We start from the raw sequence: 57,671 nt of genomic DNA on the forward strand, positions 1-57,671 counted from the left end.
CAATGGCTTCTTGAACGTCTTGAATGGTACCAAGTGGGACGGTTGAGATCGGTTGCTCATCTGCAGGGTTGATCACCGTTTCAACTTCACCCGAACTGGCTTCTCGAAATTCACCATTGATATACATTTGATAATGTTTTAATGCTGTTGCATCCATTGATTGACCTCCTGTACAAGTTATTGAAACAATAAGCGTTATTTAAAACTCATCTGGTACAATTACAAAAAGGAGATAATATAGAAAACGTTTTCTAAATTATATTATAGCCTTGTGAATTCAAAAGTCAATGATAATGCTTCTCGTTTGAGCACTGCACAAAGTAACAAATTCACAATATAATCAACTTTAGCCCCATATTTCCTAAAAAAAGCCCTTGTGCACTATTAAAATAATGCACAAAGGCTCGAATTTTTAGCTATTAAAATTTGTTATTTTATTTGGTGTAATTGTTGGTCTTTAAACTGCCAAACTTCATCGCAAATGGCTAAGGAACTTTGCCGATGGGTGACCATAATGACCATCCCTGGATAATGTTGTTGCACCGCCCTTAACACTAAGGCCTCATTTAAAACATCTAAGTTACTGGTGGGTTCGTCTAAAACCAAGATCTGACTGGGATGAAGCAAGGCTCGCGCTAATTCTAAACGCTGAGTTTCCCCGGCGGAGAAGTGCCGGGCGCTATCCGTGATTAGTGTGTCTAAGCCTTTAGGGAAATTCAAGACTGTATCTGCCAGTTCTACCCACCGCAGGACTTCTAAGAGCTGCTGGTCGCTAAATGAGGTTTGCCGCAAAGTTAGGTTGGCCCGGATAGAGCCAGTAAATATTTTAGGGCTTTGGGGCATGTAGTTGATGGCTTGGCGCAGGCTGGCCAGTAAAACAGCCGAACTAGGCGTATCATTGACGGTGATTTGGCCGGCACTGGGTTGATACCAGGTCATCAGTAACTTCACAATGGTGCTTTTGCCCACGCCACTGGGGCCAACGAGGCCAATACGCTGAGGGGCTTTTCCTTGAAAGCTTAAATCAGCCAAAATCTGATTATTGGGTTTGGTGGGGTAGGCAAAATCGATATGGGCCATATCAAAACGATTTAAGGGCTCAGCCAAGGGTTGTGCTGTCGCGGTATCTTGGACCACTGGGGTTTCATCCAATAATGCAAAAAGATGTTTGGCCGCTAAAATACCACCGGATAAAGATCCTGGTAAGGCTGCCAAAGCCAAAACCCGACCAAAAGTGAAGGGGAATAATAAGATTGGCACCAATGATAAGTGACTAATCAAGCCAGCAACTGCGAAGTTTAGGAAACATAGCATTAAGAGCACTTGCATGGCGATATTTTGCTTATCCTGTAAAGCTGTTTTGATTTGGCTGATGTGCCAGTAGTGTCGATTGGCCTGAGTTAATTTTGTCAATTGCCCAGGGACGGCTTGAAATTGTTGTAATTCGAATTTACCCTGGACACTTTCAGTCTCTAAGCGCTGCTGCTGGCTATCTGCCTGGGTCAACGCTTGGGTCTGGGGGGCGACTTCTTTTTGATTCAGGAAGGGTAATAACACACCCACCAAGGCATAACTCACCAGCGCACTGATGCCCCAGACCGGGGCCAGGGACCAAAACCAGATGACTTGGATAATTGATACGATCCCGGCAATAGCCACTGGTGCTAAGGTATGGGCATAGAAAATTTCGATTTGTTCAATATCTTGAGCCACGAGTTTTAATAGATCACTGCCATGTTTTTCATCCAATTTAGCCGGGGCTAGTTTGGTGATTTTGCGGTAGACGGTATCCCGAAAGCCCGCCAATATTTTAAAGGCCACCAAGTGCCCTAAGTACTGTTCGCCAAAGCGCGTGATCCCAATGGCCAATGCTAAACCAAAAATGGCGAGGCCAAGATGCTGCAAGGCACCAAAGTCCACTAAGGAGGCAAAGCTCAGCCATAATAGCGCCAGTTGGCATAAGGTGGTGAGGGTGCCAGCTAAGATGCTGGCCAGTAAAATCCAATTTAGATTTTTAGCATAGCTTAATAAACGTAAGAGTAATCTCATGAATTGGCCACCGCCTTAAGTAATTGGGCTTGTTTTGCGATCAGATCTGCAAACGCGGGGACTTGTTGCTGTAATTGGGTTGGCGAACCTTGGGTCAAGTGCCCGTCATGGATAAAATAGAGTTCTGTTAGTCTTTCAATATCCGGCAGGCGGTGGGTGATCAATAAGACCGCCCGTTCCTTTGCTAAAATTTCAATCGCCTGTAAAATGATACTGGCATTGTCGGCATCGATATTTGAGGTGACTTCATCGAAGATGTAGACGGCCTTATCCGCCAGAATAGCGCGGGCAATGGCGATTTGTTGGCGTTGTCCCCCAGATAGCTGGTTACCATTGTCCCCCACTTGGGTTTCATAGCCGGCGGGGAGGGTTTTAACGAACTGACAAAGGTTGAGGGCGTCTAATTGTTGTTGCCAATTTGATGTTTCGGGCGTTTTAACACCCAGTAATAAATTGTCGGCGATGGTCCCGTTAAAAAGCACCATTTCTGGGCCCAAATAAGTAATTGTCTGCCACCATTGCATTGGGCTTAAAGTCGCTAAATCTTGGCCATCGGCTTGCAATTGGCCGGCAATGGGCGGTAATTGTTTCAGGAGGGTTTTGGCCAAGGTGCTTTTACCACTGCCACTGGCACCAACTAAGCCCATCAAGTGACCGGCTTGGAATTTAAAAGCCAGGTCGGTCAAAATTGGCTGTTTGGGATCAAAACCAACGGCCCCGGTGTAGCTTATTTGGTTAGGCTGCAGTGGGGGCGTAGTAGGTGTTTTGGGAGCTGCATCAGCAGCGTCCGCGGCGGGGAGGTTTTTAAAAATAGCTTGGGCCCGTTTAGATAGGGCCATGAAGACGTGGATAAAGTAGCCAAACTTGCGAAAGCCAATCAGCCAAGTACTGACCAAGGCCAGGGCTAATGTAGCTTGGGGTAGGTCAAAACGCCCGGTCAGCACGCCTTTACCGCTGACCAGGGCAAACCAACCTAAAGCACCATATAAACAAAAATCCATGATGTTTAAGTTTTGTAGTTGGAAGACTAAAAAACGCATGGTTTTTTGGCGGAAATTTTCAGAATCCTTGGCAAAGTCTTGGGCATATTGGTCTTGGCGTTGGTACATGATCAAGGTATTCATGCCAGAGAAATCATCCAAGAAGCGATTGCCCATCTGATTAAAAGCCCCCACATAACGGGCGTTAGTTTTATCGCCGAATTTCCCCAAGAGCATCATCCCCAGACCTACCCCGAAAACACCGAGTAAAGGGATCAAAACACTCAGCGGATTTAAACTTAGGGTGACCAGGATCATGGCGATACCCGTTAACACCAAGGAACACACTGTGGGAACCACGGTGGTGTAAAAGACCGCCAGCTTATCGATGGTGCCCAAATCCTGTTGGACCACTTGGACCACGTTGCCCGGGGCGGTTTGGGTTTGGTGTAAGTATTGGCTGAGGTAGCGCGCCTGGAGTTCTTCGCCTGCTGCTTGCGCCCACTTGCCAGCCAAGCGCTGAGCCCCAAACAGCCAGTAACCACAGACAATCAGGGTTTCAAGGGCCAATAAACTGAGGCCAACGAGAGACCATTGGCCGCTTTGATAGCGGGCCACCACCGTGACTAAGCCGGTGACCAGCAGCATTTCACTGAGCCATTGGCAAAATATTTGCAGGTAAACCGTGGGTCGTTTTGGCCGGCCCAGTTGCCATAATTGTTTGATCATGAATCAACCTACTTTCTTGAAAAACTATAGTTCAAATATATATTTTTTTAGAATATGATACAAATCTTTCTGTCCTTGACGGCAGTAGCCTTTCACGAAAACAGTTAGGGCTCAGTAAACGTTGAAAAGGGCGTGGAAATCAGTATTCATGCGGGTTTAAACGTGTCAACTGGTTCGGTTACCCAGCAGGATTGGGCCGGTTTGTCAAGTCTTGAAATCAATTTGAATAATTGGTAAGCTTATTTTTGTGAAGCATTTCGAACGTAGGTTTGTTTATTTAGGAGCGTGTATGAGATGGAAAATTCAATTTATTTAGACAAGGGCATTTCGATTCATCCCCGCCATGATGGCATCATCGAAATTCGCCAAGAATCAGAACACCAAGGCAAACATGTCTTGGACAGTATTAATTACTTAACGGCCCGAGATACCTTTGGCATGACCGTGATGCAGATTGTGCCCACGTTGACCTTCCAAGAGGTCCATAGTGTCCAACAAAAATTAAACATCATTTATCATTTTTAAATTCAAACTTAGCCTACTGGCTAGCTATCATTTTTTGTGGTATGTTTTAATTACATTTGAAATTGTTACTGGGGTGCTATCCGGCTGAGAATATACCCAAGGAACCTGATGCAGATAATGCTGCCGTAGGGAGACGCGTTTTGAATCGACATAACTTAACAAACGCTGCCCGCCTATTTAGCGGGCTATTTTTTTAAAGTTTTTGCCATATTTCAACCAGCCGAATACCCCCAGGACAACTAAAATGAAGCTTATTATGGGAGGTTGTTGAAATGTTACAAGCACAACACGATCGGATTCAACGGCTTATTTTGCTCTCATTCATGATTGCCCTAGACGTGGTATTATCGCCGTTGTTACGGATCGAAGGCATGGCACCCATGTCCAGTGTGATGAACGTGATTGCCGCGGTCTTGATGGGACCGGTTTATGCCACCTTAATGGCCTTGGTGTGCGCCATTATCCGTATGACCATGCTGGGAATTCCGCCATTGGCTTTAACCGGGGCCTTTTTCGGGGCCTTGTTAGCGGGGCTCTTGTATAAATTGGGTGGCAAAGTCGGTTATGCCATGTTGGGAGAATTCATTGGGACCGGGATCATTGGGTCCTTGATTTCTTTTCCGGTAATGGTTTGGTTTACCGGCTCTAATATCGGCCTTTGGTGGTTTGTTTATACCCCTAAGTTTATGGGGGCTTCTATTGGTGGGGGTATCGTAGCTTATTTGATCTTAGTAAGATTGCAACAAACCAGTATCTTCAAACGGCTAAAAATTGTAATGTGGGGTGGTCTGCTTGGCAACAAGAAACGTGCTTGATGATTTTACCGAGGTCTTAAAAACGGCTTTGCCGTTAAAACAAGCGCCCCTGGTCCATTGTCTCACCAATGCGGTGACCATTGAGACCATGGCTAACGCCCTCTTATATATTGGCGCCCAGCCCATCATGGCGGATTATCCCCCGGAGTTTGAAGATGTGTGCCGCATCACGGATAGTTTATTGCTTAATTTAGGCCATTTAGGCCCTGGTGCCGGCAATGTTCTGGCGCCCGCCAGTCATTATGCCCATCAAGTTCAAAAGCCCACCCTGGTGGATATAGTGGGGATTTCAGCGACTCAAACCCGCTATGATTTAGCGCAGAAATTGTTTCTGGACCAGCCAGCGGTCTTAAAGGGCAATATTTCTGAATTGCGGGCCTTTACCGATCTTCCAAGCCACGGTCGAGGGGTGGATGGTAGTGCCTTAGATCAAGGGGACGCCAATTTGATTGAATTAGCTAAAGCCTTGTGTTTAAAGGCTAAAGCTGACTCCACCACTACCTTCATGGCCACGGGGCCGGTGGATTTGATCGTCAATGGCAACCAGGCCCTGGTTTTGGAAAATGGCGTGGCCCAATTAGACCGCTTCACTGGTACCGGGGATGTGGTGGGCGCTTTGACCGCCGCTTTATTAGGGGTCGGCTTAAATGGTTGGCAGGCCAGCGTCTGTGCCATTACTTACTTTAACTTATGTGGGGAACAAGCTTTGCATCAATTAACCCCGCCCTTTGGGGAAGCGACTTTTCGCCTAGCGACCTTAGACCAATTGTCCTTATTGATGACCCAGCCAACCTGGTACCAACAACTCAAAGGCCATTTTATTGAGATAGCCTAATCAAAAAAGCTATGCACCCTTATTGCGGGCCCATAGCTTTTTTTGTCGCCGTTTGACGGCGTTGTTGCCACAAGCGCCATGCCATGATGCCAAAGGCTACCAGGGAGATGGCCATGGCTAGTAAAAAGACGCGGCGGTAGGCGGTTAAAAATGAGCGGCCTACTTGGGGCGTGATGCGCACGACCCCGGGCAATTGAATGAACAACAACGAGGTGGCTAAACTAATTCCCGCGGTCATCCCTAAGGTTCGGGCTAAGGAACTCAGCGAACCTGCCACCCCAGCCAGGGGATTGGGGACACTGCTCATGGTCAAGGCGTTGTTGGGGGATAAAAATAGCGACATGCCAATGCCATTGGCAATGATGGTGGGGATGATTAAAGCTAGGTTCATGGTGGCGGGATAAAAGGCGTAGCCTAGTTGACTGGCGCTTAAGATGACCAAACCAATGGTGGTGAGTTTAGCCGCATCCCAGCGGTCAGCGATATAGCCGGCCAGAGGCGTGACGAAAAACATCACACTGGCTTGCAACATCATGATCAACCCACTGATTAACGCTGACAGCCCCCCGTAGCTCTGTAGATAAAAGGGCAATAAAATGTCGGAAATAGCATTGACCAGCATGACTAAAAATAAAATACTCACGGACACTAAATATAATTTATTGCGGAAAATAGCTGGGTCGATCCAGGCTAACAAGCTATGGTCGTCTTGATAAAACGAATAAACGGTTAACCCTAAGCCCCCCACCAGGAGTAATAAAGTTAATGGCCAATTGGGGTGTTGGCCTTGGGCAAAGTAACTACTCAGGAAAAAGGCAATGATCCCCACGGAAAACAGGATCTGGCCCAACCAATTTAAGTGGCGAGTGACCTGGGTGGTTTGCTGCCAAAGGTTTTTAGGGATCGTAAAACGGTGGCGGCCGATCCATAGGGCAATCAAACCCACCGGTAGGTTGAACAGAAATAGCCAACGCCAGGATAATTGAGAAATGACCACGCCCCCAAAAGCGGGGCCAGATAAGGAACCCACAGACATGAACATGGCAATAATAGCAATCAACTCAGTCCGGTTTTGATCAGTGGCATATTGGTTGACGATACCCAAGGAGTTGGCCAGGGTCATGGCCGAACCGATGGCTTGGATAAAGCGGCCCAGGAGGATCAGCCAATAATTAGGTGCCAGTCCGGTCAACACGGAGCCGGCAATAAATATATAGCCGCCAATGGTGAAAATGGCCGTCTTGGAGAGGAGATCCCCTAAATGGCCGAACATCACTAAGACGATGACGGTGGTGATCATCCCCACCTGAATGATCCAAGTGGCGGCACTATTGGAGATGGCCAAGTCGATGGATATTTGGGGCAGGGCTAAGTTGATACTGGAGCCAGAAAGCCCAGTGAGCAGGGAAAACAAGCCTAACACTAAGATGATGCGATAATTTTGGCGCAAAGTTGTGAACATGTTTGGCCCCCTTCGTGGTGATGATGGTTAAAATATAGGGAGCTAGGGGTTAAAAAGCAAGCAAAAAAGCTCAGGCCAAGGGCTTGAGCTTTGAAAAAACTATTGGAAGGTGCGATACAGTTGGTCTAGAATATTAGTGCTGCTGCGGGTGATCAAATCCACAATAGATGTGCCTAAGATGGAGAAAATCACGATAAAGCCAATGGCTAACAGGACGCTCCCTAAGGCATAGGCATAAATCCGATCGAAGTTATTGGTGGATTGGGCGGTAAAAATCGTGGCAATGAAGCCTGCCCCAAAGAATAAGGCAGCCACCATAATCAAGAGATAGGTCAGATAAGCATTTGTGGCGGAGACCCCAATTAAGCTAAATAGGAAAACTAGCCCGCTGATAAAAACGTTGATATTGGTATGTACTGCAAATAAGTTCATAAATTGCCAGAAGTTATAACGGCGATCCCCTAAGAAGACGTGGGTCACTAAAAAGGCAACGGCAATTTGGAGGGCATATAAGGCTAAGATAAATAAGAAGAACTGGACATATAAGCTAAAACCAGTATTAACGTATGTTAAAACCGCTTGGAGGGGTTTTAAATGGCCGATGGTGGCGGCTAACGCCAGGGTATACAGCAAAGTGGCCAGGCCAAATGAAATCAAGCCGAAATATTGATTGTAGACTTTATCCATGGTGAAGGGATGCTTCAAACTGGCGACTAGAAAGCTCCAGTAGTTACTGGCATAGCGTTTGGTCGCTTCCATATTAGGATTAGGTTGGGGATTGGTATAAGTTTGCTGATATTGATTGTAGTTTTGTTGGTTCTGATTAAAGTTTTGCTGGGTCTGTTGCGTATTATTGGTAAAGCCGCCATTTTGGTTTTGGGCTTGGTCTTGGTAATGGGGCACATTGGCTGACCTGCTTGGCGGTGTTTGGTTGACCGCGTCTGGATTTGTCGCTTGCTGAGGCTGTTCTGGGACAGCTTCAGGGGGGGCGACGGCTTTTTGGGCAGCTTGCGGTTTTGAATCAGGGCCAGCTTGTCCTTGAGGGGCAGTTTGTTCTGGGGCTTGGGGAGCAGTTTCTGAAATTGGGGTAACTTCAGAAAGGTTAAAACCGCAGTGGGTGCAGAATTTTACTGTGGCTGGCATTTTAGAACCACAATTGGGACAAATTTTAATCATTTTCTTTCCTCCAAAATAACGTTGGTTCCTCCCGAATCAACGTTTGATATTGTAATAATACCATAATAAGGAATCTTACAAAACGTGTATCTGTAAAAACGATAAATTACTTATTTAAGGATGGGTTTCAGGTTTCGGCCATGCTATAATAAAACCACATGTTCAGGTAACTGGTCGTTGGAGGAGGGATAGTTATCAGAAAAATTAAAAAATGGGGTCAATTACTAGGTGTGTTACTGGTGGGGCTGCTTTTGTTCACCCTGGTGGGCTGTCAAAATAATGGGTCAGGCCAAACCCATTCTAAAACCAGCACCAGTAAAGCGGTGGTCTCTAAGCCAAGCCGACAAGTCAAGCGCCAGTCCAGTAGCCAACCTGCTAAGTCCATCGCCGCAAAGCTGGCAGCCAAGCAGCAAGCCAGTTTAACTTATGTGGCTTTGGGAGATTCGCTATCCGTGGGCTTGTTCGCTGACAGTAGTCAGACTGACTTTGTCCATACGTTTACCAACTTGATCGAACAGCAGACCCATAAGCCGGTGCATTTGGTGACTACGGCGTCGGTGGGGAAAACAGTGGCTAATTTTGGTCTACCCCAGGTTAACCAGGTTTTGGCGCAAAAGCCGGATCTGGTCACCATCGAATTTGGCACCAATGATGCGGTGGGAGGCAGTGACGCCCAAGTGATCGCCAAGTTTAAAGCGGATTTAAGCCAAGTGGTGCAAACACTGCAGCAAAACAGCTCAGCGCAATTGATTTTAATGACCACTTGGTCGCCTAAAGATGGGGAATATGTGGCTTCTGATTTAGTCTTTGATCAGGCAATTCAAGCCGTTGGTCAGACCTATCACGTGCCTGTGGCCAATATGGCCCAGATTTGGCAAAATCAAGCTGACGTCACCGGCCCAGCTGGCCGCGCATTACCGGACTTTGCGGCTTGGGGGACTAGTGATACTTTTCATCCAAACCAAAAGGGCCATGATCTAATTGCCAAATTATTAGGCCAAGTTTTACAACAGCAATAACGATTGAAAATTGGGAGCGCTGAAATGATTACCATTTATGTGATCAAATGTAGTCATTCATACTTAAATGTCAGCATCAAAGTATCATAGCTAATCGACCTGATTTAGTGTTAAATTTCTTTTGAATTTTTGAGCATGAAAGAAGACAAACGCACATTCGATACGATATCCTTAGAGCATAAGGAGGTGGATCGAATGCCTGTCAAAACTCACAAAATCAGATGTTACCCAAATGCTGAAATGCGTACTGTTATCGCCGAACTGATGGACTACAATCGTTTCTGTTGGAACCAGGGCTTAGCAACATGGAATGACATGTATGAAGCGTCTCTCATCATGAATGATAAGAAAATACGACCTAGTGAGCGCAGTGTACGCAACGAGTTAGTGCAGAACAAAGCTGACTGGCAGTATCAGCGGTCCGCCCGCGTGCTCCAAACTGCCATCCATCGTCTTCGTCAAGCCTGGCAGAATTTCTTCAATCCCAACATGCCGGATGCCCGCAAGCCCAAATTTCACAGTAAGCGAGACCCGAAACAGAGTTTCACAACGGACCGGGCAACGGTTAATGGCAAATTCCTGACACTGGATCGGCCTCATGGGAGTAAGCACCGCTTCACCGCTATCAAGTTGGCTGAAACTTTGCGTTTTTCTGGCGCCATCAAAACCGTGACGATAACCAAGCGCGGGGACAAGTTCTACGCCAGCATCGCCGTTTCAGTCGCAGATATGCCACGGCCGGCTTTTTACGAAAGTTGGGATATAGCTGGCATTGATCTCAACGTAGGACATATAAACTGGAATGATGGCGAAGTAAATACCTTTACCCCACGTATGGCAGTGCTGCATCAGCGGATCAAGGTTTATCAAAAACGTTTGGCGCGGAAACGGCGGGATAATCCTAGGCATTTCCGGTCCAAGAACTACCAACGGATTCAAGCTAAGCTGAACCGGACTTATCAAAAGATTAATGCTTTACAGGATGATCTGATTCACAAGTTTAGCCAGCAAATCACCCAAAGTTATGCCGTCCTCTGCATAGAGGACCTCAACGTTCGTAGCATGAAAATGGCCAAGAATAAGGTCAAAAACCTGCAGCGCAGTCTCTTTCGCCGCCTGCGCACGGCGATCGAGTATAAGGCTGCTTGGCAGCATCGGCATGTGGTGATCGCGGACCGTTTCTTTCCGTCCACCCAGCGTTGTTCAAACTGTGGTTTTATCAAGACTGCCGACAGTCATGGCGGCAAGATGACCCTTCGAGGCGACAGTATCTACCACGATCATGACACTTACCGTTGTTACGAGTGTGGTATGGTCATGAATCGTGATGAGAACGCGGTTCAAAATTTAATTGCGTATGCGGCGGGGCTTTCGCCGGAACGAGTAACCGTTCATTGATGATTTTCTAGTCGGTCACTGTCCCAACTGACTTGTTCAGGCGGGGGGATATCGGCGTTTACGAAATCGACGAAAAACGTAACTTAACGGTCTAAATCTGAAGTAGTGTTATAGACCGGATGTGACCACACTTGATCACATTTGTATACGTTTTAGAAAGCAGTGGGGATACATATGAATGAATTGAAATTTTGCCCAAATTGCGGGGCTAAGATAAAACCTGAAGATATATTTTGTCCAGAGTGTGGCTTTGATTTACGGCCGGCGCGCCTGGCCAAGTCGACGGCACCAACATCTGGTGAACCAACCGGGCAACCAACCAGTCACCAACAACCTGAACCCGCACCAACGACTGCCCAGGCCGCGCCAGCTAAGCCCCAAGCGCCCCGGGCGACCCCGCCCAAGCAACCGGGCAAAAAACGTTTCTGGCTGTTGGTCAGCGGCGGGATTGTCGTGGCGCTATTACTTTTGGCCTTCATTGGGGGTTCTTGGTATTACTCCAAGGGCCATCAGACTGCCCGTCTTGCTGACCAAGTGACCAGCAGTGTGCCCGATGAAGTAGCCAAAGCCACGGTGGACGCCCAACAACAGCCGATTTTAAGCCAGCGCTTGGCGCCTTTAGTGAATCTCTACAAGGCCAAAGCAGGTACCCAACAAGCCATGCGGGCCTTAGTAGAAGGCACGTCTAAAAGTGATCTGGTCAAAGTGGTCCAAACTGGGCATTACTTTGTGGTATTTCCCAAATACCAAGTGATGTTAAAAACGGCCACGATTCAGGTGAAAACGAATTTGACCAACCCGGCCTTCAAGCTCAATGGTCAAGATGTGGCCAGCAAAGGTAGTAATCCTTATAGTCTTGAAGCCCAATTGCCTGGCAGCTACACCTTGCGGGTGGATGGTAAAAATAGGGATAGTGCCACCAATAAATCTATGACGGTGAATTTATTGGCCAGTAGTTCTACTAATGCTGATTTATCGGTTAAAACCAAGACCACGAAGTCTAAAAAAGATGCGTTAGACGATTTATTAGCGAAAACGGATAAAGAAAGTGATGCTGAAAAAGCCGCCGCCCAGTCTAAAGCTGATGCGGCTGCTGCCGAAAGTCAAGCTGCCGCTAGTAGTTCCCAAGCCCAGTCGCGACGCAATGCGGATAACAATAGTACCAATCACACGGGCTTTGACTATCCCAGTGATCCGTCGTTACGCAATAGCAATGATAGTACGGACGGTTTAGTGGGGGCTTGGCATTCTGGGGCCCAAAGTTTCCAATTTAATGGGGATGGGACTTACAGCAGTATTTCCAATGGTCAAACCAGCAACGGGACTTATCGGGTGGTGTATCGGGATGGGGATATCTTGAACGTGCAATTTTCAAGTGATGGCCAAACCAGTGTCACTGAGCCCTTTGCCTTTGACGATGGAGATCTAATTGAGACCCACTTGAAGATTCGCTGGACGCCAGCAGACTAGGGGGAATTTTAGATGAGCGATCAAATTTTTTGCCCTAATTGTGGGAAACCTGTCTCCAGTAACGATAAGTTTTGTCCTTATTGTGGTTATGATTTAGCCAGTTTTCAAGCCACCTCAAAACCCGCTAATCCTCAACCAGCGCCGGCCCCCCGGCCAAATCCGGCGGCAGTGTCCCCCAAAAAGCCCTGGTCTAAACGCCAAAAAGTTATCTTAGGGGCCATCATTGCCGGCATTGTGATGTTGATCGGCGGTTATGTCTGGGGCAGTAATTATTACAGTCCCACTAATCAAGCGGCGCGCTTGATCAAAGCTGTTCGAGCTGGGGATAATGACACGGTGAGCCAATATGTGGGGACCACTGATCCCAACTTAAAAGTGACCGCCACCACGGTCAAACCATTAATAACCTATTATCAAGACCATTTAGCTGAGCTGGATCATTTACAAACAGTGGCGCTGACCGATAGTGCTGGCCTTGATAATAGTACCACCTTGAATTTTACCAAGATTGGGCGCCATTTCTTGATTTTCCCTAAATATGGGCTCCAAGTCACTGGGGTGCATCCAAAAATCACTACCAATACCGCCAATACAACGGTGACGGCCAATGGCTTGCCCATTGCCGGCTTTAAGGCCGGCACCCAAGATCAAACCGTGGGGCCATTGATACCCGGGGAGTATACCATTAAAGCCAGTGCGCAAATTAGTGGCCAACATGTCCAGGCTTCCGGCAACTATACCCTGACCACTGAGGATACCCAGCCGATTGATTTGTCCTTTAAGACAGTTTCTTTTACCGCGCTAGGTTATCCCGGGGCGGAGGTCTATGTGGGCGGTCATAAGGCCGGGAGTATTGCTGATGACGGCCAGTTGGCTATTTCAAAATATCCGGTGACCAATAGTGCTGAATATTACCAAGTTTTCACCGCCAATGGTCAAAAGGTACAATCCCGGTCCCAAAAAGTCAGTGATTTGTCTGATGGGGCCGAACTGGCTGTGGCTTATCCTGGGGTGATCAGCCACGGGGCAGCGGACAGCTTGATCACGAGTATTTTTGGAAATTTGAATACTTTAAGTGATTTTGATTCCAGTTACAGTCGTGAGAGTATCATTAAGAATTTTATCGGTGGCAGTGATAATAAGGATTGTGCGGCGTTATTAGCCATGGGTAAGAGTTATCGCGATGATAAAAATATTAATTCGGTGATGATCACCACGGATTTTAAACATGTTTATCCCATTGAACGCAACAATGCACTGATTATTTTTAACGTGAAGTTTAGATTTGATAATGCCCACATTGATGGTTCCCATGTCCAGGAATATCAATATACCGGGAATGTCAAAAAATCAGATGGGGATTTTAAAGTCGACAGCTTTAAGATTTCTAAGAAGATTGACGACCATCACGAAGATTGAGCCATAACGCAAAGAACCGACACCGGTCGATTATTGACTGATGTCGGTTCTTTGCGTTTGTTTAAGCCAAAGCGATGGCGGTGGGTTTTGGTAACTTAACGAAGTTTTGAATCAATTGGCGGCCCACACTGGCGGTGGTTAAGATAGATTCCGGATGGAATTGGACCCCGTAGACTTGGCGTTTGGCATCAGCCACGGCCATGATCTCGCCACTTTGGGTGGTGGCCGTCACTGTTAGTTCAGCGGGTAAATTGGCCAGGGTCAAGGAATGATAGCGGGCCCCGGCAAAGGTTGCTGGGCAGGCGTCAAACAGTGGGCTTGGGGCCACTTGATAAATGGTACTGGCTTTGCCGTGCATCAATTTAGGACTGTGGACCACTTGGCCACCATAGACTTCGCCGATGGCTTGATGGCCTAAACAAACCCCTAAGATTGGAATCTGGCCGATAAAGGCATCCAAGTAGGCTAACATATTGCCGGCCTCATCAGGATTGCCGGGGCCCGGGGAAAACAACAGGCGATCGGGATTTAAGTCTTTTAAACCCTGAACACTGAGTTCATCATTTTTGATGACTTGAATTTCCTCAGTCGTTAATTGACCCACCAATTGGTAAAGATTATAAGTGAAGCTATCATAGTTATCCACGATTGTTAACATAGGTTTTTCCTCCTGTTGTTTGCGGGTCCAAAGCCAACATGATGGCCCGGGCTTTATTGTTAAATTCCAAATATTCTTTGTCTGGTTCACTATCGGCCACAATACCGGCCCCGGAGTGCACGAATAAGTCGTCACCCTTGCGGTAGGCTAAGCGTATGCCGATACAAAGATCTAAATCGCCGGTGGTACTGAGATAGCCTAAGCAGCCGCCATATAGACCCCGTTTTTGGTCTTCCAGTTCGTTGATCAAGCTCATGGCTTTCATCTTAGGGGCTCCCGATAAAGTGCCAGCGGGCATCAGGGCAGCCACGATAGCCATGCTGGATTTGCTGGGGTCCACTTGGCTTTCAATGGTGGAGCCAATGTGCATGACTTGGGCAAATTTCAATAATTCCCGCAGCCGGGTGACCTTGACGGTACCGAAGGCGCTGACCCGGCCTAAATCATTGCGGCCCAAGTCTACCAACATATTGTGTTCGGAAATCTCTTTGGGGTCGGTGCGCAGTTCCTGCATAAACTTGGCTTCTTCAGCTTCAGTATGACCCCGGCGCCGGGTACCGGCCAGGGGATAGGTGAAGAGGGTGTCCCCTAACTTGGTAACGAGGGTTTCTGGGGAGGCCCCGATGGCTTCATAGTCCCCATGCTTGTAATAGAATTGATAGGGGGTGGGGTTTTTCTTGAAGAAATCTTTGCCAATCCCCAGTAGACTACCAGCCATTTTGGCATGTTGCTGGTTTGCTAGGATCAATTGGAAAATATCCCCATCGTAAACATGTTGTTTGGCCAAATTCACCCGTTTTTCGAAACTGTCATGATCGAAATACATCTGAAAAGGCTGGGTGAGTTTAAAGGTCGGCGGCAGGATTTGCGGCATGGTCAACAATTGGGTCTTTAATTGTTCCAATTGCTGGATAATACCGACTTTTTGCGTTTCATAATCTTCAATTGATACCAACTGGATTAAATAAGCGGTTTGTTGATGATGATCAAAGGTTAAAATTTGATCCACAAAACTCAGGTCGGCATCGTTTAGGTCGTAGGGATCCTTGGGATGCTGGGGTAAGACGGGGTTAGCATAACGGGCGTAATCATAACCAAAATAACCTAAGAATCCGCCGATAAAAGGGGGTAATTCTGACACGACGGGGCTGGTATTGGCAGCCAGGGTTTGATCAATGACTTCTTTTAAAGTGGCCTGCAGGATCTCTGTGTGGGCACCGCTGGTCTTGGTCAGCTGATGGTCTTTTAAGGTTAAGTTGAAGCGCTCGTGGAGGCTAATATAATAAAAATCGGTTGCCCGTTCTTTGGCATTGAATTTGATCATATTGGCATCAAAGCCATTGTGGCGTAATTGATTGACCACCGTGGCCCCATTAAAGTTGGGATACTTAAATTTGATGAAGACGGGCATTGCTGTAAATTTTTGAGTTGTGGATTTCATGACGATCACCTTTCAATTATGAGTTTTAACACTTATAAAATTAAAAATGGGTGCCATCGTTCTAATGTTATTGACATGGTTAACCTTCTTTATGTGACATTTGCGTACAAAAAAACCGCCCTTAAACAATTAAGTTAAGGACGGTATTAACCGCGGTGCCACCTTAGTTCGATGTCCAGATATGGCGACTAGTGCCAGGTATCCTGAGACATCACCCTTACAAGGAGCTAACACTCCTCAGACAACTGACGTATGCCATCACGTTTTTCCGGACTCGAGCAAGCTCTTTTTGGAAAACCCTCAGTGGTCCATTTAGTTAACTGCGTACGATCGCACTCTCAGCATCGGCGACTCTCTTGGCGGGCAGGTTGACCTTGATCTCCACTTCATCGGTTTAAGGACGAATTATGATACCTGATATGATAGATTAATTAGAATTAAATGTCAAATACTTTTTACCACAAATATTCAACTGGGTTTTTGATATAGTCGTTATACACCCGATTGACCACGGCCATTTGAGCTTTGGTAAAGGCGGGCAAGTCCGCTGCCGTGGTGTTCCGCTGGATCTGTTCAGGATTGCTGGCCCCAGGAATGACACTGGTCACGGCATCATACATTAAAATATATCTGAGGGCAGCGGCCGCCAAGTTGTCTGTCCCAAGTTCAGTTTTTAGTTCATCGGCGGCTTTAATACCCGTGGCATAATCGACCCCAGAGAACGTTTCGCCCTTATCAAATTCTTCCCCATGACGGTTGGTGGTCCGGTGATCTTGGGCACCAAATTTGGTGCCCAAGGTATATTTACCGGTCAATAACCCAGAGGCCAGTGGGACTCGGGCCAAAATACCCACATTATGGGCTTGGGCTAGTTTGAAGAATAAGCGGCTGGGCCGCAGGCGAAACATGTTGAAAATAATTTCTACGGAACCGATGTTGTAATCTAGGGCTTTGATCCCTTGCTCCACTTTTTCAACGCTGACGCCATAGTTTTTGATTTTACCAGCTTTCTGCAGGGCATCTAGTTTGAAAAAGATGCTGGGAGTGTAATAAGATTCAAAATCTGGGCTGTGCAACAAGACATTATCTAAGCTATTCACCCCTTGATTTTGCAGACAAGCATCGATCCATTTTTCGATATTAGCATCCGTATAACCAGCCGCTGTTTGGGTAGGTAGCTTACGACCGATTTTCGTGGAAACAAAGACTTTATCCGCTTTATCTTTGATGAATTCTCCAATGGCGTGTTCACTTTGACCATCTTGATAAATATCGGCAGTATCAAAGAAATTGACGCCAGCAGCAAAGGCTGCTTCTAAAGTTTTCCGGGCATCTTTGGGATCAAAGGGATCGCCCCACTTAGCGCCCAATTGCCAAGTCCCCAAGGAAACCTCACTGATATTGAAACCAGTTTTACCTAATGTGCGATATTTCATATTTTTTAAGACCTCACTTTCTAGGATTAGATTTATTATAACGTATTTTAAATCATGAAATCTTAGGGCTGGCTATATCGCGTTGTTTGATGGGGGATGATTAGGCGCTGGTTAACCCATCAAAAAGGTATCAACGTAATGTTTATATTATTATATAAGCTATTAATTTAAAGAATAAGCAAAGATTGTAGTAGTAAATGTTATAATGCTAAATTTAATTCGAAATATATCGGAAACGTTGTTTACTTTTGGTTCTGAAAACGCTATATTAACATTATAAATATTAATTAGTTGCATTATGATGCTTTGTTAATAATGTTTATAGTATCATATGTTTGTGTTGACCAAGAAGGGTAGGATTTTATGTCGATCGAACTATTGCTTCAAAAAAAAGGCCCAAAAATCAGCAAATATATTTACGGGCAATTTTCAGAACACCTAGGCCATGGTATTTATGGCGGTTTATATGTCGGTGAGGATTCCGATATTCCAAACGTTAACGGTATGCGTCGTGATGTGGTGGCTGCCTTAAAGGCCATTCATGTCCCTGTTTTAAGATGGCCTGGCGGCTTATTTGCAGATACCTATCATTGGCAAGATGGCATCGGCTCTAAAGCCACTCGGAAGAAAATTGTCAATACCAATTGGGGTGATGTCACTGAAGATAATTCCTTTGGCACCCATGAATATTTTGAATTATTACGCCAACTCGGCGCAGATGCTTATATTAACGCCAATATTGGTAGCGGTACCGTTCAAGAAATGGCTGAGTGGGTGGAATATATGACCATGGCCGGCGAATCACCAATGTCTAAGTTGCGTCAAGAGAATGGTCGTCAAGAACCTTGGCCACTGAAGTTTTTTGGAATTGGCAACGAATCCTGGGGTGGCGGTGGCAATATGCGGCCGACATATTATGCTGACGTTTATCGCCAGTACCAAACTTTTTTACCTCAGTATGACAAGGATCAGCCAATTTATAAAGTTGCTTGTGGGCCCAATGAGGATGATTACAATTGGACGGATAATGTAATGAAAATTGCCGGCAAATACTTAGATGCCCTGAGCCTGCACTACTATACTATCCCCACGAATGACTGGCAACACAAAGGCAGTGCCACTGATTTCCCAGAAGCTCAGTGGGATGCCACGATGAGCCAGACTCAACAAATGGATGAATTGATCACGCGGCACACAACAATTATGGACAAATACGATCCTGATCATAAAGTGGATTTAATCGTAGACGAGTGGGGCACTTGGTATGATGTCACTGAGAATACGAATCCCGGTTTCTTACAACAACAAAATACGATTCGCGATGCCATGGTTGCAGCCATTAACTTGAATATTTTCCAGAAGCATGCTGATCGGGTACACATGACCAATATTGCCCAAATGGTGAATGTCTTACAGGCCATGATTTTAACGGATGGGGCCAAGATGCTTAAGACACCGACGTATTATGTGTTTGACATGTATCAAAAACATATGGATGCCGAGTTGATCAGCGGTATTGGGGCTGTACCAGAAAACGTCTCTTACACAGCTTCACAAAAAGACGGTGAATTAACGATTTCAGTCGTGAATTATGATGCCTATGAAGCTAACCAACTTGATTTCACTGGGATTCAAGCTTATCAAACTATTCAAACGGCAACTATTCTGACGGCCCAAGCCATGGACGCCCATAATACGTTTGAGGAACCTGATGTGGTTCAAGAAGTTGCGTATACCGGAGCGACTTTGAGCCAGGCTGGTCTGCAACTTAAGTTACCAGCGAAGAGTGTTGTGACGATCACCTTAAAATAAGGATTTAACCTGCTAAGCAGCAGTTTGACAGATCGATATTTTTTGTATTTTATAACATCAAGAGCTTGCACAGCGTTACACATGACGATTTTGAAATTATGGTCATCGTCATGGTAGCAACGCTGGGACAGCTCTTTTTTGAATACACTCGATCAAATTTTGCAAAAGTCATATTTCATGACATAAAAGCATTGCACTTTTTTGAAAATCAGTTATTATAGTTATATTAATCTGATTTTCTAATTATATTTTAACCGTTATTTCAGAAACTAATTTAAAATTAATCAGAGCTAAGGAGGATACTACCATGAAGAAAGTCATACCAATTCTTGTGATTGTTTTGTTATTGCCTTTTGTACTGGCACCTGGAACCGTGGGCGCCGCTGCGAAGCAAAAAGTGTTTGAGGCTTCCACGAATATGAACCTAGATACTTTGGATCCTGCCGCCTACACTTCCGTTTCCAGTGCTGAGACTATTGATCAAATTAATGAAGGGCTTTATCGCTATGATGCCAATAATAAAGTTGTTCCGGGGATGGTTTCTGGCAAACCCAAAATCAATAGTGCTAAGACGGTTTATACATACACCTTGCGAAAAGCCTATTGGACCAATGGCGATCCTGTAACGGCCCAAGATTTTGTTTATGGTTTTCAGCGTAAAGTTAGCCCCAAAAATGGCTCTAGTTTGACTGACTTTATTAAAAATGGTCAGGCCATCCGCTTGAACCAAAAACCCACCTCAGATCTAGGGGTCGAAGCGGTGGATAGCCATACCCTTAAAATTACCTTAGAGCAACCGATTCCTTTTATTGAGCAGTATCTCACCAACGCGCACTTTATGCCCGTCAATGAGAAATTTGCCACTAAAGTCGGTGACAAGTATGGGACGTCAGCGGCGACGACTTTATCCAACGGGCCTTTTGTTTTAAAGAATTGGACTGGAACCAATGATAGTTGGCAGTTGGTGAAGAACTCGAAGTATTATGACGCTAAGTCGGTGAAAATCAACCAAGTCAATGTACAGGTCATTAAAGATACCGGCACCTTAATGAATTTATTTGACAGTGGTAAATTGGATTATGGCACCATTGGGGATAACAATGTGCAAAAATACGCTGGTCAAAAAGTATTGCATAAAAAGCAAACGCCAACCATCGGGTATATCAGCATTAATAACAAACGTAAAAATACGGCCAATGTCCATCTACGGCGGGCATTGGCCATGAGTTACGACAAGAAAGGCTTAACCAATAATTTCTTGGCGGATGGCTCTAAACCTTTAGATGGGGTGGTTCCCACCGGGCTTGCCACCAATCCGACGACCAACAAAGACTATCGCAAAGATACTGGGAATTTATTAAGTTATAATCCCAAAGCCGCGGCAAAAGAATGGAAACTTGCCCAAAAACAGCTAGGAATCAAGAACGTGACGATTCAATTGCTGAGTGCTGATACTGACCAGGCCAAAAACGTGTCGCAATATCTGCAATCTCAGATTGAAAGCCATTTGAAGGGAGTTACGATCAGTGTGAAGGCCATGCCCGTGGCACAGCGCATTCAAACGGAGCAAAATGGCGATTATGATATTGCCTTTGGGACCTATGTCCCAGACTATGCAGATCCAATGTCGCTATTATTTATGTTCACCACCGATCAGAAACTAAACTTCTCCCACTATAGTAACAAGGATTATGATGCCGATATTGCGGCGGTCAATGGGGCCTTAGCCACCAAGCCAGCCGCCCGTTATAAGAAATTGCAGGCTGCTGAGAAAACCATGATGGACGATGCGGTCATTGCCCCAGTTTATCAAGCTGGCATTGCCTATTTGTTAAGTGATCGTTTCAGTCATTTCCAATTCCAACCACTTGGTCAAATTGCTGAATATCGTTATATCCAACCCAAGTAATGTCAGATTTGTAAAGGAGTTGTCCGCTGATGAATCGTGAATCCAGTGATGTTGAAATCCGTTTTGATGAAATTGCCATGGTAAATTTTTTTAAAGCACTGCACCAACATCCAGAACTTTCTAATGAAGAATTTTGGACCACGGCTCAGATCCGCAAGATTATTGCCGGCCTAGGCATCACGGAATTAAACTATGGCCTGTCCACAGGTTTGGTGGCAGAGATCAAGGGGGGGTTGCCTGGCCCCACCATCGCTTTACGAGCGGATATTGATGCCCTGCCAATTACTGAAAAAACTGATCTGAGTTATCGTTCAAAAGTGGCCCATGTAGCCCATGCCTGTGGGCATGATTTTCATACAGCGGCTTTATTGGGTGCAGCTGCCCAATTGCAAAATCAGGCCAGTACCTTGAAGGGTAACATTCGGCTGCTTTTTGAGCCCGGAGAAGAACGGCATACTGGGGCCAAAACTTTGATTGCATCTGGTGCTATGACAGATGTGGCGGCTATTTTTGGGATTCATAATATGCCCTATATCCCCGTGGGAACCGTGGGCATCAAAGTCGGTAAGTTAATGGCGTCTAATGACAATTTCAATGTGACCATCAATGGCGTGGGCTCCCATGCGGCCATGCCCCACACCGGTCGGGACCCTATTGTCACGGCCGCGGCGATTATCATGGCATTGCAGACCATTGTCAGTCGCAATACAGATCCCCAAGAACGCTTGGTGGTGACCATTGGGGCGATCGAGGGGGGAGATGCCAATAATGTGATTCCCCATCAAGTTACCTTCAAAGGCACGATTCGAGCTTTCTCAGCAGAAAGTCGGGCTTTAGCCAAGCGGCGGTTGAATCAAATCGTGATCAGCACGGCGGAAAGTTTTGACCAAAGTGCCGATATTGAATGGGACCATGGACCGGCTTCGGTGAATAATAACCAAAAGGTGACGGAATTGGTGGCTAAGGTGGCTCAAAGCTTTATGACCGTCGTTCCGGCCAAGACTACCAATGCGGATGACGATTTTGCCAGCTTTGAAGAAGTGGTGCCCGGTTGTTACGCTTTTCTAGGCTCCCATGGCCAGGCGAATTTACACCATGAGGATTTTATTGCTAATCCCGAAGCCTTAAAGTATGGGGTTCGATTGCATGTTGAAGTGGCTAAACGCATGCTGGACTATTTAAACAGTGGTTTAAAATTTTAAAGTTAAAAAAAACGCCCGTTGATTCGGACGTTTTTTAGACCCCTGATTTAAGCCGAGGTAGTTTTAAAAAAGTTTGTATACATTTGACTGATCTTAGCCTGGAGCTCAGGTACCGAATGGCGCCTAGAGCGGGCACAATCCTTAGCCGGTCGACCACAGATGAAACAACGCCGGCTAGCAGCCCCCAAGTCACTGCGAGAAATTGCCCGGGTACCAAAGGCGGCACTGAGCACATCAATATCAAACAAGCGGCCTAGGGTGAATTCATCTTCGAAGTTGACCGCCAGCTGTTTAACGGCTAAATAGGGGGTAGTCAATACGAGAAAAGTCTCACAACCAGTGGGTTTATCCCAGGCAATCTTGTCAAGGGGTTGGCTGGTCAACGTTTGGTTGAATTGGGTGAAGCCCACTTGAAACAGTTGTTTTAAAGGGGCATTATTTTTAAGCGGCCCAGGGATATTTAACTTAATGGCCACAACCGTTGCTGTGGGGTATTGCTGCAACAGCTGAGCTTGTAACGCTGCCCGTTGATCCCGATTGTTTAAGACCGCCAAAATATCCTGGGGGACACCCGTTGTAAAAATATCAACCATCTTCATCCCCCCTAAGTTTAGTCTTTGACTTGTTTGATGGCATCGATAATGGTCCCATCACGGTATTCAATCAAGGCCACCGTTTTATCGGTATATTCTATCGGTTGGGCATTGCCAACGATGGCTGCGGCCTTTTGCTGCAATTCTTCAATGGTAAAGACCGGGATACCCGGTACATTTTCAAGGGCGGCAATAAGATCTTGACGTTTTGGATTGATGGCAATACCCACTTCAGTGACTAACACATCGATCGAATCCCCTGGGGTCACCACAGTGGTCACATCGGGCACGACGGTGGCTAAGCGGCCCCGAACTAATGGGGCACTGATAATGGTCATTTTGGCCGTGGCAGCGTCTTGGTGACCGCCAATGGCACCCCGGATCACGCCGTCAGAACCGGACATCACATTGACATTGAATTTGGTATCAATTTCTAAGGCACTTAAAATCACCACATCCAATTGGTCCACCATGGCGCCTTTGTTATAAGGATCAGCATACCAAGAGGCATCGATTTCTTGTTGGTTGGCGTTGGTATGCATGGATTCAGCAGCACCCCTATCAAAGTCTTGCACGTCCATGATTTTACGAACTAACCCTTCTTTGAGTAAGTCAGTAGTTGGCTTGGTGATGCCTCCTAAGGCAAAGGAAGCCTTGATATTGTGATCTAGCATGGCTTGACGTAAATAACGGGTCACAGCTAAGGCCGCACCACCAGAACCAGTTTGAAAAGAGAAGTCTTCTTTGAAATAAGGGGACTTGGTAATGACTTCATTAACAGTTTTGGCAATTTTTAATTCCTTAGGATCAGTGGTAAAGCGGGTTGCCCCGGAACCGATTTTATCAGGATCGCCCACTTGATCCACTTTTACCACATAATCCACTTGGGTCTGTTTAATGGACGCTGGGGTATTGGGGTAAGGGACGATGTTATCCGTCAATAAGACCACTTTATTGGCATATTGGGCATCCATTAAGGCATACCCCAAGGAACCAAAGACCGCATCCCCATTCATCCCGTTGGCATTACCCAGGCGATCGGCATTAGGGACCCCTAAGAAAGCCACATCAATTTTGATAGCCCCTTCTTCAATGGCCCGGGCCCGACCACCGTGGGATCGGAAAATGACCGGATTAGCTAAATGTCCAGCGGAAACAAATTCACCTAATTTTCCCCGCATGCCCGAGCTGGTAATGTTGGTCACGGTACCCGCTTCAATGGCTTCAATGACTAAATCGTTCATGATCCCGGTCAAAGAAGAGGGGGCCAGGGTCAAATTCTTGATACCCTGGTCAATGATCAGGCGCATGACCATGTTGAAGACAAAATCCCCATTTCTGAAATGGTGATGGAATGAAATCGTCATACCATCCTTTACGGTGGCTTGGACAATTTCAGCCAGAGAATCTTTAAGTTTATCACTGCCTGTGGTGGCCACTAACTTCGGCGCAGCTCTTTGAATCGTGGGATGACCGATTTCGGTGGTTTGAAATGGTTTCAAATTTAATTGCGTCATTACATCATCTGGTAATTCGCGGTTGACATTATTTTTCAATGTAGTTGCCCTCCTCATCGAGTAAGTGTGATGCCTTGGCTAAATTCATGACCCGTTGTGCCCGTAAAACAACTGGCCGGTCAACCATTTGACCATTCATGGCAATCACGCCTGAACCTTTAGCTTTAGCGGCAGCAATGGCCGTAATCACATTTTTAGCTGTGGCAATTTCTTTTTGGGTAGGTTCATAGACTTTGTTGACCATTTCAATTTGCCGTGGGTTTACCAAGGATTTACCATCAAAGCCTAATTGATGAATGTGTTCAGTTTCACGATAAAAGCCATCAGGATCGTCCATGTTGGTAAATACCGTATCAAAGGCAGCAATCCCTGCTGCCCGGGCGGCATGCAATACCATGTTCCGGGCAAATTCCAATTCAGCGCCATCTGGATAGCGATGGGTCTTCATGTCAGTGGTGTAATCTTCGGCAGAAAGAGCGATGCCGATCATTCGTTCAGAAGCAGTCGCAATTTCTGGGGCATTTAAAACCCCTTTGGCACTTTCAATGGCTGCCATGAGATGAATGGTACCAACCTCAATGCCAAATTCCTTTTCAGCCGCGATGACGAGGGTTTCTAAGGTCTGGATCATCTCAGCTGATTCAGTTTTGGGTAAGCGAATGACATCAACTTTGGCCTTGACCATGGCTTGGATATCATTTTCGTAAAAAGGGGTATCTAAGCCATTGATCCGCACCACTAATTCAGCGTCACCGTAATCCACGGTGGTCAGTGCCTCATAAATCAAGTCTCGGGCGGCATCTTTTTCAGCTAAGGACACCGCGTCTTCTAAGTCAAACATAATTGAATCTGCCCCGTAAATACCGGCGTCTTTAACCATGGCTGGATTATTACCAGGGACAAACATCATTGTGCGGCGTAAACGTTCCGTATTTTCCACCATCCTATAATACCTCCCATGCTGGTTTATCGGTTGTGCCTAAGGCGCGTTGAGCGGCTGCAATGGTCCGGGCCTTAATGACACAGTCCAATGCACCTTTATCAACGGCTTTGACATTGGCGTTTTCAATCTCAAATTTTTGCAAGACTTCAGTGATGACGGCTGTGATCTGGGTGCCAAATTGTTTCTTAACATCGGAGTCTAAATTAATTTTGATCCCATCGGCGCCTTTACTTAACATGATCTGAATGTCGGAGGATTCCAAAGTACCGGCCAGTGCGGTTTGCTTAATTTCCATCAATATTCATTCCTTTCTGAATGCGTTGTTGCAGTTTTTGCAAATTGCTTTTGATAAACGTAAAAGTAGTCGCGGGCACGCTGGCCTCAATCGTAGCCAACTGCCCAGTACGAATTGCTTGGCGCACCTGAGTGGCCGTGATGACTTGGTTTGTCGACCCCGTCAAACGGGGGATGACCACCACCTGAATTTCTGGGGGCAGTTCTTTTTTTAAAGTTTGGTTGTAAATATCCGTGGTGCGGGATAAGGGTTCACTGCCGAGATAGCGCTTTCTAATATTCAGGGCCGGGGCAATTTGATGTTTGAAAATTCGCGCATCAAGGGTGGTTTGATATTTGATGGCTGCATCAGGTGTAGGTAAGAAATACGCCGGGAAAGTGGCATAACTGACCATGTAATCAGCACCATTAACGACTTGAACATTTTTTAAATCACTTGTGCCTTCTTGAACAAGTTGAAGCCGAGCTGCCGTTGGAAACAAGGACACATCATTATTCACGACGAAGACATAAACCAAATCATTGGCTTTAGCCGCAGTTTCAACCAGGTAGCGGTGGCCCAGGGTAAAGGGATTGGCGTTCATGACAATACTGGCGATTGCTTTTTTGTCTTGATCAGCAATCCTGGGAATGCTTTGGACATAGGTCGAAACATTGGTATCCCCAGTTTCTAGCAAGGCGCCTTCAGTGGTGTGGGCTAATTGATGAAAGCCCACGTGTTGAAAGCTTTGGGCATACTTGAGTTTGGTGAAAACAAAAAGGTGAAAAATGCCTTGCTGGGCCAAGTGATTCATCAATTCGGAAATAATAGTATTGAAATAAGTGCCTTTGGCGCTGTCTTTGTTGCAGACACCGATGTATTTTAAAATGTTGCCAGCAATGGAGCCGGTGGCTACTAACTTGCCAGCCTCATCATAGATACCGATGGTTAGGTCAATAGTGGTTAATTCATTTTCTTGGAAATTATGGATGTCTAAGCTGGTTAGAAATGTTCGCCAATCAGCGAAGGTGTTTTTATCTTGTAAATTGAGTGTTGCCACGGTTGGCATAGTGGATTGATTCCCCCTTCAAATCGCGGTTTTATAAACTTTGCAACACCATAATGACTGGGATAATGACAATAAATAAGACCGATGTCGAGACGACGATATTGGTGGCGAACTTCACATCGCCATGATACGTATTGGCTAAAATTGGTAAGACGGCTAAGGCCGGCGTAGCTGCTTGGATAATCAGGGTTTGTTGAAAAACAGTATTGATGGTAATACCAGTGTGAAAGCCAATGAGGATAATCCCAGCCATGACTAAGGGTGAAATTACAAAACGCCCAATCAAAGTCCAGATAACATTGCCATCAAAGTGCATATTCAAGATCCCAAAAGATCGCAACATGATCCCGATATAAATCAAAGATAAGGGGGTCACCAAACCACCAATATCTGTTAAGGCCATTGTAGCAAAGGTCAGCTTCATTAGGCCAGCCTTTAGCGCTGGTATGTAAACAAAAGGCAAGGCCAATATAAACCCCCAAAGTGGGGCCGGAATTAGATGGCGCCAATCCAATTTTGTTTTAGTCTTGTTTTGGGAACTAAGGGTGGGATCATCACTGGCAATGACCCATATACCAACGGTCCAGATGATGAGGGTATTGACGATATAATAGGTCAACAAGTAAGGCACAGAAACTTCGCCAAACAAGGCGATATTTAGAGGCATGCCGATGAAGACTGTGTTAGCGCCATTGATCGCAGTCATCATCAAGCCCCGCCGACCCCGGGGTACATTGAGGATTTTAATGGCGAGCCAGGCAATGGCGTAGCCCACGACAATCGATAAGAGTGTATAAATCAAGCCTGCGGATAACTTGGCTAAGCTGGCCGGATCGAAGTATTTCATCATGGCCATAAAAATTGACGCTGGTAAAGCAACTTGCATAATCAGTTTAGATAACGACCCGGAAAACTTAACATCAAACCAGCCCAGGGCCTGACCTAAATAGCCCACTGCAATCATAATGACGATGGCCACAACGCTTTGAATAGACGTGAAAAATACACCCATGATAATGGTTCCTCCTAAAAGCTAATAATCCCTAAGCTTCATTTAGGGTTTGCTTATTTTCAAAACGCCTGCAGGGGATGACTTGAATGATGCCTGCCAGGCAAGCATGTTAGGCGTCTTTTCTAAGGATTATAGTCTTTTGGCTTAGGGGGAACAACACCATGATTCACTAAGCGCAAGTTTTGCCTACCGATATTTCTAAAAGACGATGTCTATTCAAGAAGAATCATACACCATTTTTTAAATTATGTAAATTAATTAGGCTAATTTTTTAAAATTAAAAAAGAACACCTAAAAAACATTAAAAATATATGAATATTTTTCAAATTTTAAAAAGTGGCTTGCGCCATGTTGACCCCCAATTTCTGTGCAGCAAATTAGCAGGTACAAAAAAAGCGGGCCGATTTTAAAAGGCACGCTGAATCAGACTAATGCTATAATGAATTTAAAACTATTGAGAGGCGGCGCAATTATGGATAGTATCATTCACCAGGATCAATTGGCGCATATTGCCCATGACTATTACTTATCCAAGCTTTCAATCACTGAGCTGTCTAAAAAATACCAGCTCAGTCGTTATTTGATTACAAAGTCTTTAGATGAAGCGCTGGCTTCGGGGCTGGTGTCCATTCAAATTAATTCACCCATGGCCCGCAACTTCCAATTAGAGACAGCAGTCAAAAAACAATTTGGCATTCCCCACGTAGCGATTATGAAAGATGCTGATAATCCTGGCCAAGATAGCAGCAGTATCATTGAATTTGCAGCGGAGCAAATCCAATTGGTCTTAAGACAAAGCCACATTGTGGGGGTCACTTGGGGCAGCACAGTCTTTGATGTAGTGGATCACTTCCATAATGAATTACGCGATGACTTGACTTTTACCCAATTTCTAGGGGAGAACATGAAGTATAATTCTGCTTCAGGTTCGACCCGCATGGTGGAAAAAGCGGCCGCCAAGTTTGAAGCTAATTATTTAACTATCCCGGCACCCTTATACGTGGTCAATGATGCGATTCGTGAAGGCTTGCCCCAAGAACCAGCCTTAAGGCGCACATTTGCGGCCGCCAATCGGATGGATTTTTTATTTTGCGGCATGGGAACAGTTTCCTCGATTGACTCTATTCCGCAATGGACCCAAGCTAAAAAAGAGATTTTTCCAGGGGTCGATTTCAGTGATATTGCCGGTATTTTGTTTGGGCGGCCCTATGATATTCGCGGCCATTTTTTACTACCGGAGGCCGATAAAACGCTAGGTGTCAGTTTAGACAATATCTTAGCTACCCCAAGAAGGTTAGCAGTTATCAAAAGTAAATTCAAAACGGACGCTGCCTTGGGGGCGTTGCGGGGGCATATGATCACCGATTTAGTGATGAATGAAAGCATCGCCCAACGTATACTAGCTGCTGCGGGCTTCAATTAGGCCACTGTTTTTAAGAAAGTCAGCAACGTTTGGTTGAAGGCTTGTGGCATTTCTGCCATGACAATGTGACCACATTGGGCAATCACTGCAGACTGGCCTTTAGGGGCCATGGCGGCGGTCACTTTGGCGAAGTCGCTATTAAAATAGGGAGAATTCGCCCCGGCCACCACTAACAAGGGAATTCTTAAGGCTTGAATCACATCACGCCAATCTTGAAAAGCATGATCCACTAAGAAGGGATAATTTAAATCCGCATCGTAGGGATGATTTTGGGCCACTGTTTTGACTGTGGCGAATAAATCATCAGCGATGCGTTTTTTAGTGGCTTTACCCATGGGTAATTTTAAATAATCTGGAAAAGTGGACCAGGTTAAATCTTGATAGCCATAGGGCCAGGTGGCATCATTGATCATTTTGGGACTTTGATCCACATCAATGATAGCTTTGAGCTGGCGATCACCAAATAAAGACACATAGGCAAAACAAGTGGCTGCACCCATGGAATTGCCTAGTAAAATCACTTGAGGCAACTGCAGATAAGTGATGAGTTCTTGAATATCCACGGCATGGCGGGATATTCTTAACCCCTTAGCTGTATGTTCAGAGGCACCCTGGTTGCGGGCATCCACATTGATCACCCGATAGCCCGCTGCTAATAGGGTTTTGACTTGGGACTGCCAAATTTGGCGGCTGCCACCGATACCTGTCAAAATAAGAATTGGGGTACCTTCCCCCAGGTCGTCGTAGCTGAGGGTAGTGTCATCTGAAGTTTTGAATTTCAAAATTAAATTGCCTCCAAATTTATTAAGAATGATTTATATTTTAGCGGTTTTACCTGTATTTGTCATGTACGCTTAGTCAAAAGGACCCTAGACCTGGTTTTATAACTGGGTCTGGGGCCCTTTGCTGTTAGGCTAATAGGCCCTTTTTAATGAAACGATTATTTAAAAACCAATACTTAGTTGGACTGCCCACCAAGCGGGAATAGGGCAGGGGTTGTTCACCGGCGGCTTTGATTTTAGTATCCAAGTAGGCTTTTAAGATCCAAGGTTCTTCGATGCGGCGGACATTCAAATTAAGGACGTCTTGGACATGGGCCGGTGTGGTCTGTAAGTCCTGGGCAATTTGTGCAAGGGATAAATTGGCCAATTGATAGTTGGCATTGAGTTCTGCACGGGTCTGCCGACTTTCTTCCGGGGTTAGTGACATAATGGGTTGCTCCTTATGAATCAAATTTTTGTTTAATCTGAGTTAGTTGGGCTAATAAGGCTTGGCGTTGGGTTTTTGAAAACTCACCGGTGGCTAAACTATCTAGGACTTGAAATTGTTGTTTTATTTGGGTGACTAAAGTTTTACCTTGGGCGGTCAATTGTAACTGTTTGTCCCGCTCATTATGTTGACCAAATTGGCGGGTTAATAAGGTTCTTTTTTCTAAGACTTTGATCAAGTTGGCGGCACTGGCGGCACTACGGCCTAGAGCCTTGGCCAAAGCTTGTTGATTGGTGTTTGGGTGCTGGGCAATGAAGTCCAGGGCTTTGGCTTGATCGGGATTTAGATTCAATGTCTTGAGTGTGGCGGTTAACCACTGAGTCTGCTGTTTAGCAATGGTATAAATCAAGGCTGTGATGTTGTTTTCGGTTGTCAAGCAATCACCTCGGGGTCTTATTATAGCATATTTAGTTGCAATTACAACAGTTGTATTTTAAACAATATATTTCAAAAAAAACCTCGCCATTTAGCGAGGTACTGGTTGATTATTGATGTTTTGCGGTCATGAGCTTATCTAAGCCCTGGTGCTTCAAGGTCTTAAAGACGTGTCGATCGGCCCAGCCTACCAAACTGCCTTGGAACAACAAAGAAAAAATGGTCCCGATGTTGATGGCATAAATCCGATGTGAAATGAAAATAGCGATCAAAGACATAGTCACCGGTGGGATAAAGCTTACCCACATGGCGATAGGGGCGTTGCCTTTGAAGAATTTAAAGCGAATGATCTGCATGAAATCATCTAAGGGATGTAACAAGATGTTTACCCGTTGATAAATGGATACTGCCGTGGCGATCATCACGATACCAAATAGGTCTAAAACAATGCGCAGGACCAAGGGCAGGTTATCTAAATGCCACTGATTGAACATCGTAGCGGAATACCCCACTAAAATACTAAAGGGGATCATGAAGACAAGGTTATTGATGGCTCGGCGCCACTGGATGCCCCCTAATAAAATCATGTTGACGATAATTGCGATAAAGCCAATGAGCATTAAGAGTAACTTTAAATCGCCCCCCACTAAATGACTCAAGTTAACCGCTGAGGCCGTCCATAACGCACTCCCTAAGTTGAGACTAACGGTAATACCATTACCCAAGGCATTTAAAGTAATTGAGATGATCAGATAAATGGCACTTTGTGTGCCGGTGAGACGATGTTGCTTGCTTGCCATAATGCACTCCCTATTTTGTCATTCAGTTCACCATACAATATTATGGCCAAAAAGGAAAGTTGAAAAGTCAATTATGACTTATGTTCAGCGCTTTTGGGCCAGTTCTTTTAATATTTGCAGCTGATAGGCGGGAATCGTGCCATTTTGATCGGGTCCAACATTTAGTAGTAAGCGGCCGTTTTGGGGGACGGCTTGAGCGATGATTTGGTGGACTTCAGCGGGGGTAATGTAGTCTTCTGGCCGGCTGAATTGATTATAACCAAAGGATTTGTCCATGCCCCGACAAATTTCAAAATAAGTTTGTTTGTCAGGCCAGTCTTGCAAATTATACTCTAAGGTACGGTAGTCATAGTATTTGGCCTTGGGGATAGTATTTTGTTGATTGCGGCGATGATTGACCACGTTGGCAACGAGGTTAAATAAAGCCCGCATCGGGGGGTGGCGTAAGATATTGGGAAATTGTCCCCAGCGATCATTGACCATGCCATCGGGTACTACCTGGTAATAATAATCAAATAGCGCCGGTAAGCGGGTATCCGCGGGATAACCAATATCGCTCCATAAAATATCGGGGTGATAGCGCTCGATCAGTTCTAACCAGTGGTTGTAACAGTAGTCCATATAGGCTTTGGTGTTATTGTTACCCAGTAGTAAATCGGCGCCATTGCGGATGGGTTTATTGGTGAAGGTCCAATCCAATAAGGAAGAGTAGTACACGCCAAAGCGCAGGCCTGCCTGGCGACATGCTTTAGCCAGTGCGCCTACAAAATCAAAATCTAATTGGTAATCGGCGATGTTGGGATTGGTTTGCTGACTATTAAATAATAAAAACCCGTCGTGGTGTTTGGTGACCAGGACCACATATTTGGCACCGGCTTTGACAAAAGCCTGGGCCCAAGCACTTGGATCCACCTGACGGGCAGATTTTTTAAAGGTTTGCGCAAATTGGCTGTAGGGTTGATTGCCATAATGGTCATGGTGATATTGATAAGCCGCTGTTCCTTTGATTTGAATCGAGTTGGCATACCATTCAGCATAAGGCGTGTGTTCATAGAGGTAACGGATCGATTGGTGTTTCACCAGTTTGCCAAAGTCTTCAGTTGCCACGGGGGCAAAGGCTGGGACACTATATAAACCCCAGTGAATGAAGATGCCAAAGTCGGCTTGTTTAAACCAGGCAGGTGGTTGGTGCCGGTGAATATTGACGTTTGATTCAGACATACAAAAGACCTCCAAGGATTAATAAGACCGCGATAAAGTTTCTTTGGCTTCAGCCAACGTTATTTCATTGGCGTTAAAACGAGCCATGATTTGGACATCGTGGTCATTCAATTTATAAAAGCTATAGGGGATCAAAGCTAGCAAAACACCGATGACGGGGATCAAAGTCGCTGTGAACCAAAGGCCCTGCAACGCTTGGGGTGTTTGGGTGATATGCAGCGCTTTGAGGGCGGCAAAACTGTTGGCTTTAATGGTGATCCAGCCAAACAAACCTAAGATGAATAACCCCAAGGGTTGGGCCAAAGAGGTCAACTTGGCAGCAAATGATTGAAAGGCAAAGGCAACACCCCGGGCATCTACACCAGTTTTGAAGCGGCCGTATTCAACGATATCAGGGGTGAAAGTGAGATTTAAGGTGAACATAAAACCTTGGGGGATGGACCGTAACACCACCAAAGTGACATACAACCACACTTTTTGATAACCGCCAAGCCAAACTGCGAGGCCAAATAGGACAAATAAAACGTTACTCCAATAAAATAGTTTAAATTTATCAATTTTATTTAATATTTTCTGAATTAACAATGAAATAACGACCATGGGCAACGCTGACATGACAAGCATGAAGGTACTGAAAAGGGCACTGCCAAATAAATAATAAGAAACGAATAAATCGATTGCTGCGTTGGTCATGAAAATACCAGAAAGAATATAACCGGAATAATATAGAAATAGATATTTATTGTCTCTAAGATATTTAAACATTCTAGAAACTGTATAACTCTCTTCACTGGATTGAACTTTGATGCGTTCATGGCCCTTCAAAGCAATCGGGAGCATGGCCAAAATGACAAAAATCACCACAATAATTGCTGTGAGGCCAAATGACAAGCCTACCCGCTCGCTCACAAGAAAAGTAGTCAACATCGAGGTGATAAAGGCGCCTGCTAAAGCATAAATTCTAGCAATAGACAAAATACTATTGCGTTCCACTAGATTGGTGGTTAAGGCAGTGGCCAGGTTATAGATTGGGATATCGCTTAGGGTATACGCAGCATCCAAAAGTAAGTACGCAACAATAAACCAAGCTAATTTGGTACCGGTGTTCAAACCGCTGGGGATGAGATAAATGAATAGGGTTGTCAAGGGAATTAACCCCAACGTCATGCGGATCCAAGGCATGCTTTTATTGCCACTTTTGAACTTTACCTTGTCAAAAATAATACCGAAGATGGTATCATTCACGGAATCCCATAGTTTAACGGCTACCATGGCCAGGGCAATCTTGTCCAAGTCGACTCCCACCATCATCATATAAGTGGTTAAAAATCCCCCTAGCATGGTATACGACATGCTTTGACCCAAGAAATAAAACCAATAATTCAGTCGTTCGCCCCGGGTCGTCATAGTTGGCAATGGCGCTTGTGGCTTTGTCACTTTATCTGTCATGAAAATTGGCCTCCAAATCGTTATTTTCCAACCAATGCCCGCCAATAGTTGTGATTGGCCAAAGCGACTAAACGCTTAAGCATGGGTAGACTGAATTGGCCTTGGGTTTGCTGGGATAAGCGGATCAAAGGTGTATCTAAAATAATTTTATCCATAAATTGGGCTTCTGAGCCCTTAGGATCAGCCAGATCTTTAGTTTGGTAATGGCGGATAAGGTTGGTGATTTGGCGTACGGGTAGCGAACCTTTAGATAGTTCTCTGGGGGTATTCATAGCTGTAAAAGCACCGACTGGGGTGGCCAGCATCGGTTTTGCCCGCAAGCCACTGAGTAATTCAAAATCGGTGGCGTTTGGATAACCTACAGGTGTGATATACCACTGGGGTAATGCTTGCGTGCGGACTGAGGTAGCACCATCTAACGTCACAACGGTTTCTAACGGTAAGTTCCGCGAACTGGTCCCTACGTACAAGCGCCGTGAGCCTTTGGGCAGGCGCCATTGCTCTAAGTCAGGATCCCACTGCATGAAGGCTTGGGCTGGCAAGGTGAAGGTGACTGTTTTAGTTTCACCAGGGGCAAGTGGCACTTTTTGAAAGGCTTTCAAGGCCGTCAAAGGCGTCAAAGGTGCTTTGGGGTCGGCGCCCACATAAACTTGGACCACCTCTTGGCCAGCGATTGGGCCTGTGTTGGTCAGGGCCACGCTGAGGGTAAGCTGCTGACCAGGGGCAATGTGGGTCGTGTCACGCTGCAGTTGCGCCAATTTGAAAGTGGTATAGCTTAACCCAAAACCAAAGGGAAAGTTAACAGCCACATTGGCCTTGTCATAATAGCGATAACCCACATAAAGACTTTCTTCATAGGCGACCGAACGGGTATTATGGTCATAGGTTTGCGCAGAAGGGACATCTTTATAAGCAATCGGATAGGTCTCAGCCAATTTACCACTGGGATTGACCTGGCCATTTAAAATACGTGCGCAGGCCTTACCCACATTTTCACCGTTTAAGTAAAGATTTAATAGTCCTTTAGTTTGGTCTAACCAAGGGAGTGTGACTGGTGCGCCAGCCACCAATAAAATGATGAGGTTGGGATTGACCTGGGCTAATTGGTCGACCAGGTCGTTTTGATTTGCGGGCAAGTCTAAACTTGTTCGATCAAAGCCTTCTGATTCCGCCACTTCCGGCAAGCCCAATACTAAAATGACTTTGTCAGCTTCTTGGGCGCTTTGACGGGCCGCCGCTGCTAAAGCGGTGGTTTGCTGGTTATCAAACCGGTAACCGACTTGATAATTGAACTGAATATTTTCTGATTTTAAACCAGCAATAATACTAATGGCCGCCGGTGGATTGATATGTGAAGAACCGGCACCTTGATAGCGGGTATGTTGGGCCATTTCACCCACTACCAATAATTTATCGGTTGGCTGTAGGGGTAAAATATGGGCCGTGTTTTTTAAGAGAACAATGCTATTTTCAGCTATTTTTTGCGCCAGGGTGGCATTTTGGGTAAGTAATACTGAACGATCACCCTCAAATTTGGGTCGTGGTTGTCGGGCTAAAGTAATCACGTGGCGAGCAGCCCGATCCAATGCCTGTGCAGACAACTCACCTGTTTTAAGATCGGCCAGGGCTGCCTGATCAAACATGTGCTGACTGCTTGGCATCTCTAGATCTGTACCGGCATTGATTGCTTTAACTTTGTTATTTAATGCGCCCCAGTCGGTGATAACGGCCCCCTTAAAGCCCCATTGGCGTCGGAGTACTTCTGTTAATAAGTAATAGTTGTCACTGGCATAAGTACCATTGATTTTATTGTAGGCACACATGATACTTTCAGGTTGACTTTGTTCAACTGCGATGCGAAAGGCTTCTAAGTAAAGTTCATGTAAGGCAACCGGGTCAACGAGTGAGTCAGATAATAAGCGGTCATTTTCTTGATTGTTACAAGCAAAATGTTTTAAGCACGCTGCGATACCTTGATCTTGGAGACCATTTATCCAAGACGCCCCTAATTGTCCAGCTAAATAAGGATCTTCTGAAAAATATTCAAAATTACGACCGCAAAGCGGATTGCGTTTGATATTTACCCCAGGGCCCAGGACCATGTCCACTTGGCAGCTTTGAGCTTCTTTGGCGATGCCTTGACCCATTTGATAAAGCAAATCCAGGTCCCATGTGCAAGCTGATGCGCTGGCCGTGGGGAAACTGGTGCTCGGCACGCTTTTATTGAGACCTAAATGATCACCAGCCTGCGCTTGATAGCGCAGGCCATGGGGGCCATCACTCATGCGAAAACTAGGGATGTTGTGTGGGTATAGCGGTTCTGATGACCAAAAATCATGGCCGGAAGTTAGTGTCATTTTTTCTTGTGGTGACAGGTTTCTTAAAGTTGTTTTGATGTCGTTCATCATCATGCCCCCTTATTAGGATTAATTACTATATTTAGTATATGTGTTCTAGGCCTGGCAATCAATTACGGCGTATTCAAAGAAATAATAGTCGGGCTAAAACCAGTTTAGATTACATAACATTTTTATAACGAAGTTGTGTTGGATTGATTAACGCGAAAAAACAGGAAATAAAGTTATAATTAATGCCTTTTTTACAAATGAGGTTGCTTTTCTCATAAAAACGCATTCGTTAAATTATCCAAAACTACAAAAACAAAACACAAAAATGAAAAAAATTCACTCTAAAAAGAGCTACAATACATGTAATTTCGGAAAAATGTGTTATAATTTTTTCAAAATTAGAGAAATCTAATTTATGTAACATCATATGTAAGTATTTTCTCATCTGTTGGGAAAATGGTTGTTGCTGGTAGGATCATTGAATTTGTTTGGGAGTGAATTGCATGGAACAAAGTTCGCAAAGTGCCACTGGTGTCATGAAACATACCACTAAAGTTGCTTTAAAGCGTGATCTTGGTTTATGGTCGGCCTTGGCTTTGGTCATTGGGACTATCATCGGATCCGGAATATTTTTCAAACAAGCTTCTGTATTAGACGCCGCGGGCGGGACGACCATGGCCTTGGGTGCTTGGTTGTTGGGTGGGATCATCACTTTAACTTCAGGATTGTCCATTGCTGAAATCGGCTCACAAATGCCTGAAACTGGTGGGCTCTATCATTACATGGAAAACATGTACAACAAGTTCTGGGGCTTTTTATCTGGCTGGATGCAAATCATCGTTTACGGTCCTTCAATGATCGCTTCGTTGGCCTTATATCTTGGCGTTTTAGTAACAGATTTCTTTGGTATTGGCAATAAGTGGCTAGTTCCCGTTGGCCTAATTGCCATTGCTTTCATCGGTTTGATCAATTTCTTATCTAATCGCTTTGGAGCATCAATTGCCATCATTATTACTTTATGTAAGTTGGTCCCAATTACCATGATCATCGTTTTTGGATTATTCTTCGGTAATGGGAACGCCTTTGGTCAAAGCGTCCAACACATCACCAGCCAAGCCGGCAGTGGCTTTGGCGTTGCTGTATTGGCGACTTTGTTTGCCTATGATGGCTGGGTCCTCGTTGCAAATATGGGTGGGGAAATTAAAAATCCCAAAAAGATGTTACCCAAAGCCATTGGCCTAGGTATTTTATTAGTATCGGTCATCTACTTATTGGTGACTTTTGGCATTTATCGGGTCATGCCCGCTGCTGAAATTCACCGGCTGGGCCAAAATGCCACCCCTGCCTTTGCAAAATTGGCTTTCGGGGGTCTTGGCGGTAAAATTTTAAATATCGGGATCATTATTTCGATTCTAGGCTGTATGAACGGTAAAATCATGACGTTTCCCCGGATCATGTGGAAGATGGCTGATAACAAGGAATTGCCATTTTCTGATAAATTAGCTTATATCAATAAAAAGACGCTATCACCCATTTATGCCATTGTGACGGTGTTAGGCATTGCTATGCTATTAGTGCTCTTCGCCAATCCTGATCGCTTATCTGATTTATGTATCACAACAGTTTATATTTTCTATGTCATGGCATTTGTGGGCTTGTTCAAATTGCGGCGCCGGGAACAAACAACGGCGCAAATTGACAAACAAAGTTTTCGCGTACCGTTTTATCCACTGACGCCAATTATTGCTATCTTAGGTGCCGGTTTTGTCATTTTTAGTGAGGTCATTAATGACCCCATGGGTATCTTGTTCAGTATTATTATCGTCGCTTCTGGGATTCCGATTTATTATTATTTCAAAAAGAAACACGCACAACCCGTGGCCCACTAGGATTATATACGCTTGAAAAATTATTTTATTGAAAAAATTCGAAAAAGTTCTTGCATTTTCAGAAATTCGGTTTATTATTAGAAACATAATAAACGTATTTGATTAAGGTTAACGAAAGATTAGAGGAAGATTATAATGACAAACACCAACGTAAAATTAAATATTTTAATTATCAGCGCCATTATTAAGGATGCGGGCTGATTTATTAGGATGCCCGCATCGAACAATGCGGGCGACGTTGGTAAGTGAAACCAAGGGTCGTCACACGACAGCCCTTGGTTTTTTTCATACCTTTAAGGAGGTGATTCCTAACACACATTCACAGCATGTTTCACATTATTTAATTTGTTGAAGAAAACTTTTAAAAGTTGAAAGGGAAGTGTCATGTAATATGGAAACAACCACAACAGTCAGTAGTACTGAAGCCGAAGCGCAAGCCAGTTCCTTACAGCGTGATTCGGTTAAAACCGTCATCTTTGCCTCAATGATCGGTACCGCCATTGAATTCTTTGATTTTTATGCTTACGGCACCGCTGCCGCCGCATATTTCCCCACCGTATTCTTTCCTCAAGTCACCCCAACCATTGCCACGATCTTAAGTTTGTTAACCTTTGGGGTCGCCTTTGTGGCTCGGCCTTTAGGATCCTTTGTCTTTGGCCATTTCGGTGATCGCATTGGTCGTAAGAAGACACTGGTCGTTTCATTACTATTAATGGGTTGCTCCACAGTCTTAATCGGGGTCTTACCAAGTTATTCGACACTAGGTTTAGCTGCTATTATTTTATTATGTCTTTGTCGCTTCATCCAAGGTATCGGCCTTGGGGGTGAATGGTCTGGTGCTGCGTTAGTCGCCACCGAAAATGCCCCTGCTAACCGTCGGGCTTTATATGGGGCTTTCCCTGAATTAGGGGCACCTTTAGGCTTCTTCTTAAGTAACGGTTTGTTCTTTGGCTTAGAGTCATTTTTGTCAAAATCACAGATGACTAGTTTTGGCTGGCGGATTCCATTTCTGGCTTCTGCAGTCCTCGTGATTGTCGGTTTTTGGGTTCGGGAGAGAATGCAAGAAACACCCTTATTCCGTATGGCTCAAAAGAAACATCAAGTTACTAAGTCACCACTGGCTGTCGTTTTCAAAGAAAGCTGGCGTCAAATTGTTCAAGGTACCTTTATCGTTGCTAGTACATACACATTATTCTATCTATTAACAACCTGGTCTTTGACTTATGCCACTGCTAAATTAGGTTTTACCAACCGCGAGTATTTGTTCTTATTAATGGGTGCAATTATTGTCTTTGCCGCTATGATCCTTGTGGCATCCCAGTTGGCAGATGTTTTAAATCGTCGGGCCGTGTTGATCACTGCGTCTTTGGCCATGGTCGTCTTCGCTTTGTTGATCCCACTGTTCTTAAATGGGCAACGCAACTTTGCCGGTGCCATCGCCTTTCTTGTTATCGGGTTTGTGGTCATGGGCTCAGCCTTTGGCCCAGTCGGGGCAGTATTGCCTGAATTATTCTCAACCAAAGTTCGTTATTCTGGTGCAGGTATTTCTTATAACTTAGCAGCCATCGTCGGGGCCGCTTTTGCACCAACCATCGCCACTTGGTTAGCCGCCCAATGGGGTTTGCGCGCTGTAGGTTTTTACTTAGCCTTGATGGGGATTGCTTGCTTTATCTCTCTAATAACTACTAAAGAAACTAAAAATGTTGATTTTTCAAAATAATTTGTAACATCTGCTTTTAAAAAATCCCCCGTATCACCGTCATCCCTGAATCATTTCAGGAATGTAGTGATATCGGGGGATTTTTTTCTTAAAGAAACAACTCCTGAACTGCTTCAGGCGTTAAATCAGTTGGTATATTTGGATGAGCTACATAAAGCGTGCCTGCTTCATTTTGTCGGATCGGGAAATTAGCTAAAGCAGTCGTGAGTCCATCAAGCACGGTCACCAAAATTTTGATACCCTGGCTGGATTCTTGATACAAGGTGAAACTATCACCTACATGATGCAAATAGGTGTGATCGGCAATAACTTTATCTTCAGGCAGTCTTGCCAAGATACTGAGATTGCCCGTAAAGGCAAAACCATATTTCAATGCTGGGAAATCTATGTTTGTTGCTTTACCCAATTCATCAACTTGTTCTTTCATAAGTGCCTCCGTAATTATAGTAATTTTTACGATTAACATCATACTCCAGTTCCACTTATTCGGCAAATTACTTTTCAACTTTTTTTAAGCGGTTTGACAAGTTAAAAAAATGGTGTTAGATTGGGTTGCGTTGCAAATAGTAGTTTATACTATTTACTCATAAACTAATCAAAAAGGTGGATGTCAATTATGGCAAAACAAGATATTTCCAGTGCCTATCGCCAAATGAAAAGCCCCAGCATTAAGACCCGTAAACATGCGCTGAAGCTCATTAAAGAATACAAACGCAATAAACGTAAAGTGCTCACTGCAAAATAAGAATGTATTTTTACTGGCTGCTTTCCATATGGGAAGTGGCTATTTTTTTATAAAGTAATTTTTACTATTTACAAAATTAACGCAATACGTTATGCTTAATAACGTTCAATTATCCATCGAAACGCCCGATGGATGATTACATATTGTCATTATTTTAGGAAGAGGGATTAACTTCATGATTAAGATTTCAAGAAAGTTCCGAAATATTGCCTTAGTTCTGGGTACCTTGGCCTTAGCCCTGACATTTACCGCATGTGGCAGTAAAACTAGTCAAAGTGCCAGCAGCAATGGGAAAACAACCATTGTGGCCACCACTGACTTTTATGGGGAGGTTGCCAAAGCGGTTGCCGGTAATAAAGCAACGGTCACCTCGATTATTAATAAACCCAATGTGGACCCCCATGATTATGAACCAACGACAAAGGTTGCTAAAGAAGTCACTGGGGCTAATATTATCGTCGCCAACGGCATCGGTTATGATGCTTGGATGAATAAATTAGCCAGCAATGCCAATGATGCCAAGTATATTAAAGTCGGTGAAGACTTAATGAACAAGAAGACTGGCGATAATCCGCATTTATGGTATAACCCAGATACCATGCCTAAATTGGCTAATGAGATTGCCGCCCAATTAGGTAAAAAACAGCCTAAGAATAAAAAGTACTTCACCAACAATGCTGCCAAGTACATAGCATCCCTGCAACCAGTCAATGAAGAAATTAGTCAGTTGAAACAAAAAGCCGCTAAGGTTGCCAATAAAGATGTCTATGTCAGTGAACCAGTCTTTGATTATGCCATTGAAGCCATGGGCTTTAAAGTCGGCAACGAAAGCTTTGAAAAGTCTACTGAAAATTCCACGGACCCCGCGCCAGCTGCTATTAAAGCCATGCAAGCGGGGATCAAGGCCAAAAAGATTGCCTTTTTCGTTTACAATAGTCAAGTGGACAGCAAGACTGTCAATAATTTTGTAAGCTTATCTAAGGCCAATAATATCCCTGTTTTAAAAGTAACTGAAACGTTGCCTGCTGGTAAAAATTACAAAACTTGGATGTTAAGCCAGTACCAAGAATTAAATAAGATATTAGATACTGAAGCTAAATAATTTTTGCCAATTGCTTGAGAAAATTACGCTGCAATCAAGTGGGGGATATGCGGTAAGGATTGGTTTCTGATGTAAAATGGGTTATGATATGCTTAGTTAATCGAACTTCGGAGGTGTTCAATTTGATTTATCCCGAAATTAAACCGGCAATTGAATTAATGCAACAAGCGGATTTGCGGATCACTAAGCAACGGCAAGATTTGTTGCATTATTTGAATCAGTACCAAGACTACTATTTGCCGGTCAAACAAGTTGATAGCTATTTACGCCAGCGTTATGCCAGGATGAGTTATGAAACCGTCTATCGTAATATTGATGAATTGGCCGCATTAGATATCATTGAAAAGCGCATGTTTGAAAGTGGCCTCCACGTGAAATATCAGTGTGACTTTAAGCATACCCAGCATAGTCATTTTATTTGTCAAAACTGTGGGCTCGTCGTTGAACTCAATGAACCCCCAATGACCTTGTTTCAAGGCCAGATTCCTGAATATAAAATCAAATCACAAAAATTAGAAGTTTTTGGTTTATGTCCTGCTTGCCAAGCCAAAGGCATTCAGTAAATAGTGCCGCAAATCCCCATGAAATTGACGTTAAGCCTGTCAATCTTATGGGGATTTTTAATGGCCGGCCAGGTATGTGCGCCATTGGCAATGTCTGCCGTTTGTTCAGACATCTTTTTAGACTTTTCTTCCGGTTTTAGAGAAGGACCATTATTACATAATTACTGGTAATCAACTGGTATTTCAAACCATCAATAAGTTAATATTATAATGATATTATCGAATAATTACAGGTTAAAAATAGCCGTATAATTATTAAACATTGGAGGATACTCAAATCGGTTCCTGATATGATACCTATTATAATATCTGGCTGGCACATTTCTAAAACTTGTGCAGAACTTGCCTAAAAGACAGCATATATCATTAAACGATTTCACATCAATGGATTTTTTCAGCGGGATTACCTGGAACAGAGTATAAAAATAGTGCTGGCTGGCAGTGCAATACTGCTAACGCAACACTAGAAAGTTAATCTCAATTACCAGCTGGCTTTACGCACACCAGGAATTTGGCCAAGATGGGCATATTGGCGAAAATTGATGCGACTCATGCCAAATTGGCGCATATACGCCCGGGGCCGGCCGTCCAGCTGATCCCGATTTTTGAGGCGATTGGGATTGGCATCCCGGGGTAATTGCCGTAATGCATCGTAATCTCCTTTAGCCTTTAGCTCGGCCCGCAGTGGGGCATATTTCACAATTAAGGCTTGTTGCCGTTGAAACTTGGCAATTTTAGATTTTTTAGCCATATAAAGATCTTCCTCCAAATAGTATGTAAGCTGAATCAGCTTGATTAAATAGTAAATATTACTTTTAAATAATAACATAGGTTGTTTTTATTGACAAGTCAATTTTCAAACTTCGGCGCCAAAAAGGGCCATGTGCTGCATTCACATGGCCTTCTAAGAGGAATAAAACAAACATGAAAAATCTAAAGTTAAATTGGTCGTTGGTTGGTAATCAAATAATTCAATTTTTTGGGAGGAATTAATTATTTGATAGTTCTATCATAACGTTGGCCTGTGAAGAAAATATGCCGGAAATGTCAATAAGTCCCGAAGAAAGTATTTCAAAAATCTAATATTATGACCGTTGTATTGTGTACTTGGCTGTTTTATGATAAAACCTATCTAGAAAATTACGAGGTGTCTTATGGAAAAAATGCGGCGTCAAGATCGTCAAGTGCACGATCTCAAAGAAATCAAGGCCACCATTCAGGCTTGTCATGTGGTGCGCCTGGGGCTGTTTGATACAACGTTCCCCTACATAGTGCCGACAAACTTCGGCTGTGAATGGGTAGCGGATCACTTGATTGTCTACATTCATGGGGCAAGGCAGGGGAAGAAAGTCCGTTTGATCGAACATAACCCCCATGTTTGTATGGAGATGGATACCAAGCATCAGCTTTTGCCCCAGGGGACAAAGGCGCCTAAATATTCCTTTGCCTATGCCAGCGTCATCGGTTTTGGCATGGCCAAAATTATCTCAGATCTACCCACCAAAAGACATGCTTTAGGTCTGCTGATGTACCACGAAACTGGCAAGCCCCTGACAGCTTTTGACGCGATTCCGGATCATGTGCTGCAAGGAACTGTGGTCATTCAAATCGATATTTCTGAACTCACTTGTAAAGCCCATGCTGCTAACAGCTAATGCTGAATTAGCATAAATTAAGACATTGAAAAAGCCATGCGCTGCATTCGCATGGCCTCTAAGAGGAAGAAGAAGAAATCTTCAATATAATTGTTGTTGGTATCAAATAATTCAATTTTTGGGAGGAATTAATTATTTGATGGTTCTATCATAACGTGGTCATGTGAAGAAAATATGTCTTAAGTATTTCAAAACTCGCAATAAATTGTAGTTAAATAATGAAGTATCCATTATTGTTCCAAAAAGAAAAGACATGCATTGGGAGGATGCATGTCTTTAGGGAGGAAGAAAAATGAAGAAGTTACTATTAAGTTGTTGGGAGATCGAATAATTATTTTTGGGAGGAAATTAACTATTCGATGTATACATCATAACGAGATTGTGTGAATAATTTGTGCCAGTTTTGTCAAAATCATTGGAAGAATTTTCGATGAATGTATTATGTTAACTTGAAAGTATGAATATTTTATTTGTGTAGTGTTTTTCCGACTATAAACCCAGCTTGAATTTATCCAGCGATTCGTTGATCTCATCGTCAGTGATGCCAATATAGCGTTTAGTAATCTTTTGACTACTATGATTAAAAATCGTCATCAAGGTGGCAATGTCATGGGTTTGTTTGTAATAATGGTAACCGAAAGTCTTACGCATAGTATGAGTGCCGAAATCTGACCGGTTCATTTGTTTGCCCAGTTTTTGCATGATTTGATAAACGCCATTGACTGTTAAATGGTAGTTGCTGAATTTATTGCTTTGAAATAAGTATTCATCATCCCGCATGCCTTGAATGTAGGTATCAATTTCGTCGGCCAAATTGGTTAGATTCAGCGTGCGCTTTTTGCCGGTTTTTTGTTCTGTGATAATCGGGTGCTTTGTTTGGCGAACTTCGCCGACTTTGCGCACCACAATATCGCTGGCCCGTAAACCGGTATTAATGCCAAAAAGAAATAGTAAAACATCCCGAGGACCTTTTTTGTTTTTAGCCAGCAAAAATTTAGCGATCTCAATATCTGCTTGTTTGCGGATTGGCTGAACATTTAAATGTTCGCCCTTATTAAAAGTTCTTTTATCCACCGATTTCAAAATGATACCTCCAACTAATATTTTAAAGTCATTCCCGATTCAAAATTTTGAGTCAGTTGGATAACTAACTGCTCATTTACTTTGAATTGACCAAATAATTCAAATACATGGTTTTCATATATTTTACCATAAGCATGTATTTAAAACTAGTATTTTCCCGAAAGCCTATTAAATAGGCTTTTTAAATACATGCTTTTGGCTAAAAGCATGTATTTAAAATATTCACACATTTTAAGCACCAATTCATACCATAATTCACCAAAGCTAGTTTTTTCTGAAGACAATCGATTTGACATATTTTTCTGAAACCTGTAGGTTATAGACAGTTGCAAAAATTTCAATTTTCAAAATGACCCTTGGTTCCAGAAGAATAGAAAGGAACGATAATTAAATGAAATCCTTAGTTTTAACTGCCAAAGCCCAAATGAAATTAGAAGATACACCTTTGCCTCAGCTCAAAGGCAACGAAGTTCGGGTACAAATGAAATACGCCGGGATCTGCGGGACTGACAAACACCTATTTAATGGTCAACCCGGCTCTGCACAAGCTGTGCCGCCAATTATTCTTGGCCACGAAAACGCCGGTGTCATCACAGAAATCGGTTCGGATGTTCAAAAAGAATTAGCCATAGGTCAACGGGTATCAATTGATCCTAACATCCCATGTGGCTACTGTCGCTATTGTCACGAAGGCCGGACCCAATTATGTGAAAATAATTCGGCCATCGGTGTGACCCGCAATGGTGGCATGGCAGAGTATGTGGATGTGCCCCAGACTAATGTTTATCCAATTCCCGATAATTTAAGCTTGAAGGCCGCAGCCATGGCCGAACCTGTTAGTTGTGTGGTCCATGGTATCCAGGAACTAGCGATTCAATCTAATTATACAGCTTTAGTCATTGGTGATGGCTTCGTGGGACAATTATTCACGGCATATTTAGCTAAGTCCGGTCTTGCTAAAGTGGCTGTTTCCGGACACAATCCCGATAAAGTCGCCTTGTTGCATAGTATTGGGGCCGACGAAGTGTTTGATCCGGCTAAGGATAATCATGATGAAAAGTTTGATATCGTGGTAGAATGTGTCGGCCTAAAAATGACCCAAGAACAAGCCATCAACAGCGCTGTCAAAGGCGGCCAGGTCCTGATGTTTGGCGTGGCAAATCCTGAAGATCAGATTCAAGTCAACTCTTTTGATATCTATGCCAAGGAGCTAACCATCAAGGGTGCTTTTATCAATCCCCATGCCATGGCGCCAGCGTTAACCTTATTAAGCCGTAAATTCATTGATGTTGAACCTTTAATTACCCATGAATTAACCTTAGAACAAGTCCCAGATGTCTTAGCGGGCAACATTGATTATAAAATTACCAAGGCAGTCATTAAGTTATAAATCTCTGCTTTGCTAATACGGCGTATATTGCCAGACAGTCTAAACTAGTTCTCATTCAGTTTAGGCTGTTTTTTGTATACTGCCTCAACCAATTTAAGTTTTAGCAAGGTTAAATCTTGAAAAATTTTTAATTATTGTCTCAATTACTGATACCATGGTGTAAAAAAGCGCTTCAATAAAGAAATTGATATATAAAAGCGTTATCAAAAAAATAATTACGTTTTTCAAGTGTATAATGAACCCTGTGTATCATTATTGAGAATAATTACAAATATAATAATGATCCAGTATCCGATTAACGGATTAATTCAAAACTATTATTTTCGGAAGGTGATTTAATTGGGAATTTTGTTTGCCCTTATAACAGCCGTATGTTGGGGCAGTATTGGTTTAGTAAGTAATAAGATTGGTGGGACCAACCAACACCAAATTTTGGGGGAAAGTTACGGGATTTTAATTTTTGCTCTCTTAATGTTTTTTATCAAACAACCTACTATTGATTTAAAGACTACATTTGTGGGCTTAGCTTCTGGTTTCTTCTATTGCTACGGGCAAAATCAGCAATTCCGTGGTTTTAATGAAGTGGGTGTTTCAGTTGGGTTGCCTTTATCAACCGCGGCACAATTGATCATTACTACGCTAGCTGGCGCCTTTATTTTCCATGAATGGGTCAACGCCCATGATTACACCTTTGGCTTTATCGCCCTGGCTGTTTTAATCATCGGCGCCTATTATACTTCTAAAAAAGAAAAGGGGCCCAGTCAAGAACCCGTCGCTACCAAAAGCCCAGTGGTAGGCTATATTGCCATTCTGTTGTCTGGGGTTGGGATCTCCCTTTATTCCATTACTACCAAGGCCTTTGCTGTAGATGCCTTTGCCATTCTTTTACCCCAAGCCTTCGGTGCTTTGATTGAAGCCTTTGCTGCTTCCAGCTCTTTATCTGGGAAACAAATGCGCAGTCGCTTCACTTATTTCAACGTTATCGTGGGTCTAATGTGGGCCTTAGGTAATTTATTTTACCAACTGGCCATTGCTCAGATCGGGTTAGCTATTAGTTTTGCCTTATCGCAAATGGGTATCATCATTTCAACGCTAGGTGGTATTTTCATACTGCACGAACACAAAACTAAAAAAGAGCTACGTTTTACGATCTTAGGTTGTGTCTTGGTCATTGCCGGTGGTGTGCTCTTAGGTGTCATGAAAGCTTAAGGAAAGGTGGAAAAGTCTATGGATGAACATAAAATTAATTTAGCAACTGCCAGAACATTTTTAAAACATCATCAAGGCGCTAAAATCAGCGTCAATTTAACTTGGCTGATCCTTGGCTTGGCCACAGCTTTTGCCATTGCAGATCAAGTTTTGCTCAATTACAAACATATCCGATTAAATAACACAATTATCTCTAGCATCTTTATTGCCGCAATCGTCATCGTTGTCGCTGTGGCTGCCTATTATTTGATCATAGAAATGAAGGATTTAAAAAATATTTCCGATTTATTTTCCGTGGAAAATGCTAGAAAAAGTATTAAAGCGTCAGATGAAATTCAATCGGTGACCGATGCTGGTAAAAAATATATTGTCCGTTCCAAGGCTTCAACCTTGGCCCTGGACAAAAAGTTCACTGGTATTTCAGTATCAGATGATTACAAACACTCCTATTATGAGCAAGAAATCATCTACTTCGATAAAGCAAAATTTGCCAAGAATTTTGCCGGTAGTCAAATTGACCCAACACATTTCCTAAATGCCTTGCCAGATGATTATTACGCGGCTTTGACGAATGTGGATCAACAAGTAAACACACTGTATCTAACGGAGAAAAATTACTCCGATTTAGTGGCTAGTGGCCGTGATTTTGTCGCCCTACCCAGTGATTGATTTTTAAGTTGTACACAATTCAAAACAGTGCTTAAGCCTTCCAAAAAAACGGCCTAAACACTGTTTTTTTATCAAAAATGATCCACACTAGATCTCTTGGGATAATTTTGATTTCAGTAAGCCCCTGGTACTGCCAAATAATTTGGAGGTGCTTTGCCTTGTCCTATCTAACCAAGCAAAGAATTGCGACAGCTGCTAAACAACTGATCAGCCATCAAGAAATTTCAAAAATCAGCGTCACTCAAATCATGCAAATGGCCAATTTACGCCGGCAGACATTTTATGATAATTTCGTAGATAAATACGATCTAATCACTTGGCTTTATAATGATGAGATATCACAAATCATTCATGCCAACATTAATTTTCAACATTGGGCGCAAATCATTTCAGAACTGTGTCTATATTTTGATCATAATCGCCATTTTTATCGCCAAGTCTTTGACAATCATGATCAAAATGCGCCAGAGTATGCCATTGCTATGCATATTGAAGTACTGACCACGGCAATCATCACTGACTTGGTTCACCACGCCCAGATTAAGCTAACAACCGATTATCAGCTGTTCTTGACAACATTCTTATCAAGTGCAGTCACCCACGAAATTAATTCTTGGCTACGCACAGCAACACCTAGAAGTGCTGTACAAGAGACTGATTTTCTCCAGCAAGCCGTGCAAGATATGGCTAACGGTTTGCTGGCCCGTCGTCAGTAGGCCGGCCCAAGCTACAAAATTTTATTGAAGATCCATTCACAAATATCACCACTTGTAAAGCGTTCAAATTTAACAATTTGTCCGCTTGTTAGTTGGCGATTTCAGGGTATGATTTAACTGTAATTTAGTTTATGACAGAAAGGCTTTTCAACCCCATACTGAGCTTGAGCACCCTATCTGTGATTTGTTTTTCAAAAAATATTATAAAGAGGCTATTAATCATGAAAACAAATTTTGATTTTTTAATGCCAAGTGTTAACTTTTTCGGCCCCAATGTCATCGAAAAAATTGGTGCCCGGGCCAAGATGCTAAATATGACTCGGCCCTTAGTGGTCACCGATAAGTTTTTGGAGGGATTACATAACGGTGCCGTCGAACAGACCCTGGCTTCTCTAAAAGCAGCTGGTGTAGCTTATGCGATTTACGACGGGGTTGAGCCTAATCCTAAAATCCACAATATCCAAGCGGCCAAAGCCCTTTATCAACAGGAAAAATGTGATGGCATCATCACTGTTGGCGGCGGCTCGGCCCATGACACCGGCAAGGGCACCGGGATTATTTTGACCAATGGCGACGACATCACCAAATTAGCTGGTATTGAAACCCTATCCAACGCCCTCCCCCCATTGATTGCTGTCAATACGACAGCCGGGACGGGGTCTGAATTGACCCGTCATTGTGTCATTACCAATGAAAAGACCCGCTTGAAATTTGTTGTGGTTTCTTGGCGCAATATTCCCCTGGTCTCCTTCAATGACCCGATGTTGATGCTAGACGTGCCTAAGGGCTTAACGGCAGCCACAGGGATGGATGCCTTTGTCCAAGCCATTGAACCATATGTGTCCACCAATCGCAATGCTATTACAGATAGCCAATGTATTCAAGCCATCAAACTCATTGAAGGCAGTCTTCGAGAAGCCGTTGCCAACGGGCATAATATTGAAGCTCGTACGAAGATGGTGGAAGCTGAAATGCTAGCCGGCATGGCCTTTAACAATGCCGATTTAGGTTACGTTCATGCCATGGCTCACCAATTGGGCGGGCAATACGACGCGCCTCATGGGGTCTGCTGTGCGCTCTTATTACCCACCGTTGAAGAATATAATATCATTGCTGCCCCAGAACGGTTTGCTCAATTGGCGGAGATCATGGGCGAAAACACCCAAGGTCTGTCCACAAGAGACGCCGCTGAACTAGCCATCAAGGCCATGCGTCAAATGTCTGAAGATGTGGGCATTCCTAAGAGCATTAAAGCAATTGGGGCTAAGCCTGAAGACTTCCCATTAATGGCCGAGAATGCCCTCAAGGACGGGAACGCCTTCTCTAATCCCCGTAAAGGCACCAAGGAAGAAATCATCCAATTGTTCCAAGCAGCCTATGATGCCGACTAAAATTTAATTATGAGTTTAACAATCGAGCCAACGGTGTTTTTTGCCACTGTTAGCTCGATTTTTTAGTGCTCAGCAGCACCCAAACACGTTTAATAAAATAATAGTTGATCAATGATGTTCTAATAGCTGTCTAACCTGATTATCCCTCTACCCTTGCTTGCGTTACAATGGAACTGTTATTATTTTATTTATCATTGGGAGGCAATTTGTTTTGAAACACTTTTTTGCATTAAAACGTCCGACACCGCTGGGCTTAGGGGTGACCAAAGAACGCCAATTGTGGTTCAAAGAATTTATCAAGGCGTTTATGGTGGTATTCTTAGTTTATTTTTGCATGTATCTCATTCGTAACAACTTATCTGCAGCTCAGCCATTGTTGGTGCAGCAAAATGGTATCTCAACCACGGCCTTGGGATGGATCGGCTATGGTTTCTCCTTAGCCTATGGTATTGGTAAGACCGTCTTAGGTTATGTGGTTGATGGTAAAAATACCAAGCGTTTTATGTCTTTTCTCTTGATGTTAGGGGCATTGATGACCTTGATCATTGGGATTTTATTCTTGATGGATAAAGCGCCAGTTGGTTTAATATTAGTATTATGGTCCTTAAATGGCCTGTTCCAGTCTCCTGGTGGTTCTGCTTCCCTCTCGACAATTTCCCGGTGGACCACGACAACTTCTCGCGGCAAATACATTGGGATTTGGAACATCTCCCACGAACTCGGCGGTGCCGTGGCGGGGATCATTGCTCTTTGGGGGGCAAATCACCTATTTGCCGGCCATGTAGGTGGGATGTTCATCTTTCCGGCAATTATTGGTTTGCTTGTCGGTTGTTGGGGCTTATTTTTTGGTGCCGATGATCCCAAGGAATTAGGCTGGGATGCCAGCGAAGTTATTTTTGATGAAAAGATTCCAGAAGCTGACTTAGCCGCTAGCACCATGTCCAAATGGACGATCTTTAAGACATTTGTCATGAAGAGCCCTTGGGTTTGGTTATTGTGTATTGCCAATGTCTTTGTCTATGTAGTGCGTATCGGCATTGTCAACTGGGCCCCACTTTATACCGTGCAACAATTGCACTTCACCATCGCCCAAGGTGCCAATACCCTTTTGTTATTTCAATTAGGTGGTATCTTAGGCAGTGTCGTTTGGGGCTGGTTTTCAGATGTCTTAAAGGGACGCCGGGCGGTGGTTTCCATCATTTGTTTGATTTTAACAGCTTTTGTGGTCTTAGGTTACCGGTATGGTACGACGCCGTTGATGATCAATACGGCCCTATTTGGCTTAGGCATGTTGATTTATGGGCCCCAGCTATTGATCGGCGTTTCTGTGATCAGTTTTGTCCCTAAAACTGCCTTAAATGTTTCTGATGGGTTAACGGGCACGTTTGCTTATATCTTTGGGGATCTCATGGCCCAAGTTGGTTTTGCGGCCATTGCGGATCCTAAAAAGAATGGTCTTATGATTTTTGGCCATTTATTACACGGTTGGCAAGATACATTTATTGTCTTCTATATTGCGGTTATCCTGAGTATCCTTGTTTTAGCCATTGTGGCCATTGGCGAGGAAAAACGGATCAAAGCCCAATTTGATTAACGGACTTATCCCATACAAAGGGCGCTAAAGTTGTCAAAACACAACTTTAGCGCCCTTTTAGTAACGATAATATTAACTGAACATCTTTTTAGTAGCGGCTAACAAAGTCTTAGGATCCTTATCATACCGCGGTGTGTCTACCAAGTGGGACATTGGAATACCAGCAAAATGATAGGCAGCGATCTCGCCAGACCGCACGGCACTTTGTTCGGTGAAGACCATTTGGAAAGGTTGTTCGGCAAATTCACCAGTAAAGGCCAAATTTGTCGAATGTTCTGGGATCACTTTTGGCCGATCAACTTTGGCGCGGTTATTAAAGAGGGCTGAGGCGTAAGGCATATATACTGGAATGTTATTGATAATACTAGCCAGTATTTCTGCTTTTTTGGTCTTAATATTGACCGGTCCTGGGTCAACTTTTGACAATTGGCCAATTAATTCTTCAGCCATTTCTTTCCCAGTCATTTCAATATAGGGTTTGTCCACGAACTCACCCCGACGTCTTGGATATAAGAAGTAGCCCCAAATGACCGTTTCATTTGGTTTTTGGGTAGTAAAATGCGGTTGATGGTGCACCACGATAGACATATTCACATCTTTGTAGCCTAAATCGGTGATCGGTGTGGTGGATAGGAATGAATTCAAGGCATTACCTGGCACTTGCGTGGTAATCCGAGTAATTTCATTAAGCAACAAGTGATCTTTGGTGGTCAACGTAAAGCTGACCCACTCACTGGCGTCACGGTCAGCAAAGAACTTATCGGGATTGCCTAAGTTATAAAAGCGCTCGGTGGCTTTCTTCCAAAGGCCAGCCGCTGCCCCATAATCCATATTTTCGGCTGCAGGTGTGTCATAGTCCCCTAAGGTAGCAGAATCGGTGATTGAACCATTGGTGAAGAACACCGCTGTGTCCTCATCCACCGGTACTACCGCTTCTTCACCCGTCTCGGTGTTGGTCATCTTCAAACCAGTGACCGTAATTTCATCTTGCATTTCGGAATTTTTAAAGGTCCAGTCGGTGACCCGGCGATTTAAAATAATTTGACAATTCTGGGCTTTTAAGTAATCAATCAAAGGCAGCATGATACTTTCATATTGGTTATAACGGGTCCGATTGACCCCAACTAAGTGTTCAATTTGGGTGAATTCATAAATCATCTGATGCATGTAACGCCGCAACTCTTGGGCAGAGCTCTTGGTGCGAAAGGCAAAAGTTGTTTCCCACATATACCAGAAATTAGTTTGGAAGATATGGGGATCATCTTGGAAATAGTCGGCAATAGAGACATTATCCAGTTGTTCTTCTTGGCTATCTGGCATTAATACTAATTTGCTTAAAAGCATGCGATCCTTGTTGTTCAGACCTAAATGCCCACCATTGATGATCCCCACGCCGCCTTCAAGTAAGCGAGCTTTATCAAACGTGCGATGTTTCGCATCAAAGTCTCGGGTATCTTCAGAGGCCGTCATACCAGGTTCTGTAACCGAAGGAACGCGGTCTAATAGATCCATCAGATCCACATAAGTCCGGTAGTTCAACATCCGACCACCCCGGGCTACATAACCTTTGGTATTTGCCATAGGATGATTCTTGTTCCAGTATTCATCACCCACGGTATCCGTTGGTGCCCCGTCGTTAGCGCCATGGTCATCTAGGCCATAGAAAGTAATTTGATCACCTTGCCAGTGACCTTCTTGAATTAAATAAACCGCTGCTGCCATGTTCGACAGACCAGCACCAATCATGATTGCTTTATGTTTTACCATCATTACATCTCCAATGTGTTAGTCGTCAGCCTGATTTGCTTCAAATTCATCGTAGGCTGAATAATCATCTTTAAAGAAACCTGTTTTTTTAAGGAAACAATACGTGCCCATCAATGCTGCTGCGACACCTAAGCTAATCGATAAAGTTTTATGCTTCATAATCGTGGCACCTCCATGTGCTATTTAACTTGTTGACAACTCTTATCATAAACGTTCCAAAGGGAATTTAAATAAACAATATATTGCTTTTGTTTAAATATACACCTCTTGGTCATGGTAAACTATAAGTACCTTATTAAAGGAGGGTGCCTTATGTCTGATCATTCCACCAAGCGGGTGTTGGCTGATGCCCTGAAAGCACTCATGCAGACCACCAGTTTAGACCATATCACCATTAATCGTTTAGCTGATAAAGCCCATATTAATCGCAATACATTTTATTATCATTTTTCTGATATCAGTGCTTTGTTGCAATGGACCTATGAGCAAGATATCATTTCACAAGTTGATCCTCTGACCAATATTGACCACTGGCAGGAAGCCTATAAACGCATCATGGCCTACATCACTGACAATCAAAACTTTTGCTTGCAGACTTTTCATTCGTTGAGTCGCAGTATTTTGGATGACTTTTTATTTCAAGTGGCCCAAAACATGGTGGATCAAGTGGTTTTAAGCATCGATGCTTCGATTTCAAAACGTTTGCGGGATGATATTGACAATTTCTTTGGCTGGGCGATCGCCGCACAATTTATTCAATGGTTGGTGTCCGATATCAAAGAGTCGCCGGAAAGCATGATTCAGCGGGCCGAAATAATGCTTTCTGGCACCTTGGAGCATGTGATCACCAATGGCCAAGCCCGGCCCTTTACAGGGTAGTTTATCGCTTTGCTGGTGGATGGGGGATGATTCAATTACTAGTAGGCACATTACTAGACGAGCAACATCAGTTTGGGGTAAATTTATTAAAGTTCTAAAATTAATGATATAATTTAGAGGAAAATGGGATGAATCGAAAAAGTATACTTATTTTATCAGTCACTTTAGTATTAACCGCTATATTTTACTTAGTTTTCGGCTGGGGGCAAGGTACGCTGAAAGTTTATGATACCGAACCCGCCACAAACTACGATGACACCAGCAACGGTGGCATTTATAGTCAAAAGGCCTTTATCAGCACGTTACAAAAATTTAAACGGCTGGATTTGATTGCCCGCTTGGGGCCGGTACCAGAAAAAGATTTAAAGGACTTTTCATACGCACCTAAATATTTCAATTATAAATATGATGATTTTCTGGCCCTGCCGGGATTAAGGGCCACCAAGACCATCAATAGTACCACTGGGGAAGTTGAAATGTGTACCACCATGACACCCCAGGGAGTCACCATAGCTGGGGACTACTTGATCACATCAGCTTATGACCATGATGGCTTTCATAATTCAGTTTTGTACGTTCAAAATCTCCATACTAAAAAATATGTTAAAACCATCGTTTTAGATGGCCGCCCCCATGTTGGTGGCATTACTTACGACCCGAATTCAAACCAGGTCTGGGTTTGTGGCCGGCGGAACAACACCGCGGAAGTCTTTGCCATCTCGATGGCTGATCTTGAAAAATACGATGTCGCCAAAACTAAAAAGCCAATTGCTTATACCCAACGTTCTGGCCTGGGTACATTGAGTCGCGCGTCATTTATCACATATCATGTCAATTCCCTGTTTGTCGGCTTCTTCAATCCGGCTGGTAAAGGCCATGTGCAACGATATGAATTAGATAAAGATGGCAATATTGCCGGACACTCCTTGAATGCCAATGTCACGACACGTTTGGACCTCTTCACAGATTCTGTGTTCCATCAAGATACCATCAAGCAAGTTCAAGGTCTGGCCTTTTATGATGGCTATGCCATCTTGTCTCAATCCTTTGGCCCAGGGAATTCCAAGCTTTATATCTTCAAAGAAGATCGTAATAAGAAGATATATCGGGAATCTGATGCCATTGACACCTTTGAAATGCCGGCCCACTTAGAACAAATCAGCGCCCATGATGGCCGTTTATATATGGTATTTGAATCAGCGGCCTATGCTTATCGCAAGACCAGTCATAACCATATTGATCGGGTCGTGTCCATGAATCTGAAAGATTTCATTCAATTAGTGGTCAAAGAAATGGAGGCCGAAAAAAATGCAAAGCATTAATTCTAAGCGTAAAAAATGGCCTAGTCTATTCAGTGAAACGCCACTAAAATTAACGATCAACGACTGGATCAAGGCCTTCTCGGTGATGTGGCTGACTTATTTACTGTTTAATACCAAAAACCCCTTCGCCAATAGTCTCAATGTTTCTGGCACCACCTTTATCACCAGTGCCACTGCTGGTCTACAAATTCTCATCGTCCTCAGCGGCCTCATATATTTTGGCTTGATTTGCTTAGGCGTGTTCTGGGCTGTTGGCATCAAGGGCTTCCAGCAACTTTTTGCCCGGGCCCGCTTCCGGGATGTTTGGTACGTGATTGGTTATGGCGTGTTATTCAGTGTGTTTCAAAGCATGGGTACTGGGTTAAGTGAGATTATTCCCGTTAATTACAATGTGGACTTGGTAAATACCCTGCAAGCGGCTCAGCTTACCTCTTGGTCCGCCTTTGCCTTCATTGGCATCCATAGTTTCTTTTATCTGCTGGGTAATCAAATCATTGCGATCATGATCTTTTTAGCCATTTATCAAGCTGTCCACCATGTTTTGCCAAAACATAGGCGCTGGGCGATGTTTTTCACCTATCTCATCGCCGCCATCTTAGTGGGTGCCTTAAGTACAACCCCAGCCAATGCCCATTTGGCGCGGAACGTCATTGCGGGGGGGATCGCTCAACTACCTTTATTCTGGGCTTACCGTCGTTCCCGCAATGTGTTAGTGGTCACCTTAGCTGCCTTTTTGATCAATCAACTGGTGATCGCCCTAATTGTTTGGGTTGGTTTCTAATCATCAACCTGCAATAGTCAGTTTGCCGTTGATGACCAAAAATAAATAACGTCTACTTAGCGCCAATCAAGACATTTCCCTTGGTTGGCGCTTTTACTATCTTGATTTTGATAAGAACAATTACATTGTTTTAAGATTGTCAATCATATTTAACCACGATCATATAATAATAATTTATACCTTGAAATTAAAAAACGAATTCATATTCAGATTAAAAATACCGTTTAACATCTGCTCAAATATCTTACTAAAAATAACACACTAATGGTTTACTTCACGCAATATCGCCTATGCATTTTTTACCAATACCCAATCTCACCCTTTCAAACCCCTGCGGTAGGATTACGTTATAATAAATGTAGTCATTCATAGTCAAATGTCAATATCAAAGTCTCATTGTCAGTCGACGAGTTTGGGGTCTAATTTATTTCTATTTTTTGAGCACGAAAGAAGACAAACACATATTCGATACGGTATCCTATAGAGTATAGGAGGTGGATCGAATGCCAGTCAAAACTCACAAGATCAGATGCTATCCCAATGCCGAAATGCGCACTGTTATCGCTGA

At 43.9% G+C, this 57,671-nt stretch carries 53 protein-coding genes and 1 riboswitch (2 of these 54 running past the window's edge); of the genes, 27 read left to right on the forward strand and 26 right to left on the reverse strand.

Annotation, left to right across the window (positions count from 1 at the left end; all coding sequences use genetic code 11):
- From aldA to FC83_RS15620, 3 genes are all read right to left on the reverse strand, one after another.
- Nucleotides 1–157, reverse strand: partial view of an aldehyde dehydrogenase gene (gene aldA / locus FC83_RS15610; protein WP_057002988.1) — the start only. Its footprint begins 1,307 nt before the window's first position; the window shows 157 of its 1,464 coding nt (coding positions 1–157); it begins with the start codon at nucleotides 155–157; the stop codon falls past the left edge of the window.
- A 272-nt stretch (nucleotides 158–429) separates the two neighbouring features.
- The gene (locus FC83_RS15615) at nucleotides 430–2,049 is read right to left on the reverse strand and encodes an amino acid ABC transporter ATP-binding/permease protein (RefSeq protein WP_035451459.1); all 1,620 of its coding nucleotides are present in this window, start codon (nucleotides 2,047–2,049) and stop codon (nucleotides 430–432) included.
- A complete protein-coding gene (locus tag FC83_RS15620) occupies nucleotides 2,046–3,758 on the reverse strand; it encodes an ABC transporter ATP-binding protein/permease (RefSeq protein WP_057002989.1) in 1,713 nt (570 codons plus the stop codon). Before FC83_RS15620 ends, FC83_RS15615 begins: the two co-directional genes overlap by 4 nt.
- 294 nt (nucleotides 3,759–4,052) lie before the next feature.
- Here FC83_RS15620 and FC83_RS15625 point away from each other — a divergent pair, with 294 nt between their 5' ends.
- From FC83_RS15625 to thiM, 3 genes are all read left to right on the forward strand, one after another.
- Nucleotides 4,053–4,283, forward strand: coding sequence for a hypothetical protein (locus FC83_RS15625; protein ID WP_035451460.1), 231 nt, complete (start codon nucleotides 4,053–4,055; stop codon nucleotides 4,281–4,283).
- A gap of 59 nt (nucleotides 4,284–4,342) precedes the next feature.
- Nucleotides 4,343–4,432: riboswitch (TPP riboswitch) on the forward strand.
- Nucleotides 4,433–4,606: 174 nt separating this feature from the next.
- Nucleotides 4,607–5,098 carry an energy coupling factor transporter S component ThiW gene (thiW, locus tag FC83_RS15630; protein ID WP_035451544.1) on the forward strand — a complete coding sequence of 164 codons (492 nt, stop codon included), beginning with the start codon at nucleotides 4,607–4,609 and terminating at the stop codon, nucleotides 5,096–5,098.
- Nucleotides 5,076–5,933 (forward strand): hydroxyethylthiazole kinase, encoded by an 858-nt coding sequence (gene thiM, locus FC83_RS15635; protein WP_057002990.1) that lies wholly within the window; start codon nucleotides 5,076–5,078, stop codon nucleotides 5,931–5,933. The genes thiW and thiM overlap by 23 nt, the downstream gene beginning before the upstream one ends.
- Nucleotides 5,934–5,952: 19 nt before the next feature.
- Here the strand turns inward: thiM and FC83_RS15640 are convergent, their stop codons facing one another.
- A complete protein-coding gene (locus tag FC83_RS15640) occupies nucleotides 5,953–7,395 on the reverse strand; it encodes an MFS transporter (RefSeq protein ID WP_057002991.1) in 1,443 nt (480 codons plus the stop codon).
- 99 nt (nucleotides 7,396–7,494) lie between these two features.
- A complete protein-coding gene (locus FC83_RS15645) occupies nucleotides 7,495–8,571 on the reverse strand; it encodes a zinc ribbon domain-containing protein (RefSeq protein ID WP_052004500.1) in 1,077 nt (358 codons plus the stop codon).
- 203 nt (nucleotides 8,572–8,774) lie between these two features.
- Here FC83_RS15645 and FC83_RS15650 point away from each other — a divergent pair, with 203 nt between their 5' ends.
- The 4 genes from FC83_RS15650 to FC83_RS15665 all read left to right on the forward strand — a co-directional run bounded on the left by FC83_RS15650 (nucleotide 8,775) and on the right by FC83_RS15665 (nucleotide 13,877).
- The gene (locus FC83_RS15650; protein WP_035451461.1) at nucleotides 8,775–9,590 is read left to right on the forward strand and encodes an SGNH/GDSL hydrolase family protein; all 816 of its coding nucleotides are present in this window, start codon (nucleotides 8,775–8,777) and stop codon (nucleotides 9,588–9,590) included.
- 195 nt (nucleotides 9,591–9,785) lie between these two features.
- A complete protein-coding gene (locus FC83_RS15655; RefSeq protein ID WP_052004502.1) occupies nucleotides 9,786–10,988 on the forward strand; it encodes an RNA-guided endonuclease InsQ/TnpB family protein in 1,203 nt (400 codons plus the stop codon).
- A gap of 174 nt (nucleotides 10,989–11,162) precedes the next feature.
- On the forward strand, nucleotides 11,163–12,458 hold the full coding sequence (locus tag FC83_RS15660) for a zinc-ribbon domain-containing protein (RefSeq protein WP_035451463.1): 1,296 nt from the start codon (nucleotides 11,163–11,165) through the stop codon (nucleotides 12,456–12,458).
- 12 nt (nucleotides 12,459–12,470) lie between these two features.
- On the forward strand, nucleotides 12,471–13,877 hold the full coding sequence (locus FC83_RS15665) for a zinc ribbon domain-containing protein (protein WP_057002992.1): 1,407 nt from the start codon (nucleotides 12,471–12,473) through the stop codon (nucleotides 13,875–13,877).
- 61 nt (nucleotides 13,878–13,938) lie between these two features.
- On the opposite strand, the gene FC83_RS15670 is transcribed toward FC83_RS15665, so the two are convergent.
- From FC83_RS15670 to FC83_RS15680, 3 genes are all read right to left on the reverse strand, one after another.
- Nucleotides 13,939–14,535: an anthranilate synthase component II gene (locus FC83_RS15670; RefSeq protein WP_057002993.1), complete on the reverse strand. Its 597-nt coding sequence runs from the start codon at nucleotides 14,533–14,535 to the stop codon at nucleotides 13,939–13,941.
- Nucleotides 14,516–15,976, reverse strand: coding sequence for an anthranilate synthase component I family protein (locus FC83_RS15675; RefSeq protein WP_057002994.1), 1,461 nt, complete (start codon nucleotides 15,974–15,976; stop codon nucleotides 14,516–14,518). The genes FC83_RS15670 and FC83_RS15675 overlap by 20 nt, the downstream gene beginning before the upstream one ends.
- 455 nt (nucleotides 15,977–16,431) lie before the next feature.
- A complete protein-coding gene (locus FC83_RS15680; protein ID WP_035451473.1) occupies nucleotides 16,432–17,412 on the reverse strand; it encodes an aldo/keto reductase in 981 nt (326 codons plus the stop codon).
- A gap of 363 nt (nucleotides 17,413–17,775) precedes the next feature.
- On the opposite strand from FC83_RS15680, the gene FC83_RS15685 reads away from it, so the two are divergent.
- The 3 genes from FC83_RS15685 (at nucleotide 17,776) to FC83_RS15695 (ending at nucleotide 22,335) form a co-directional block, all read left to right on the forward strand.
- Nucleotides 17,776–19,224: an alpha-N-arabinofuranosidase gene (locus tag FC83_RS15685; RefSeq protein WP_035451475.1), complete on the forward strand. Its 1,449-nt coding sequence runs from the start codon at nucleotides 17,776–17,778 to the stop codon at nucleotides 19,222–19,224.
- A 307-nt stretch (nucleotides 19,225–19,531) separates the two neighbouring features.
- Nucleotides 19,532–21,133, forward strand: a complete 1,602-nt coding sequence (locus FC83_RS15690) for a peptide ABC transporter substrate-binding protein (protein ID WP_035451477.1) — start codon at nucleotides 19,532–19,534, stop codon at nucleotides 21,131–21,133.
- A 29-nt stretch (nucleotides 21,134–21,162) separates the two neighbouring features.
- On the forward strand, nucleotides 21,163–22,335 hold the full coding sequence (locus tag FC83_RS15695) for a M20 metallopeptidase family protein (protein WP_035451479.1): 1,173 nt from the start codon (nucleotides 21,163–21,165) through the stop codon (nucleotides 22,333–22,335).
- 47 nt (nucleotides 22,336–22,382) lie between these two features.
- Here FC83_RS15695 and citX read toward each other — a convergent pair whose 3' ends face one another.
- The 6 genes from citX to FC83_RS15725 are packed head-to-tail and all read right to left on the reverse strand — an operon-like array spanning nucleotide 22,383 to nucleotide 27,743.
- Entirely contained in the window at nucleotides 22,383–22,928 is a 546-nt protein-coding gene (gene citX, locus FC83_RS15700; RefSeq protein ID WP_052004503.1) for a citrate lyase holo-[acyl-carrier protein] synthase, read from the reverse strand.
- A gap of 17 nt (nucleotides 22,929–22,945) precedes the next feature.
- Nucleotides 22,946–24,484 carry a citrate lyase subunit alpha gene (gene citF, locus FC83_RS15705; protein WP_035451484.1) on the reverse strand — a complete coding sequence of 513 codons (1,539 nt, stop codon included), beginning with the start codon at nucleotides 24,482–24,484 and terminating at the stop codon, nucleotides 22,946–22,948.
- Nucleotides 24,474–25,388, reverse strand: coding sequence for a citrate (pro-3S)-lyase subunit beta (gene citE, locus FC83_RS15710; RefSeq protein ID WP_035451486.1), 915 nt, complete (start codon nucleotides 25,386–25,388; stop codon nucleotides 24,474–24,476). Before citE ends, citF begins: the two co-directional genes overlap by 11 nt.
- A 1-nt stretch (nucleotide 25,389) precedes the next feature.
- Nucleotides 25,390–25,683: a citrate lyase acyl carrier protein gene (gene citD / locus FC83_RS15715; protein ID WP_035451488.1), complete on the reverse strand. Its 294-nt coding sequence runs from the start codon at nucleotides 25,681–25,683 to the stop codon at nucleotides 25,390–25,392.
- Nucleotides 25,673–26,731 (reverse strand): [citrate (pro-3S)-lyase] ligase, encoded by a 1,059-nt coding sequence (citC, locus tag FC83_RS15720; RefSeq protein WP_057002995.1) that lies wholly within the window; start codon nucleotides 26,729–26,731, stop codon nucleotides 25,673–25,675. Before citC ends, citD begins: the two co-directional genes overlap by 11 nt.
- Before the next feature lie 31 nt (nucleotides 26,732–26,762).
- Nucleotides 26,763–27,743 (reverse strand): AEC family transporter, encoded by a 981-nt coding sequence (locus FC83_RS15725; RefSeq protein ID WP_057002996.1) that lies wholly within the window; start codon nucleotides 27,741–27,743, stop codon nucleotides 26,763–26,765.
- A gap of 472 nt (nucleotides 27,744–28,215) precedes the next feature.
- Here FC83_RS15725 and FC83_RS15730 point away from each other — a divergent pair, with 472 nt between their 5' ends.
- Complete coding sequence (locus FC83_RS15730; RefSeq protein ID WP_035451490.1) at nucleotides 28,216–29,166, forward strand: sugar-binding transcriptional regulator; 951 nt, start codon at nucleotides 28,216–28,218, stop codon at nucleotides 29,164–29,166.
- Here FC83_RS15730 and FC83_RS15735 read toward each other — a convergent pair.
- The 7 genes from FC83_RS15735 to FC83_RS15765 all read right to left on the reverse strand — a co-directional run bounded on the left by FC83_RS15735 (nucleotide 29,163) and on the right by FC83_RS15765 (nucleotide 36,685).
- Entirely contained in the window at nucleotides 29,163–29,948 is a 786-nt protein-coding gene (locus FC83_RS15735) for an alpha/beta fold hydrolase (RefSeq protein WP_057002997.1), read from the reverse strand. The two genes, FC83_RS15730 and FC83_RS15735, sit on opposite strands and share 4 nt — an antisense overlap.
- 127 nt (nucleotides 29,949–30,075) lie before the next feature.
- Nucleotides 30,076–30,375, reverse strand: a complete 300-nt coding sequence (locus tag FC83_RS15740; RefSeq protein WP_035451493.1) for a DUF2316 family protein — start codon at nucleotides 30,373–30,375, stop codon at nucleotides 30,076–30,078.
- A gap of 13 nt (nucleotides 30,376–30,388) precedes the next feature.
- On the reverse strand, nucleotides 30,389–30,811 hold the full coding sequence (locus FC83_RS15745; RefSeq protein WP_035451495.1) for a MarR family winged helix-turn-helix transcriptional regulator: 423 nt from the start codon (nucleotides 30,809–30,811) through the stop codon (nucleotides 30,389–30,391).
- A 109-nt stretch (nucleotides 30,812–30,920) separates the two neighbouring features.
- The gene (locus tag FC83_RS15750) at nucleotides 30,921–31,610 is read right to left on the reverse strand and encodes a DUF6198 family protein (protein ID WP_035451498.1); all 690 of its coding nucleotides are present in this window, start codon (nucleotides 31,608–31,610) and stop codon (nucleotides 30,921–30,923) included.
- Between the two features lie 84 nt (nucleotides 31,611–31,694).
- A complete protein-coding gene (locus FC83_RS15755; RefSeq protein ID WP_057002998.1) occupies nucleotides 31,695–32,831 on the reverse strand; it encodes an alpha-L-fucosidase in 1,137 nt (378 codons plus the stop codon).
- Nucleotides 32,832–32,849: 18 nt separating this feature from the next.
- Nucleotides 32,850–34,280: an MFS transporter gene (locus FC83_RS15760; protein ID WP_057002999.1), complete on the reverse strand. Its 1,431-nt coding sequence runs from the start codon at nucleotides 34,278–34,280 to the stop codon at nucleotides 32,850–32,852.
- 20 nt (nucleotides 34,281–34,300) lie between these two features.
- Nucleotides 34,301–36,685 carry a glycoside hydrolase family 3 C-terminal domain-containing protein gene (locus tag FC83_RS15765; protein WP_057003000.1) on the reverse strand — a complete coding sequence of 795 codons (2,385 nt, stop codon included), beginning with the start codon at nucleotides 36,683–36,685 and terminating at the stop codon, nucleotides 34,301–34,303.
- A 479-nt stretch (nucleotides 36,686–37,164) separates the two neighbouring features.
- Here FC83_RS15765 and FC83_RS15770 point away from each other — a divergent pair, with 479 nt between their 5' ends.
- Nucleotides 37,165–38,517: an APC family permease gene (locus FC83_RS15770; RefSeq protein WP_057003066.1), complete on the forward strand. Its 1,353-nt coding sequence runs from the start codon at nucleotides 37,165–37,167 to the stop codon at nucleotides 38,515–38,517.
- A 391-nt stretch (nucleotides 38,518–38,908) separates the two neighbouring features.
- A complete protein-coding gene (locus FC83_RS15775; protein ID WP_057003001.1) occupies nucleotides 38,909–40,237 on the forward strand; it encodes an MFS transporter in 1,329 nt (442 codons plus the stop codon).
- Between the two features lie 88 nt (nucleotides 40,238–40,325).
- Here the strand turns inward: FC83_RS15775 and FC83_RS15780 are convergent, their stop codons facing one another.
- Complete coding sequence (locus FC83_RS15780) at nucleotides 40,326–40,664, reverse strand: hypothetical protein (protein WP_035451504.1); 339 nt, start codon at nucleotides 40,662–40,664, stop codon at nucleotides 40,326–40,328.
- Nucleotides 40,665–40,853: 189 nt separating this feature from the next.
- On the opposite strand from FC83_RS15780, the gene FC83_RS17285 reads away from it, so the two are divergent.
- From FC83_RS17285 to FC83_RS15790, 3 genes are all read left to right on the forward strand, one after another.
- Nucleotides 40,854–40,982, forward strand: coding sequence for a putative metal homeostasis protein (locus FC83_RS17285; RefSeq protein WP_161633781.1), 129 nt, complete (start codon nucleotides 40,854–40,856; stop codon nucleotides 40,980–40,982).
- A gap of 175 nt (nucleotides 40,983–41,157) precedes the next feature.
- A complete protein-coding gene (locus FC83_RS15785; protein ID WP_035451506.1) occupies nucleotides 41,158–42,084 on the forward strand; it encodes a metal ABC transporter solute-binding protein in 927 nt (308 codons plus the stop codon).
- A 122-nt stretch (nucleotides 42,085–42,206) separates the two neighbouring features.
- Nucleotides 42,207–42,647, forward strand: coding sequence for a Fur family transcriptional regulator (locus tag FC83_RS15790; RefSeq protein ID WP_235184217.1), 441 nt, complete (start codon nucleotides 42,207–42,209; stop codon nucleotides 42,645–42,647).
- A gap of 481 nt (nucleotides 42,648–43,128) precedes the next feature.
- Here the strand turns inward: FC83_RS15790 and rpsN are convergent, their stop codons facing one another.
- Nucleotides 43,129–43,398, reverse strand: coding sequence for a 30S ribosomal protein S14 (gene rpsN / locus FC83_RS15795; RefSeq protein ID WP_057003002.1), 270 nt, complete (start codon nucleotides 43,396–43,398; stop codon nucleotides 43,129–43,131).
- Between the two features lie 403 nt (nucleotides 43,399–43,801).
- On the opposite strand from rpsN, the gene FC83_RS15800 reads away from it, so the two are divergent.
- Nucleotides 43,802–44,302, forward strand: a complete 501-nt coding sequence (locus FC83_RS15800) for a pyridoxamine 5'-phosphate oxidase family protein (protein WP_052004504.1) — start codon at nucleotides 43,802–43,804, stop codon at nucleotides 44,300–44,302.
- A gap of 489 nt (nucleotides 44,303–44,791) precedes the next feature.
- On the opposite strand, the gene FC83_RS15805 is transcribed toward FC83_RS15800, so the two are convergent.
- On the reverse strand, nucleotides 44,792–45,385 hold the full coding sequence (locus FC83_RS15805; RefSeq protein WP_236700853.1) for a tyrosine-type recombinase/integrase: 594 nt from the start codon (nucleotides 45,383–45,385) through the stop codon (nucleotides 44,792–44,794).
- Nucleotides 45,386–45,776: 391 nt separating this feature from the next.
- On the opposite strand from FC83_RS15805, the gene FC83_RS15810 reads away from it, so the two are divergent.
- The 6 genes from FC83_RS15810 to uhpT all read left to right on the forward strand — a co-directional run bounded on the left by FC83_RS15810 (nucleotide 45,777) and on the right by uhpT (nucleotide 52,354).
- Nucleotides 45,777–46,775: a zinc-dependent alcohol dehydrogenase family protein gene (locus tag FC83_RS15810; RefSeq protein WP_035451509.1), complete on the forward strand. Its 999-nt coding sequence runs from the start codon at nucleotides 45,777–45,779 to the stop codon at nucleotides 46,773–46,775.
- A 339-nt stretch (nucleotides 46,776–47,114) separates the two neighbouring features.
- Nucleotides 47,115–47,984: a GRP family sugar transporter gene (locus FC83_RS15815; protein ID WP_035451511.1), complete on the forward strand. Its 870-nt coding sequence runs from the start codon at nucleotides 47,115–47,117 to the stop codon at nucleotides 47,982–47,984.
- Between the two features lie 18 nt (nucleotides 47,985–48,002).
- Nucleotides 48,003–48,653 (forward strand): hypothetical protein, encoded by a 651-nt coding sequence (locus FC83_RS15820; RefSeq protein ID WP_035451512.1) that lies wholly within the window; start codon nucleotides 48,003–48,005, stop codon nucleotides 48,651–48,653.
- A gap of 158 nt (nucleotides 48,654–48,811) precedes the next feature.
- A complete protein-coding gene (gene dhaS / locus FC83_RS15825) occupies nucleotides 48,812–49,369 on the forward strand; it encodes a dihydroxyacetone kinase transcriptional activator DhaS (RefSeq protein ID WP_035451514.1) in 558 nt (185 codons plus the stop codon).
- 221 nt (nucleotides 49,370–49,590) lie between these two features.
- A complete protein-coding gene (locus FC83_RS15830) occupies nucleotides 49,591–50,760 on the forward strand; it encodes an iron-containing alcohol dehydrogenase (protein WP_057003003.1) in 1,170 nt (389 codons plus the stop codon).
- Between the two features lie 211 nt (nucleotides 50,761–50,971).
- Complete coding sequence (uhpT, locus tag FC83_RS15835) at nucleotides 50,972–52,354, forward strand: hexose-6-phosphate:phosphate antiporter (RefSeq protein ID WP_035451515.1); 1,383 nt, start codon at nucleotides 50,972–50,974, stop codon at nucleotides 52,352–52,354.
- A 72-nt stretch (nucleotides 52,355–52,426) separates the two neighbouring features.
- Here the strand turns inward: uhpT and FC83_RS15840 are convergent, their stop codons facing one another.
- Together FC83_RS15840 and FC83_RS17140 are read right to left on the reverse strand one after the other, a co-directional pair.
- Nucleotides 52,427–54,121, reverse strand: a complete 1,695-nt coding sequence (locus FC83_RS15840; protein WP_057003004.1) for an oleate hydratase — start codon at nucleotides 54,119–54,121, stop codon at nucleotides 52,427–52,429.
- 18 nt (nucleotides 54,122–54,139) lie between these two features.
- The gene (locus tag FC83_RS17140) at nucleotides 54,140–54,280 is read right to left on the reverse strand and encodes a methanol dehydrogenase (RefSeq protein WP_200868842.1); all 141 of its coding nucleotides are present in this window, start codon (nucleotides 54,278–54,280) and stop codon (nucleotides 54,140–54,142) included.
- A 153-nt stretch (nucleotides 54,281–54,433) separates the two neighbouring features.
- Between FC83_RS17140 and FC83_RS15845 the strand changes: the two genes are divergently transcribed.
- From FC83_RS15845 to FC83_RS15860, 4 genes are all read left to right on the forward strand, one after another.
- Entirely contained in the window at nucleotides 54,434–55,000 is a 567-nt protein-coding gene (locus FC83_RS15845; protein ID WP_035451518.1) for a TetR/AcrR family transcriptional regulator, read from the forward strand.
- A gap of 128 nt (nucleotides 55,001–55,128) precedes the next feature.
- Nucleotides 55,129–56,322, forward strand: coding sequence for a YncE family protein (locus FC83_RS15850; protein WP_035451521.1), 1,194 nt, complete (start codon nucleotides 55,129–55,131; stop codon nucleotides 56,320–56,322).
- Nucleotides 56,309–57,103 carry a hypothetical protein gene (locus tag FC83_RS15855; RefSeq protein WP_035451524.1) on the forward strand — a complete coding sequence of 265 codons (795 nt, stop codon included), beginning with the start codon at nucleotides 56,309–56,311 and terminating at the stop codon, nucleotides 57,101–57,103. The genes FC83_RS15850 and FC83_RS15855 overlap by 14 nt, the downstream gene beginning before the upstream one ends.
- Nucleotides 57,104–57,606: 503 nt before the next feature.
- Nucleotides 57,607–57,671: the 5' end (the start) of an RNA-guided endonuclease InsQ/TnpB family protein gene (locus FC83_RS15860; RefSeq protein WP_052004505.1), read on the forward strand. It continues 1,138 nt past the right edge of the window; the window shows 65 of its 1,203 coding nt (coding positions 1–65); the start codon lies at nucleotides 57,607–57,609; the stop codon falls past the right edge of the window.

It is taken from the genome of Agrilactobacillus composti DSM 18527 = JCM 14202 (assembly GCF_001436375.1).
Classification (GTDB): Bacteria; Bacillota; Bacilli; order Lactobacillales; family Lactobacillaceae; genus Agrilactobacillus; species Agrilactobacillus composti.

What these genes read in the sequence shown, in the direction of transcription:
- FC83_RS15695 (WP_035451479.1), top strand. Translation starts at nt 21,163, where the DNA reads ATGAATCGTGAATCCAGTGATGTTGAAATCCGTTTTGATGAAATTGCC.
- FC83_RS15785 (WP_035451506.1), top strand. Translation starts at nt 41,158, where the DNA reads ATGATTAAGATTTCAAGAAAGTTCCGAAATATTGCCTTAGTTCTGGGT.
- citX (WP_052004503.1), bottom strand. Translation starts at nt 22,928, where the DNA reads ATGGTTGATATTTTTACAACGGGTGTCCCCCAGGATATTTTGGCGGTC.
- FC83_RS17285 (WP_161633781.1), top strand. Translation starts at nt 40,854, where the DNA reads ATGGCAAAACAAGATATTTCCAGTGCCTATCGCCAAATGAAAAGCCCC.
- FC83_RS15840 (WP_057003004.1), bottom strand. Translation starts at nt 54,121, where the DNA reads ATGGTAAAACATAAAGCAATCATGATTGGTGCTGGTCTGTCGAACATG.
- FC83_RS15760 (WP_057002999.1), bottom strand. Translation starts at nt 34,280, where the DNA reads ATGACAGATAAAGTGACAAAGCCACAAGCGCCATTGCCAACTATGACG.
- FC83_RS15820 (WP_035451512.1), top strand. Translation starts at nt 48,003, where the DNA reads ATGGATGAACATAAAATTAATTTAGCAACTGCCAGAACATTTTTAAAA.
- FC83_RS15670 (WP_057002993.1), bottom strand. Translation starts at nt 14,535, where the DNA reads ATGTTAACAATCGTGGATAACTATGATAGCTTCACTTATAATCTTTAC.
- rpsN (WP_057003002.1), bottom strand. Translation starts at nt 43,398, where the DNA reads ATGGCTAAAAAATCTAAAATTGCCAAGTTTCAACGGCAACAAGCCTTA.
- FC83_RS15690 (WP_035451477.1), top strand. Translation starts at nt 19,532, where the DNA reads ATGAAGAAAGTCATACCAATTCTTGTGATTGTTTTGTTATTGCCTTTT.
- FC83_RS15675 (WP_057002994.1), bottom strand. Translation starts at nt 15,976, where the DNA reads ATGAAATCCACAACTCAAAAATTTACAGCAATGCCCGTCTTCATCAAA.
- FC83_RS15620 (WP_057002989.1), bottom strand. Translation starts at nt 3,758, where the DNA reads ATGATCAAACAATTATGGCAACTGGGCCGGCCAAAACGACCCACGGTT.
- FC83_RS15660 (WP_035451463.1), top strand. Translation starts at nt 11,163, where the DNA reads ATGAATGAATTGAAATTTTGCCCAAATTGCGGGGCTAAGATAAAACCT.
- FC83_RS15750 (WP_035451498.1), bottom strand. Translation starts at nt 31,610, where the DNA reads ATGGCAAGCAAGCAACATCGTCTCACCGGCACACAAAGTGCCATTTAT.
- FC83_RS15810 (WP_035451509.1), top strand. Translation starts at nt 45,777, where the DNA reads ATGAAATCCTTAGTTTTAACTGCCAAAGCCCAAATGAAATTAGAAGAT.
- FC83_RS15615 (WP_035451459.1), bottom strand. Translation starts at nt 2,049, where the DNA reads ATGAGATTACTCTTACGTTTATTAAGCTATGCTAAAAATCTAAATTGG.
- FC83_RS15680 (WP_035451473.1), bottom strand. Translation starts at nt 17,412, where the DNA reads ATGAAATATCGCACATTAGGTAAAACTGGTTTCAATATCAGTGAGGTT.
- citC (WP_057002995.1), bottom strand. Translation starts at nt 26,731, where the DNA reads ATGCCAACCGTGGCAACACTCAATTTACAAGATAAAAACACCTTCGCT.
- thiW (WP_035451544.1), top strand. Translation starts at nt 4,607, where the DNA reads ATGATTGCCCTAGACGTGGTATTATCGCCGTTGTTACGGATCGAAGGC.
- FC83_RS15780 (WP_035451504.1), bottom strand. Translation starts at nt 40,664, where the DNA reads ATGAAAGAACAAGTTGATGAATTGGGTAAAGCAACAAACATAGATTTC.
- FC83_RS15625 (WP_035451460.1), top strand. Translation starts at nt 4,053, where the DNA reads ATGGAAAATTCAATTTATTTAGACAAGGGCATTTCGATTCATCCCCGC.
- FC83_RS15770 (WP_057003066.1), top strand. Translation starts at nt 37,165, where the DNA reads ATGAAACATACCACTAAAGTTGCTTTAAAGCGTGATCTTGGTTTATGG.
- citD (WP_035451488.1), bottom strand. Translation starts at nt 25,683, where the DNA reads ATGGAAATTAAGCAAACCGCACTGGCCGGTACTTTGGAATCCTCCGAC.
- FC83_RS15855 (WP_035451524.1), top strand. Translation starts at nt 56,309, where the DNA reads ATGCAAAGCATTAATTCTAAGCGTAAAAAATGGCCTAGTCTATTCAGT.
- FC83_RS15655 (WP_052004502.1), top strand. Translation starts at nt 9,786, where the DNA reads ATGCCTGTCAAAACTCACAAAATCAGATGTTACCCAAATGCTGAAATG.
- FC83_RS15645 (WP_052004500.1), bottom strand. Translation starts at nt 8,571, where the DNA reads ATGATTAAAATTTGTCCCAATTGTGGTTCTAAAATGCCAGCCACAGTA.
- FC83_RS15765 (WP_057003000.1), bottom strand. Translation starts at nt 36,685, where the DNA reads ATGAACGACATCAAAACAACTTTAAGAAACCTGTCACCACAAGAAAAA.
- FC83_RS15850 (WP_035451521.1), top strand. Translation starts at nt 55,129, where the DNA reads ATGAATCGAAAAAGTATACTTATTTTATCAGTCACTTTAGTATTAACC.
- FC83_RS15730 (WP_035451490.1), top strand. Translation starts at nt 28,216, where the DNA reads ATGGATAGTATCATTCACCAGGATCAATTGGCGCATATTGCCCATGAC.
- FC83_RS15830 (WP_057003003.1), top strand. Translation starts at nt 49,591, where the DNA reads ATGAAAACAAATTTTGATTTTTTAATGCCAAGTGTTAACTTTTTCGGC.
- FC83_RS15845 (WP_035451518.1), top strand. Translation starts at nt 54,434, where the DNA reads ATGTCTGATCATTCCACCAAGCGGGTGTTGGCTGATGCCCTGAAAGCA.
- FC83_RS15725 (WP_057002996.1), bottom strand. Translation starts at nt 27,743, where the DNA reads ATGGGTGTATTTTTCACGTCTATTCAAAGCGTTGTGGCCATCGTCATT.
- citE (WP_035451486.1), bottom strand. Translation starts at nt 25,388, where the DNA reads ATGGTGGAAAATACGGAACGTTTACGCCGCACAATGATGTTTGTCCCT.
- FC83_RS15740 (WP_035451493.1), bottom strand. Translation starts at nt 30,375, where the DNA reads ATGTCACTAACCCCGGAAGAAAGTCGGCAGACCCGTGCAGAACTCAAT.
- FC83_RS15800 (WP_052004504.1), top strand. Translation starts at nt 43,802, where the DNA reads ATGGAAAAAATGCGGCGTCAAGATCGTCAAGTGCACGATCTCAAAGAA.
- FC83_RS15775 (WP_057003001.1), top strand. Translation starts at nt 38,909, where the DNA reads ATGGAAACAACCACAACAGTCAGTAGTACTGAAGCCGAAGCGCAAGCC.
- FC83_RS15685 (WP_035451475.1), top strand. Translation starts at nt 17,776, where the DNA reads ATGTCGATCGAACTATTGCTTCAAAAAAAAGGCCCAAAAATCAGCAAA.
- FC83_RS15665 (WP_057002992.1), top strand. Translation starts at nt 12,471, where the DNA reads ATGAGCGATCAAATTTTTTGCCCTAATTGTGGGAAACCTGTCTCCAGT.
- FC83_RS17140 (WP_200868842.1), bottom strand. Translation starts at nt 54,280, where the DNA reads ATGAAGCATAAAACTTTATCGATTAGCTTAGGTGTCGCAGCAGCATTG.
- FC83_RS15755 (WP_057002998.1), bottom strand. Translation starts at nt 32,831, where the DNA reads ATGTCTGAATCAAACGTCAATATTCACCGGCACCAACCACCTGCCTGG.
- FC83_RS15640 (WP_057002991.1), bottom strand. Translation starts at nt 7,395, where the DNA reads ATGTTCACAACTTTGCGCCAAAATTATCGCATCATCTTAGTGTTAGGC.